Genomic DNA, 49740 nt, shown 5'->3' with positions numbered 1-49740 from the left:
CCTGGTTCCTTTTGGGTTTGGTGTTGTGAAATTTGGGTTACAACCCCTCATTGCCACTCACGACCCCGGCCAGGATCGTACATATAGACATGAACCGGACACCGCACAGTCGACAACTGCCCCTTGTGGACACTCGGCGGCGCTTGGACGTCAGCGAAGAGGGCCCCCACCACATTTGACTTACCCCTCAATAGAACCCCACTTGCCACTCACGACTTCCACCCGAAAATACGCAAAGTTCCCAAATCGGTCACATTGGACAGAAGTGTCCTTTATGGACACTTCTGGGCACCGCGACGCGGGGCAATCGCGGGTGAAGGCCCCCTTCACGCACTTCAGGCGTGCCGACCCCTGCCGCATTTAGTCCTCTGAATGCGGGTCATCACACCAGGGCCAGGACGTCGTCCGCGCAGCCCCAGGCCAGCGTGATCCCCGCGCCCCCGTGCCCGTAGCAATGCACGACCCGGCCTTCGCGGTCCAGCCGCACCTCGGGCCGGAAAGGCCGCAGGCCGACCTTCGCGCCAAGCACGGGCGCGTCGGCCAGCGCGGGCACGAGTTCCCGGCACCGGCGCACGATGTCCGCGGTCACGCCGGGGTCCGGCTCGACCGAATCGCGGCCGGGCTCCTGCGTGCCGCCACAGACGACGTGGCGGCCATGCGGGATCACGTGCCGCAGCACAGGGGTCGACCCGTCGACGATCCATTCGGTCAGCCCCGGATCGGCGAGATGGACGACCTGGCCGCCGACCGGCACCACGGTGCCGTCCCCCGCCAGCCGTCCGCCGCCGAGCCCGGCGGCGTTCACCACGAGATCCGCGTCGAGGTCGGCCAAACGCGACACCGTGCGGTACTCGGTGCGCACGCCCAGCGCGGCGACCTCTCCGGTGAGCCAGCCGAGGTACACCGGGGTGTCGACCAGCGCGGTGGTGAAGGTGAGCCGTCCGGGTTCGTGGTCCAGGCCGGGCATGGACAGCGCCCACGACGGCGGCGGCGCCTCACGCGGGACGCGGTACGTGCCACGGACCATGCGGACCCCGGGCGCGCCGAGCGAGCGGTACTCCTCGACGCTCGTCACGGTCCAGCGGTCGACCCGGTCGGAGTTCGCGGCCAGCGGAGGGAAGAGCACGCCACCCGCGACCGCCGACGTCGTCTCCCCCGGCGCGGCGTCGGTGAGCACCGTGACGGCGTGCCCGGCGCCGGCCAGCCGGTGCGCGCAGCTCAGCCCGATCACCCCGCCGCCGACCACACTGATCCGCATCGAAAGCCCCCTCCGTCCTCGCGAGCCGTCCTTGCATGGTGACTGATCGCCCGTCCCGTAATCTCGCCGGATGAGCGGAAGAGCGCCGTACGGGCTGGTCGCGGTCACGTGTGCGGTGATCATGATCGTGCTCGGGGTGCTGGTCTCCGGGGAAGGCCTTTCCTGCCCCGACGAGCTCGCCCTCCACTGGGTGGAGCGCGCCTTCGGCCGCGACACCGGCCTTCTCGGGCTACTGGTGCTGCCGACCGAGGCCTCCGTGCTGCTCCCGGTCGCGGTCCTCGCCGCCGTCCTGTGCCTGATCGGAAGGCGCGGGCTCGAAGCGGCACTGACCATCGTGGGCCCGCTCGTCGCGATCCTCGCGAACACCTGGGTGCTCAAACCGCTCTTCGACCGCTGGAAGTACAGCTACCTCGCCTACCCCAGCGGACATACGGTCGCGCTGGTCGCGGTGCTGACCGTGCTCGTCCTGCTCGCCCGCCCCGGCGTCGCGAGGGCGGTCATCGCGACGGTGGGCGCGGTGCTGCTCTGCGGCGTCACGATCGGCATGATCGGCCTCGGCTACCACTACCTGACCGACGTCGTGGGCGGCGCGCTGTTCGCCGTCGCCGCCGTGTGCGCGACGTGGGTGCTGCTCACCTGGGCTGCACGGCGTCGCGCGCCAGTGCCGTCAGACGGCTGACCGCACGCAGGTACTTCTTGCGGTAGCCGCCGTTCACCATCTCTTCGGTGAACAGTTCCGGCACCGGCTCGCCCGAGACCACCAGCGGGATCGCGCGGTCGTAGAGCCGGTCGGCGAAGGCGACCAGGCGCAGTCCGACGTTCTGGTCGGGCACCGGGTGGATGTCGCGCAGATGCACCCGGGTCACGCCGTCGAGAAGCCTGCCGTAGCGCGAAGGATGCAGCTTGCCGAGGTGGTCGCACAACGCGTCGAAATCGTCCACAGTGGACTCGGGATGTGTGGCGGCGGAGGCTTCCAGCTCCTCGGGGCTCGCGGGCGGCGGGGCGTCCGGCAGGCCGCGGTGGCGGTAGTCCGGACCGTCCACACGGCACACCGCGAACCGGGCGGACAGCGACTGGATCTCGCGCAGGAAGTCCGCGGCGGCGAAGCGGCCCTCGCCGAGTTTGTCCGGCAGCGTGTTGGAGGTCGCCGCGACGAACACGCCCGCCGAGATCAGTTCCTGCAGCAGCCGCGTGACGAGCATGGTGTCGCCGGGGTCGTCGAGTTCGAACTCGTCGATCGCCAGGAACCGGTGTTCCGACAGCCGCCGCACCGCCTCGGCGAAACCCAGCGCGCCGACCAGGTGGGTCAGCTCCACGAACGTCCCGTACGCCTTGGGCGACGGCGTCTCGTGCCAGGTCGAGGCGAGCAGGTGTGTCTTGCCGACACCGAAACCGCCGTCGAGATAGAGCCCCATCGGCCCGGACGGTGCCTCGTCCCCGCCGCCGAACAGCGCGCGCAGCTTCGACTTCGGCTTCCGGTTCGAGGCCTCCGCCACCCGCTTCGCGAACGCGCCACAGTCGACGACGGCCTGAGCCTGGCTCGGCTCGTCCGGGTTGGGTACGTAGGTGGAGAACCGGACCGCGTCGAACCTCGGCGGCGGGACGAGCGCGGTGATCAGCTCGTCGGCGGACAGCTCCGGACGGCGATCGATCAAGCGGGCGGGCATTCGCCGAGGGTAACGGCACCGCCGTCGCGGGTTCACTCTCCCTGACCGGGCGTATCCCCCGCTCAGCGGTGCCGCCGGGCGCGTGCTGGGATGGCGGTGTGCAGCTTTTGTGGCCAACGACACCGGCGGAACCCGTCTCCGACACCGAACTCGAACGGCTCTACGGGTATCCGGAAGGCCTGACCCGTCCGTGGGTCCAGGTCAACTTCGTCAGCTCCGCCGACGGCGCGGTGGCGGTCGACGAGCTGTCCGAGGGGCTCTCCCACCCCGCCGACAAGCGGATCTTCCTGATGGGGCGGCTGCTTTCCGACGTGATCCTGGTCGGCGCCGGCACGGCGCGCGCCGAGGGCTACCGCGGCGCGCGCGTCACCCCCGAACGCGCCGCCCGCCGGGTCTCGCTCGGGCTGTCCGAGGTCCCGCCGATCGCGGTGGTGACCCGTTCCGGTGAACTCGACCCCGAGGGCCCGTTGTTCACCGACACCAAGGTCCCGCCGATCGTCATCACCACTGAGAAGGCACCCCGGTCGGCGCTGGAGCACGCGGGCGCCGAGGTGCTCGTCGCGGGAACCGAAGACGTCGACCTGCACCGCGCGCTCGCGCTGCTGGGCGAGCGCGGGCTGCGCCGCATCGACTGCGAGGGCGGGCCGGCGCTGTTCGCCGACCTGATCGCGGCCGACCTCGTCGACCAGCTGTGCCTGACCGTCGCCCCCCTGCTGGCGGGCGCGGGCGAGCGCCGGATCGCCGACGGCCGCCCGTCCCCGGAACCGCGGCGGATGGACCTCGCGTCCGCGCTCTTCGAAGACGGCTTCACCATGCTGCGCTATCGCCGCCGGGAGGGTGGGTGAGCGAGGCCGCGCCGGTTCCGGACGAGGAACTGGCGGCCCGGGCCGCCGCCGGGGACCACGGTGCCTTCGACACCTTGGTCCGGCGGCACACGGCCAGGATGTACCGGGTGGCACTGCGGATCACCGGCAGCTCGGCCGAAGCCGAGGACGTCGTCCAGGAGGCCTGGCTCTCCGCGTGGCGCGCGCTGCCCGGCTTCCGGTTCGAATCCGCGGTGTCGACCTGGCTCTACCGGGTGACGACGAACGGCGCGCTCGGCGCGGTCCGGCGCCGGAAACCGACGGTGCCGCTCGACGAGGGCGACGCGGGTGTCGTGCCTGGTCCGGAGGGGTACGTGGTGAGCGCCGAACAGGTCGGCACGGTGCTGCGCGCGATCGCCGAACTCGACGTCGGCCAGCGGATCCCGCTGATTCTGCGAGAATTCGAAGGGTTGACCTACGACGAGGTGGCCGAGGTACTGGAGGTCAGCGTGCCCGCGCTGCGCGCCCGCCTGTACCGCGCCAGGGTGGCGCTGCTGGCGAAACTCGGCGACAACTTCCGACCCGGGGAACGGTGATGAGCGAGGATCCGCGCGACGACCCCCGGTGGCAGCAGGTGCGCGCCGCCGCGAGCCGTCCGGTGCCGACACCGCCGGGACTCGTCGAACGGGTGCTCCGCTCGGTCGGCGGCGTCCGCGGCGGGCACACCACCGCCCCGCTCGAGCTGCCCTCTTCGGGCGGTAAGACCCAGGTGTCGGAACGGGCGCTGGTGCTGATGACCAGAAGCCTCGCCGCCGAGATCGGCCGCGAACTCGGCGGGGTCCACGTCTCGGCCGTCGCGCTCGAAGAAGACGTGCTGCAGGTGCTGGTGACGATCCGGTTCGGCGTCGAGGCGGCCGTCGCGGAGCTGTTGCGGCATCGGGTCAGCGACGCGCTGACCGGCCAGCTCGGCTCGGCCCCGCCCGCGATCAACGTCCACGTCGTCGACGTCCATCCCGACTGATCCCCGCACGAAGTCGTGACTCGCGTGATCGAAGGCGTAACTCGCGTGTTTGGAGGCGTGACTCGCGTGTGCGGCCTCTGATCACGCGAGTTACGCCTCCAAACACGCGAGATCCGTTTCTGAGCACGCGAGTCACGACTTCGATCCCGGACCTGATTACCCCATCCGGGGGACATCGCGTGACGGCTCGGCATGCGCGCGTGTCCTGGTCGGTGAGAGCGTAGGGACCGCCGCGCGCGCAGGTCGCGCGGCACAGGCCGAGAAGGAGCGAACTCCATGGCGCAGCCGAGCGCGAGCAAGCCCGACACCCCGGTCGCGGGGTCGTCCCTCAACGAGGAAGGAGCCGCCGGCAAGACCACGATCTCGTCGGTGGTGGTACAGAAGGTGGCGGGTCTCGCCACCCGCGAGGTGACCGGGATCCACGCGCTGGGCGGCGGGGTCTCGCGGGCCTTCGGCGCGATCCGCGAACGCATCCCCGGCTCCGGCACCGTCACGACGTCCGGTGTCTCGGTCGAGGTCGGCGAGAAGCAGGCGGCCATCGACCTCGACGTGGTCGTCGAGTACGGCGCCCGCATCGTCGACGTCGCGCGGGCGGTGCGCCGCAACGTGATCGGCCAGGTCGAGCAGATCACCGGCCTCGAGGTGATCGAGGTCAACATCGCGGTCAACGACATCCACCTGCCCGACGAGAACGGCGGCGAGACCGAGACCTCGCGGGTCGAGTGATGAACGGGACCCAGACCGGCCTGCTCGCCGGCCTCATCCTCGGCCTCGCCGCGACCCAGGGCTTCACCGCGTTCTTGGTGACGCTGGCCGTCGGCGTCATCGGCCTCGTCCTCGGCCGGGTGCTCGACGGCGAACTCGACCTCGGCGACCTGTTCGGCCGGGGCCGCGACAAATGACCGTCCCGGCCGAACCGGAGGACCGCGGCACCCTCACCATCGCGCCGTCCGTGGTCCGCAAGATCGCGCAGCACGCCGCGGACCAGGTCGACGGGACCACGCGCGCCGAGCGGCGGATCGCCGGGCTCGGGCTGGGGACACACGGCGCGAGCGCGAAGGTCGGCGGTGAGGCCAACGACGTCGATCTCGTGCTCGACGTGGCTTTGCACTATCCGGCGCCGGTGCGGCGGATCGTCGGCGACCTGCGTGCCAGGGTCACCGAGGAGGTCGAGCGGATCACCTCGTACCAGGTCCGGGACATCTCGGTGACCGTCTCCGCGCTCCTGCCCGACATCGCGCCTCGAGTCCGCTAGAAGGAGCACTCGCTATGCGTCTGTTCGTCCGCCTGCTGTCGGCCCTGATCGGGCTGGCGCTGGCCGCCGCCGGGGTCCTGCTGGCGCTGGAGGTCGGCTGGGGCTGGTGGCGGCCGGGGCGGGGGCCGCTGTTCGTCCCGTGGGACGACTGGCGCGACAGGCTCGCGGAGCTGTCCTGGAGCGATCCCACGGTCCGCTACCTCGCGATCGCCGTCGCGGTCGTCGGGCTGCTGCTGATCCTGGCGGCCGCTTCGGCCGGGCGGCGCGCCATCCGGCTGACCGATCCGGCGAACGAGGTCAGCGTGACCACTTCGCCGCGTTCGCTGGCGAGGCTGGTCGGCGTGACGGTACGCGCGCAGGAGAACGTCGCGGGCGCGAAGGTCACGGCGACCGCCAAGAAGATCCGCGTCCGCGCGACGAGCAGGCTGGAAACCGAAGGCGAACTGCGGCCGCGGCTGCTGGAGACGGTCTCCGGTCTGCTCGAGGACGTCCCACTGGTGCGGCGGCCGAAGGTGTCGGTCGTCGTCGACTCCCCGAAGGACCGCCGATGACCCGTTCGGTCTCCGCCAAGGCACTCGGCCGATCCTCCGGCACGGAACGGACGCTGACCGTCCTCATCGGACTCCTCGCGCTGCTCGGCGGGGCCGCCGCGCTGGTGGTCGGCGCGGGCTGGCTCGGCACGTACCGCGCCGACCGGCCACTCGTGGACCCGATCGCCCTCGACTGGCTGTCGGGGCACGCGCTCCCCGCCCGGATCGGCGCCATCGTGCTCGGCGTTCTCCTGCTGTGGCTGGGACTGTGGTGGTTCTTCCGGTCGCTGCGCCCCGAAGGCCGTCCGGACCTCGAACTCGACGACGACCTCGTGGTGACCTCCTCGGCCATCTCCGAGGCCGTCCGCCTCGACGCCGAGACGGTCGACGGCGTCGGGCGCGCCCGGGTCCGCGCGGTCGGCGACAAGGAGAACCCGGCGTTGCGGATCACGCTCTGGCTCGTCGAGGGCACCGACCTGAAACGGGTCTGGGAGCAGCTCGACAGCACGGTGCTGGCCCGCGCGCGGGAATCGCTCGGGGTGGACGTCCTGCCGACCGCGGTCCGGATCGAACTCGACACGACGGCACCGCAACGGGTGCGCTGACCGCGCCGGTACGGCAAGAATGGCCGTCATGTCGCTTCCCTTGACGCCGCCGGTCAAACCGATGCTCGCCAAACCGGCGAAGGCGATCCCCGATTCCGGCGGGCTGCTGTTCGAGCCGAAATGGGACGGCTACCGCTGCCTGGTGTTCCGCGACGGCGATGAGCTGACGCTGCAGTCGCGGTCGGAGAAGCCGCTGAACCGGTACTTCCCCGAGGTCGTCGAGCGGCTGAAGGCGGCGCTGCCCGAGCGGATCGTGCTGGACGGCGAACTGGTGGTCGCCCGGGGCGGGAAACTGGACTTCGACGCGCTCACCGACCGGGTCCATCCCGCCGAGAGCCGCGTCAAGCTGCTGGCGGAACAGACTCCGGCCGAGTTCGTCGCGTTCGACCTGCTGGCGCTCGGCGACGAGTCCTTTCTGGACGAACCGACGTCGAAGCGGCGGGAACGGCTGGAGAAGCTGGCCTCCGACGGCATCCACCTGACCCCGGCCACTTCGGACCCGGCGGTCGCGCGGCACTGGTTCGAACTGTTCGAGGGCGCCGGGCTCGACGGTGTCATCGGCAAACCGCTCGACGAGCCGTACACGCCGGGCAAACGCGTGCTGCTGAAGTACAAGCACTCGCGCACCGCCGACTGCGTGCTCGCCGGGCTGCGCTGGCACGTCGACGGCGAACCGGGCGAGCTGGTCGGGTCGTTCCTGCTCGGGCTCTACGACGAGAACGGCGTGCTGCACCATCCCGGTGTGGTCGGATCGTTCCCGGTCACCCGGCGGCGTGAACTGGCCGAGGAGCTGGCGCCGCTGATCACCGACGGCGCCGATCACCCCTGGCTGGGCGACAACGTGCGGGAACACCAGCGGATCCCCGGCGGCATCACCCGGTGGAAGGCCAAGGAAGCCCCGTGGGTACCGCTGAAGCTGGAGAAGGTGGTCGAAGTCGGCTACGAGCACACCGAAGGCGGATATCCGTCGCGGTTCCGCCACACCGCGCAGTTCAAACGCTGGCGCCCCGACCGCGAACCCGACTCCTGCACCTACGCCCAGCTCGACGAGGTCGCCCGCTACGACCTGGACGCGGTGTTCCGCGGCGATGTGAAACGCACCCGCTAACCGAGGTCAAACACACGACCTGCGAAGCTCAGCACGAGCTTTGTCATGCCGTGGAAGTGAGGACCAGCCCGTGAGCACCGCCCGCCGCACGCCACGGCTGATCCTGCTGACCACCGTGGTGACGGCCGTGCTCGCGGGCTGCACGGCCGGTCCGTCGACCCGGCCTGCGGTGATCGACAACGACGGCAAACCGGATCCCGGCGGCCAGACGACGGCGCAGCAGGTGCCACTGCCGCCGCTCGCCGAACCCCGGTCGCCGTCGATCAAATGGGAGGACTGCGACGAAGCGACCCGGCAGCGGCTGGGTCAGCCGTCCGTGCCGGACACGCTGAAGTTCTCCTGTGCCAGGGTGCCCACCACGCTCGACGCGCCGGATCTGCCCGGTCGAGGGCTCTCGCGGCTGTCGGTGGTCAAGACCGGCGGCGGGCCGATCCCGCTCGTCGTGGTCAACGACGTCGACGGTGAGCCGGGGTCGCTGTACGCCGCGCGGCTGGCCGCGACGCTGCCGCCCGAGTTCCTGCAGAAGTTCTCCCTGATCGGGGTGGACCGGCGCGGGACCGGGTCGTCCGCGCCGGTGCAGTGCGTCCCGGCGGAGATCCGCACCGATCTGCTGGGCGGCGATCCGACGGCGGCCGACCTCGAAGGTGTCGTCGACGCGGCGCGCAAGGCCGGTCAGCAGTGCGCCATCGAACTGGACGACTCGCAGGTCGCGATGGACAGCTGGCGGGCCGCGGGTGACCTCGAAGAACTCCGTGGGCAACTGGGCATGGACAAACTGCACGCGCTGGGGCGCGGGGACGGCTCGAAGGTCCTCGCCGAATACGCCGTGCGGTTCCCGGCCCAGGTCGGCCGGGTGATGCTCGACGGGCTGCCCGACCCCGCCCCCGACGCGGCCGCCGTGCAGGAATCGGTCGCCGCGAGCGCGCAGGCCACCCTCGACGCCTTCGGCGCCGACTGCATCGCGAGGGGCTGCCCCATCGGCGACGCCCGATCGGCCGTGAACACCGTCGCGGACCGGCTCCGCTCCGCCTCCGTGACGACCACCGACGGTGCGGAGATCACCCCGGGGATCGCGCTGTACGCCATCTACTCCGGGCTCGCGCAGCGCTCGCGCTGGGTGGAACTCGCCGAGGCGCTCAAGACCGCGCAGACCGGCGACGTCACCCCGCTGGCCGCCTTCGCCGAACCGGTGCTGAAGGACTCCCGCGCGCGGCCTTCGCGGCTGGACGGCACGCTCGCGACCAAGTGCAACGACAGCGCGACCCGGCTCTCGGCCGAGGAACTCACGCGCGTGACCACGACGCTGCGCGACAAGTACCCGCAGTTCGGCGTCTTCGCCGCGCAGCAACTGGCCTGGTGCAGCCCGTGGCCCGTGCGCCGCGAACCCCTGCCGCCCGCGGGCGCGCCGGGCGCCCCGCCGATGCTCGTCGCGGGCACCGCGACCGACCCGGTCACGCCGGAACAGGGCACCGGCCGGGCGGCCGATCAGATGCCGAGCGCGGTGGCGATCACCTGGCAGGGGGCCGGGCACGGCGCGCTGAGCCTGTCGCCGTGTGTCGCCGACGCGACGCGGGCCTTCCTGATCGACGGGAAGGTGCCCGTCGACGGCACCCTCTGCCCGGCCTGAGCCGCCCGCGATCGCTACTGCCGGTAAGACTCCACCTCGGACACCGGCCGCGCCGAAGCCTGATCCGGGTCCTCGTCGAACTCGACGCGCGCCCGCCGCTGCCGCAGCAGGTCCCAGCACTGGTCCAGCTGCTGTTCCACACTCGCGAGCCGGGACCGGTCGTCCGAGCTGAGCCCGGTGCCGATCGCCCGCGAACGGAGTTCGTGCTCCTCACTGACCAGCTCGTCGATCCGGCTCAGGATTTCCCCGTCGGCCATACGCACCTCCCGCGAAACGTGGGTTGCTCCATCCGAGACGCTACGCGCCCTCACGGGAATGCGCGTACCGCCCGATTCGTTACGCCGGGCATGAGCACTGTGGAGCTGACCGCCGCCAACTTCGATCAGGTGGTCTCGGAGAACGACTTCGTGATCATCGACTTCTGGGCGGGCTGGTGCATGCCGTGCCGTCAGTTCGCGCCGACCTACGAGAAGGTGTCGGGCAACCACGACGACATCGTGTTCGCGAGTGTCGACACCGAGGCCGAGCAGCAGCTGGCCGCCGCCTTCGACGTGCGCTCGATCCCCACGCTCGCGGTCATCCGCGACAAGACGGTGATCTACGCGCAGCCGGGCGCGCTGCCGGAGAAGACGCTCGAAGACCTCATCCAGCAGGCACGCGACATCGACATGGACAAGCTCAAGGAAGAGGCCCAGGAGGCCTGACGAGGACGAAAAAGGGGCCCTTCCCGGCGGATTTCGCCGGGAAGGGCCCCTTTGTACTTCAGCGGAACAGTGCCACCGGGACCGGGTCAGCCCTTGGTGGCGAGTCCGCGCAGGAAGAACGCCAGGTTCGCCGGGCGTTCCGCCAGCCTGCGCATGAAATAGCCGTACCATTCGTCGCCGTAGGGGACGTAGACGCGCATCGTCTTCCCGTCGCCCGCGATCCGGCGCTGCTCTTCGGGACGGATCCCGTACAGCATCTGGAATTCGTGGTCGTCCGCCTTGCGGCCCGCGTCCGCCGCGAGCTTCTCGGCGATCGCGATCATCCGCGGGTCGTGCGAGGCGACCATCGGATAACCCTTGCCCTGCATGAGGATCTTCAGGCAGCGCACGTAGGACCTGTCCACTTCGGACTTGTCCTGGAACGCGACCTCCTCGGGTTCGGCGTACGCGCCCTTGCACAGCCGGACGCGGGAACCCTCGGTCGCCAGGTCGCGGCAGTCCTGCTCGGTGCGCCGCAGGTAGGCCTGCAGCACCGCGCCCACCCACGGGTACTCGGTGCGCAGCTCGCGCAGGATGCCCAGCGTCGAGTCCGTGGTGGTGTGGTCCTCCATGTCGAGGGTCACCGTGGCACCGACCGCTTCGGCCGCCGCGCAGATCTTGCGGGCGTTCTCCAGCGCGACCTTCTCGCCGTCGGCGGGCAGGAACTGGCCGACCGCGGACAGCTTCACCGACACGTCCGCGCCGAACGCGAGGCCGTCGGCCGCCAGCGCGGTCAGCAGTTCCTCGTAGGCGCGGACGGTCGTCGCGGCCTGCTCGGCGTCGGTGGTGTCCTCGCCGAGGTGGTCGAGGGTGACGCGGAGGCCGTCGTCGGCCAGTTCGCGGACCACCCGGGCGGCGTCGGGCGTCTTCGCGCCGGCGACGAACCGGCCTACCACCGATCGGGTGGCGGGGACGACCTCGACCAGCTTGCGCATCCGCTGGGATCGAGCGGCGGCGAGCAACGGGGTACGCAACATCACGGACTCCTGGAGAACTCAGCCCTGGTGGGGGTAACGGACGCTGGTGGGCGGAACGAAGGTCTCCTTGACCGAGCGCGGGCTCGTCCAGCGGAGCAGGTTGAACACCGAACCGGCCTTGTCGTTGGTGCCGGACGCGCGGGCGCCGCCGAAGGGCTGCTGGCCGACGACCGCGCCGGTCGGCTTGTCGTTGACGTAGAAGTTGCCGGCGGCGAAGCGCAGCGCCTCGGACGCCTTCGCGACGGCCGTGCGGTCGTTCGCGATGACCGCGCCGGTGAGCGCGTAGTCGGCGGTCTCGTCGACCAGCTTCAGCACGTTGTCGAAGCCCTCTTCGGTGCTGTCGTCGTAGACGTGCAGCGCGAGGATCGGGCCGAAGTACTCGGTGCGGAAGATCTCGTGGTCCGGGTTGTCCGACACCAGGATCGTCGGGCGCACGAAGTAGCCGACGCTGTCATCGGCGGTACCACCGGCGATGACCTCGATCTCGGCGTCCTCGGCGGCGCTGGCCAGCACGGCCGCGTGCTTGTCGAAGGCACGGCGGTCGATCACGGCGCCACCGAAGTTGCTCAGGTCGTTGACGTCGCCGTAGGTGATGGCCTCGGTCTCGGAGACCAGCTCGTCCTTCAGGCTCGCCCAGAGCGAGCGCGGGACGTAGGCGCGGGACGCGGCCGAGCACTTCTGGCCCTGGTACTCGAAGGCGCCGCGGATCAGCGCGGTGCGGAGGATGTCGACGTCGGCTGAGGCGTGCGCGAGCACGAAGTCCTTGCCGCCGGTCTCGCCGACCAGGCGCGGGTACGTGCGGTAGCCGGAGATGTTGGCGCCGACGGTGGCCCACAGGTGCTGGAAGGTCGCGGTGGAACCGGTGAAGTGGATCCCGGCCAGGTCGCGGTGGGTCAGGGCGACCTCGGAGACGGCCTTGCCGTCGCCCGGCAGCAGGTTGATCACGCCCGGCGGCATACCGGCCTCTTCGAGCAGCCGCATCAGCATGTGCGCGGCGTAGCTCTGCGTCGGCGACGGCTTCCACAGCACGACGTTGCCCATCAGCGCGGGCGCGGTCGGCAGGTTGCCGGAGATCGCGGTGAAGTTGAACGGGGTGATGGCGTACACGAAGCCCTCGAGCGGGCGGTGCTCCATCCGGTTCCAGATACCGGGCGAGCTGATCGGCTGCTCGGCGAGGATCTGACGGCCGAAGGCGACGTTGAAGCGCCAGAAGTCGATCAGCTCGCAGGCGGAGTCGATCTCGGCCTGGAAGGCGGTCTTCGACTGGCCGAGCATGGTGGCGGCGTTCAGCTTGGCGCGCCACGGGCCGGCGAGCAGGTCGGCGGCGCGCAGGATGATCGCGGCGCGGTCGTCGAAGGACAGCGCGCGCCAGCCGGGAGCGGCGGCCTTGGCGGCGGCGATCGCGTCGTGGGTGTCCTGCGCGGTCGCGCTGTGGATGACGCCCAGCACCGCCTTGTGGTTGTGCGGCTGGACGACCTCGATCTTCTCGCCGCCGCCCTTGCGCTGCTCACCACCGATCGTCGCGGTGATGTCGATGGGGTCGGCGTTGCCCAGCGACTTGAGCGCGCCCTCGAGTTCAGCGCGCTCAGCGCTGCCCGGCGCGTAGTTCAGCACCGGCTCGTTCTTCGGGGCGGGGGTCTGGGTCACGGCGTCCACTGACTGCTCCTGACTTCACTTCGCCGGATAGAGGTCTCACCCCGAACGGTAGACCGGACGGCCTCGCCACGGCTTGTTCGACTGGCTAGAATCAGGGTGACCATCTTGTCCGATCGGCTTAATCCGGTGATGACCTGACCACGGATACCACCACAGGTGCCTCCCTCCGGCATGTCCTCGCCACGCTCGGGGAACCGCTGGTCAGGGTGCTCGCGGCCCCGGGCGGGCTGGGCGTCGGAGTGGAGGACGTCGTCATCCACGATCCGGAGGACCCGCCCGACGCCCATCCGGGTGACCTCGTTCTGGTGATCGGCGCACGCGGGCGGTCGGCCTCCGGCGCGATCCGGGCGGCAGGGCGGTCCGGAGCGGCCGCTGTCGCGGTCAAGAACGGCTCGGCCGTCGTGAACGTCGCGGCCGACGCGGGGATCGCGCTGATCGAGGTCGGCCACGAGGCGCGCTGGGAGCAGGTCGAAGCCCTGGCCAGGGGCGTGGTCGACGCGGCGCGCGCTGGTGGCGAGGCGGACAGCGGCGAGGTGCTGGGCGATCTGTTCTCGCTCGCGCAGACCATCGCGACGCTGACCGGCGGCCTGGTCAGCATCGAGGACACAGCGAGCCGGGTGCTGGCCTATTCGCGGGCGGGCGACGAGGTGGACGAGCTGCGCAGGCTCTCGATCCTCGGCCGCGAAGGCCCGGAACGGTATCTCGCGATGCTGCGCGAATGGGGCGTCTACCAGCGGCTTCGCGCCGGCGAAGGGATCGTCCGCATCGACGAGCGGCCCGATCTCGGCATCCGGCGGCGGATCGCGGCCGGGATCCACGCCGGATCGCAGCCGCTGGGCACGATCTGGGTCCAGGAGGGCGCGCATCCGCTCACCGAAAGCGCGGAGGTCGCCCTGCTCGGCGCGAGCCGGGCGCTAGCACCGCGGCTGATCCGCCATCGGACGCTGCCCAGCCCCGAACTCCGGCTGCGCGAGGATCTGCTGGCGGGCCTGCTCGACGGACGTGTCGACGCCGAGTCCGTCGCCGACGACATCGGCGCGGATCCCGGGAAACCCGCCATGGTGCTGGCGTTCTCGCTCCCCCGCGACCGGGCCGCGACCGACCGGCAGCTGCGGCGCGCGGAACTCGTGCACCTGATCACCGTGCACACCGCCGCGTACCGGCGGAGCGCGCTCGTGAGCGTGATCGGCGGCCGGGTCTACGCGCTCCTTCCCGACCTGCCCGAGCACGCCGAAGCGCGGATTTTGACGCTGGCCAAGGAAATCGTCGGCACCGCGCAACGGCATCTCGACGTCCGGGTGCGCGCGGCGCTGGGCGGCGTCGTGCCTCGCCTCTCGGACGCGGCGGCCTCGCGCGGCGACGCGGACCGCGTGCTGGCGACGATGGCGCGCGGGCATGAGACCGCGGACGTCGCCTCACTGGCCGACGTCCGCGCCGAGGTCCTGCTTTCGGAGGTGCTCGCGTTCCTCGGCGAGCAACCGAGGATCCGCGACCCACGCCTGACCGAACTGGTCGCGCACGACGCCGAGCACGGCGGCATCCTGGTGCCCGCCGTGCTCGCGTACCTCGACGCGTTCGGGGACGTCCGGCGCGCGGCGCGCGAGCTGAACATCCATCCGAACACGGTCCGCTACCGGGTGCGCCGCGCCGGCGAGGTGTCCGGGATCGACCTGGACGACCCCGCGCAGCGCATGCTCACCCAGCTTCTGTTGCGCCTCTAGCATTTCGTCCTCTGAATGCGGTCGTTGCGTGTGCAAGGACCGCATCCAGAGGACGAAACGCGCCGGGTCAGGCCAGGGTCAGGCTGAACCGCCGGTTCTGGACGTCCAGCTTGTCCAGCCGCACCGCGACGGCCGCCCCGGCGGCGAACGGGCCGGTTCCGCCGACGGTCGGCAACAGCCCCTCCATCCCGGGGGCCACTTCGACGAACGCGCCGAACGGCAGGACCCGCGTGACGACTCCGTCCAGAACGCCGCCATCGGCGTGCTCGGTCACGAACGCCCGCCAGTTTTCGTTGGGAGACATGCGATTCACCTCCTCTCCGCGCATGTCCACGAACAGGACACCTACGCGGAGGCGGGCTTCTGGCCCGCGCGGAGATCAAGCGGCGGCCGGGGAACCCGTCCGCTCACGGCACAAGGCCGACCCGGCAGTCATGACCGTGACCCTAGCAAGGATCACGACACGGCGGCGAGGCTCCGCGATCCGGCGACCTCGGCCAGCGCGCGATAGGACTCCAGCCGCTCCGCCTGGTCGAAAGTGCTGGTGGTCACCAAAATCTCGTCGGCGCCGGTTTTGGCGACGAGGTCGGCCAGCCGGTCGCCCACCTCGTCCGGGGTGCCGGCGAGCTGACCGTCGAGCGCCCGGTCCAGCCGCTCCCGATCGCGGTCCGACAGCGGCCCGGCGAGGATCTCCTCCACCGGGGACAGCGGCGGGAAGACGCCGTGCGTCCGCGAATAGACCGTCGACCACGCTTCGGGGATCAGCAACCGCCGGGCCCGTTCAGTCGTGTCGGCGACCGCGATGGCCGTGGACACCACGACATACGGCCGTGACGCCTGCGCGGAAGGCCGGAACCCGGCGCGGTAACCCTCGATGGCTTCGAGCAGCGGGCCCTCGCCGCGAACCGGCGCGATCACCAGCGGCAGTCCCAGTTCCGCGGCCAGCCGCGCCCCGGCACCGGTGGCCAGCAAGAAGGCGGGCACGCGCAGTCCTTCGGCGGGAATGGCGTGCACACCCGGATACGTCGCCTGATCGCCCGCGAGGAAGCCCAGCAGCTCGCGAACCTGCTCGCCGAAGCGATCGGCCTCGTCCTTCTCGTGCCCGAGCGCCTGCCGGACGCCGCCGGTGAACCCGACCGAACGCCCCAGCCCCATGTCGATCCGGCCCGGGAAGAGTGATTCGAGCACACCGAACTGTTCCGCGACCACGAGCGGCCGGTGGTTGGGCAGCATCACGCCGCCGGTGCCGACCCGGATCCGTTCGGTCGCCGAGGCGACCGCCGCCGCCAGCACGGTGGGCGCCGAACCGGCGACACCGGGCACGCTGTGGTGTTCGGAGACCCAGAACCGGTGATAGCCCAGCGCTTCGATGTCCCGCGCGAAGGCGACCGTGTCCCGCAGTGCGCGGGGCGCGTCGCCGCCGCGGCGGGTCGGGGACCGGTCCAGTACCGAAAGCGTGATCACCCTCGGGTCAACGCGTCCGGGCCCGGCGGGCATTCCCCGCTCAGGGGCGCCAGCGCTCGCTGTAGTCCGGGTGGTCGGCGTGCGGCAGGGCGAGCAGCCGCAGGGTCAGGCACCAGTTCGTGCCGGCCTCGTCGGCGGGCACATGGCACGTCTCGCACCAGTACTCGTTGCCGTACAAGGGGAATCCCGGGACCTTCTCCGAAACCGTGGTGCGATGCGCCTGCAAGAGCCGCCGGGTCGCCTCGATCTCGTTGATCATCTGATTGACCGCGTCGAGTTCGATGTCGTTGAGCGAGCGGATCTTCTTTTCGATGACGACCTTGGTCTCACCGCGATTGAGCGATTCGTTGATCTCGGTTTTCTTGACCGCCTGCATGATCAACGCCTGGCGTTGCCCCACACGCGCGGCGAGAAAGGCGATCAGGTCGTCCACGGGTACTCCTTCGTCTCCCCCAGCCTAGTGTTCGGAGGGAACTGTCGCTGGCAGGAAGCCCGGCGTTACGGCTGAGTCCCACGCGTCACACAGTCTTGTATCGGTTCCCGGCGGAGCGGTAACAGGTTTCTAGATCGACACGAAAGCGCAATCACTCCGCGAGCAAAACGAAGAAGAGACTGATGCCGGGCGCGAATTGGTCACCGATACCGCACAGCTCGTCACGAAATGCGTTCCCCGTCGTGGCCGGGCTCGCCGTCGCGCTCACTCTCGGCGCGGGCGCCGGTGTGGTCGCGGCCACCCGGCAGGGGGAACCTGTCGCGCCGCCCGCCGCCCCGGCGACGGTGACCGTCACCGCGGAGGCCGCGTCCGCGCCGACCGTGACCGTCCCGGCACCTCCGGTCACCTCGGGACGCGCCTCCGTCGCCGCGGCGGCGGAGCGCTTCGCCGACGGGACCTATCTGGTCGGCACCGAGATCCCGGCGGGCTCGTACCGCTCACCCGGACCGGCGCCGGGCGGCAACGGGCACTGCTACTGGGCGCGGCTCCGGCCCGAAGGCGCGTCGAAGATCGTGGCCGACCAGCTGACCACGGGCGCCGCGCGGTTCACCGCCCGCAAAGGCGAGTACGTGCAGGTCGCGGGGTGTGAGTTCACCCGGGTCTAGGCGCTGTCCCGCAGGTCTGTTCGATGGGCTTCGTGATCCAGGTGGTTCCTGAGGGTGCGGGCGGATCGGCCTCGTACCGGGTCGTACTCGGCCGCATCCGCCCGTGCCGTCAGGGAGCACCTGGGCGCGAAGACCGCGAACACGACCTGCAGGACAGCGCCTAGGTGTCGTCCCGCGCCTTGCTGGGCTGGACGCGCTTCGGCTCGCCGGGCATCTTCGGGTAATCCGGCGGATACGGCATCTCGCCGAGCCCGTGGTCGCGCTCGTCCCGCGCGTACCACTCCAGCAGCGTCTCGATGCCGAACGCCTGCTCGTCCATCGGCGCGTGGAGGTCGCCACGTTCGGCGTAGAAGGCGCCCGCGGTGAGGACGTCGAAATCGTCCGGGTCCACCTCGGTCAGCAGATCCCAGGTCAGCGGCGTCGACACCGTCGCCCGCGGGGTGCCCCGGACCGACCAGGACGACGCCACCGTGCGATCGCGCGCGGCCTGGTTGTAGTCGATGAAGACGCGGCCGCCGCGTTCTTCCTTCCACCACGCGATGGTCGCCTTGTCCGGGATCCGGCGTTCGACCTCGCGGCCCAGCGCGATCACCGCGTGCCGGACGTCGATGAAGTCCCATTCCGGCCGGATCCGCACCAGGACGTGCACGCCGCGGCCGCCCGAGGTCTTCGGGTAACCGACCAGCCCCGCCGAGTCGAGGACCTCGCGCACCACGCCCGCGACCTCGACCGCGTCGGAGAACCCGGCCTCGTCCGGCGGGTCCACGTCGATGCGGAGTTCGTCGGGATGGTCGACGTCGGGCCGCCGCACGGGCCACGGGTGGAAGTCGAAGGTGCCCAGATTCGCCGCCCAGGCGAACACGGCGGGCTCGGTCGGGCAGACCTCCTCGGCGGTCCGGCCCGACGGGAAGGTGATCTTCGCGGTTTCCACCCAATCCGGGGCGCCCTTCGGCACGCGCTTGGCGTAGAACCACTCGCCCTCGACGCCGTCGACGTAGCGCTTCAGCGTCGTCGGCCGCTCCCCGATCGCGCGCAGCAACGGCTCGCCGACCGCGACGTAGTGCTCCACGACCTGGCGCTTCGTGATCCCGCGGGCCGGGAAGTACACCTTGTCCGGGCTGGACACCCGGACCTTGCGCTCGCCTGCCTCGACCTCGATCGGCTCACCGTTCTTGGGCATGCGCCCACCGTATCGCCGATCAGGGCCGGGGATCGGTCTTCAGAACCGCCATCGTGACGACGTCATGCCATTCGCCGTCCCACCACAGCGCTTCCCGTTGAATTCCCTCACGGACGAACCCGGCCTTCTCGTAGACGCGCTGGGCCCGCGGGTTGTAGTCGAAGACCTCCAGCGAGACCCGGTGCAGGCCGACCACGTCGAACGCGTAATCCAGGAGCAGCTTGGTCGCCTCGGTGCCGTAGCCCTTGCCGAAGACTTCCGGGCCGGTCAGCGCGATCCGAAAGGCCCCGGAGCGGTTGTCTTCGTCGATCCCGGAGAGCACCACCTCGCCGACGTAGGCGCGGTCTTCCTTGCGGAGGATCGCGTAGTCCGCCCGGTCGTCGAGACCCGGCCTGGAGGCGAGCCACTTGCGGATCTGCTCCTCGGTGAACGTGGCGTGGGTGCCGGTCAGCCGGTTCGTCTCCGGCTCCCCCGATGCCTGCCACGCGGGTTCGAAGTAGGTCTCGTCGAGCTGCGTGAGCACGACGTTCTCGCCGTCGAGTTCGGGCTGCGTCCGCAGCGCCTCGGTTTCGATCACAGCGGACACGGTACGGTTGACGCGGTGTCCGGGCGTACCAAATTAATCCTCGCGCTCACCGTGCTCGCCCTGTTCGTGGCGGCGGCGGTGCTGCTGCCGATCCCGAGCCCGGCCGGGCTGCGGGCGTGGGCCGCCGAGACCGGCCCGGCCACTCCGCTGGTGTTCTTCCTGGTCTATTCGGTGCTGACGGTGGCGCCGATCCCGCGCACCGTGTTCAACCTGGCGGGCGGGCTGCTGCTCGGCGCCACGACGGGGATCGTCGTCGGCATCCTGGCGACCACGGTCGCCTCGGCGCTCTCGTTCGCCCTTTCGCGGGCACTGGGCCGCGATCTGGTCACCCGGCACCTGCACCGAGCGAAGGTCCGCGCGGTCAACGACCGGCTTTCGGACGGCGGCGTTCTCGCGATCACCTCCTTACGGCTGATCCCGATGGTGCCGTTCGCTCCGTTCAGTTACCTGTGCGGAGTGTCATCCGTCCGTTTCGCTCCGTATCTGCTCGGGACCGCGCTCGGCAGCCTGCCGGGTACGGTCGCGGTCGTCGTGCTCGGCGACGCGCTGACCGGGGAAACGCCTCCCGCCCTGCTGATCTGTTACGCCGTGTTCGCCGCCGCGGGGGCCATCGGGCTGGTGAAGGTGTTCCGGCGCAAGGCCCGCCCGGTACCCGAACCGAGCGGCGAGGAAGAATTGCCCGCCTCCGCACCGGCGAGCTGACGGGGAGCCGAAACCGCCGCCCGCTACACTCGATCGGGTGCGCGGGACCTGTCAGGTCGCGTAACGCCACCATCACCCGGGATGTGTTCGTCAAAGAATGTGTCAGGAGCAGTCGCCATCGACACCGGTCAGCTGATCGCTGGGCACTACCGCCTGGTCGAGCAAATTGGTAGCGGTGCCATGGGGGTGGTCTGGCGTGCCATCGATGTCCGCCTCGAGCGCTCGGTGGCGGTCAAGCAGATCCTCCCGCAGCCGGGTGTCTCCGAGGCCGAACGCGACAACATGCGCCAGCGCGCCATGCGCGAGGCGAAGAACGCGGCCCGCTTCCAGCACCCGAACGCGATCGTGGTGTTCGACATCGCCGAGCACGGCGGCGACCCCTGCCTGGTGATGGAGTACCTGAACGGCCCGAGCCTCTCGGCGATCATCTCCGATGAAGGCACGCTGCCGCTGGGGCGCGTCGCGAAGATCGGCGAGCAGGTCGCGTCGGCGCTGGTCGCCGCGCACCGCGCCGGGATCGTGCACCGCGACGTCAAGCCCGGGAACATCCTGATCGACGAGGCCGGCACCGCGAAGATCACCGACTTCGGCATCTCCCGCGCGGCCGGCGACATGACGCTCACCCAGACCGGCCTGATCGGCGGCACCCCGGCGTACCTCGCGCCCGAGCTGGCGCGCGGCTCGGACCCGGTGCCCAGCTCCGACGTCTTCGCGCTCGGCGCGACGCTCTACCAGGCGATCGAGGGCCAGACGCCGTACGGGAACAGCTCCAACCAGCTGGCCCTGCTGTACGCGGCCGCGAACGGGCAGATCAACCCGCCGCAGCAGGCGGGCCCCGCGACGGCGCTGCTGATGAGCCTCCTGCGCACCGAGCCGACCGAGCGCCCCACCATGGCCGAGGCCCGCGAGCGCCTCGCCGCGCTGGCGGCGAACGAATCCGGCGCGGGCACGGCCGCGTCGCCGCGGCTCTTCGGAGCGGGCGGCGGTAGACAGCCCGCCGTGCCCGACACGCCCGGACACGGCATCCCCGGCGGAGACCGCCCGCCATGGCAGCGGACCGACAAGCCGGTCGCCGCGGCCGCTCCCCCGCCTCCCGCCAAGACGCACACGCCGACGGCCGCGTTCATCCCGATGCGCTCGCCGTCCGCCCCGCCGAACACGCCGCCGCGCCCGGTCGCCGCGATGAGCCCGCCGCCGTCCGCGGCCGCTCCGATGCGGCCGTCGCAGGCCAAGCCCGCCGACGCCAAGCGCAAGGCCGTCCTGTTCGCGGGCGCCGGTGCCGCGGTCGTGGTGATCGCCGTGATCGTGTTCCTGGTCCTGAACTCGAGCAACGGGGGCAACACCCCGGGTGGCAACGCCGGGGCGAACCCGCAGACCTCTGCCCCGGCGACACCCTCAAAGAGCGGCTCCAAGAGCAGCGCGCCCTCGTCTTCCGCGTCGTCGAGCGGCGGCAAGATCGGGTACCAGCCCGCCGGGCAGCGGGTCGTGGACTTCTACAGCAGCGCCGGCTCGCCCGAAGGCTGGGCGATGCTGACTCCCGACGCCCAAGCGGTGTACGGCGACCAGGGGAAGTACCAGGAGTACTGGGCCACGAACCAGCTGAGCAGTTACAAGGGCGCCAGTGCCAACAAAGGCAACAACGCCGACGGCTCGGTCGACATCACCATCAACCTCACGTTCAAGTCCGGCGGCTCGGAGGCGAAGACCGTCCGCGTCATCGACGGCGGCGGTGGTCAGCTGCTGATCGCCGGAGACACCCGCAGCGCACAGGGCAACCAGTAGGCAATCGGTGCGTGGCGGTGGTGAGACCCGCCTCGCTGGTGGTAGGCCAACGGCCGATCGTGGCTTACTGTTGCCGGTATGGCCGATAGCGGACCTTTCGGACCTCGCCGGAATCCTCGCTTCGAGGAGGACCTGGTAGGTCTCGACCCGTACGACCCCGAAGCTCGTGCCTTCGCCGAGCATCTCGACCGCATCGAACGCTGCGGCCCGAACTTCACCGTGGAAGCCTGCCTCGACGGTGTCTCCGATTTCGCCGACTCCAGCAACCGTCTCGGCGGTCTGCGCTGGTGGATTTCGGCACTGGTCGTGGTCCTCATCGTGCTCGGCGTGATGGTCACCGCATGGGACATCATCGGCCGGGCCATCGCGTGGCTCGCGGGGTAACGTGGAACCGGTGAAAGGCATGAAACCCGTTGTCGGAGCCACGCCGCGCGTGGTCAAGTCCGAGCAGGAATGGCGGGAGCAGCTCAGCCCCGACGAGTACGCCGTCCTTCGCCAGGCGGGCACCGAGCGCCCCTTCACCGGTGAGTACACCGATGAGAAGACCACCGGTGTCTACCAGTGCCGAGCCTGTGGCGCCGAGCTGTTCCGCAGCGACACGAAATTCGAGAGCCACTGCGGCTGGCCGTCGTTCTACGACCCGGCCGACACCGATGCCGTCCTCCTCCGCGAGGACACCACCATGGGGATGCGCCGGATCGAGGTGCTGTGCAAGTCGTGCCACAGCCACCTCGGGCACGTCTTCGAAGGCGAGGGTTACGCCACGCCGACGGATCAGCGGTACTGCATCAACTCGATCTCGCTGAAGCTCGTTCCCGAGTCGTAACCGAACGAAGCCAACCACCGCCCTTCCCAGCGCGTTCCCGAGAAACAGGACACGTCGGGGAGGGCGGTGTTTCATGAACGAACCTTGGGGAATCCCCGGACCGGCTTTCGCCTGGCTCTACGGAGTCTGCGCCGTACTGCCGATCGCGCTCGCCGTGGCGAACGAGCTGTGGCTGCGCCGTGACACCGGCGCCAGGTCGGCGCCAGGTCGGTGCCGGGTCTCTACCACCTGGCCGCGCTGGCGGACGGCGCGGAGCGGGTCACCGACACCGCCGTCGCCGGCCTGCTCGAAAAGCACTCCCTGCGGCTGGACGGACGCGGCCTCCTGCACCCGATCAAACCGGCCCCGGCCGACCCCTTCGAGCGCGCGGTCGTCTCGCTCGTGCACGGCAACGGCATCGGCCTGCGCGAGCTGCGCTCGAAGATGGCACGGCACGAGGTAGTCCGTGAGCTGCGCGCTGACCTTGAAGAACGAAGCCTGTTGGTCGCCGAGAACCGCCGCCGGATGGGCTGGCAGTACGCGATCGCCTTGTCCGCGGCCGTCTTCGCGCTGGGGATCGCGCGGCTGGCGAACGCCGTCCCGCTGAACCGGCCGGCCGGCGCGCTCGTGATCCTCATCGTCGGGGTGGCAGGCGCGATCGGCTTGGCCGCGTGGCGGCAATGGCCGGACCGCTCGGGCCGGGCGACCACCGCGGGCACGCTGGCGTTCCGGTACGGCGACTGGGACCGCGGCCTGGCCCGCACCGCGGCCGGGCAGGTGGCCCTTCACGGGCTGCGGGCCTTCCCCGACCAGGTCGTCGCGGTCACGCTGATCAAGAACGGCGGCACGAAGGCCAGGCTGTTAGCCGGCACGGCGAGCACCTGCGGCGGAGGCGGGGCGTACTTCGCCGGTTCCTCGTGCGGGGGCGGAGGATCCTCCTGCGGCGGCGGTTCTTCCTGTGGCGGTGGAGGCGGCGGCGGTTGCGGCGGCTGACGGTTCAACTGCCGTCGCCGGAATCCCGCGTCGGATGCTCGAATCAGGGAACCACGACCGGACGGAACCGCGTCCGACTACGGTAAGTGCACCTGCTCGTGAAAGGCCCGTGCGATGGAAGACACCTGGGGCATCCCCGGACCCACGTTCCTGGCGATCTACGCCGTCCTGCTGGTGTTCCCGCTGGTCGCCGGTCTCGTGTGGACGTTCGTGGCCAAACTGGGCACCAGAGCACCGAGCGCCCAGATGAGCGGACCGCAGCCGACGGTGTACGAACTCGCGTACCTCGCCGGCGGCCCGGACCGGGTGGTCGACACGGCCATCGCGGCACTGGTCGACCGCGGGACCTTGCGGGTCAGCAGCTCGAAGCAGCTCCAGCTCACCGGCCCCGAGCCCGTCGACCCGATCGAGAAGGCCGTCGCCAAGGGCGCCAGGCCGGGCCACAACGCCACGACCCGCGGCATCCGCGACCGGTTGCGGATGTCGGGCCCGATGCAGGCGCTCGCCAAGGATCTGGAGGCGCGCGGACTGGTCGTCGCCGATCAGACGCCGCGGATCCGCCAGGTCGTGTTCTTCCTGTATGTCGCCGTGTTCGTCCTCGGTGTGGTGCGCCTGTTCGCCGGGATCTCCGGCGACCACCCGGTCGGTTTCCTGATCCCCCTGCTGTTCGCGGCCGGGTTCGCGACGCTGATCGCCAGGGCCGTCAAGAACAAGCGGATGGGCCCGCGCCCGACCACCGAGGGCGACCGGATCCTCCACAAGGCCAGGTCCGCCCACGGGCGGGAGCGCAAACGCGGCATCCCGAACGGACCGGGATACGTCGGCGGCGCGGTGCTGGGCGGCGCCGCGGCTGCGGTCGCGTTCGGCGGTCTCTCCTACTACCCCGACGAGGAACTGAGCGCGGCCCTGATCCCGCCTCCGGTCTCCAGCGGTTTCGGCGGCGGTTCGTCCGGCGGCGGCAGCACCTGCAGCTCCGGTTCCTCGTGCAGTAGCAGCAGCGGAAGCTCGTGCAGCAGCGGCGGGAGCTCCTGCGGAGGCGGTGGCTGTGGCGGCTGACGGGCCCGGCCGGCTCGGCATCGGCATCGGCTGGCGGCACGAACTCGACCTTTCGATCGCGCGGTTGCCGGGCGTCGACTGGGTCGAGGTCGTCGCCGAGAACCTGCACGCCGGGCATCTTCCGGAAACCCTGGTCGCCTTGCGCGACAAGGGAACGCCGGTCCTGCCGCACGCCGTCTCGCTGTCGCTGGGCGGGGCCGAACCGCTGGACACCGCCCGCGTCGAGCACCTCGCGGAGGTCACCCGCGAGCTCGGCGCGCCGCTGGCCAGCGACCACGTGTGCTTCGTGCGCGCGGGCGGCCTCGACTCGGGGCACCTGATGCCGCTCCCCCGTACCCGGGAAGCGCTCGACGTCCTGGTGGACAACGTCAAACTGACGCAGTCCATCGTGGAGGTCCCGTTCGCGCTGGAGAACATCGCGGCGGTGCTGGAGTGGCCGGACGCGGAGTTCACCGAGTCGGAGTTCCTGCGGGAGCTCACCGACCGGACCGGCTGCCTGCTGATCGTCGACGTGGCCAACCTGTACGCCAACGCCCGCAACCTCGGCACCGATCCCGAGCGGTTCCTCGACGAGATCCCGTGGGAGCGGCTGGCGTACACGCATATGGCGGGCGGTGTCGAACGCGACGGCGTCTACCACGACACGCACGCCCACCCGGTGGTGCCGGAGGTACTGGATCTGCTGCGCGAGCTGCGGCGGCGCACCGAACCGCCCGGCGTCCTCCTGGAACGCGACGACGACTACCCGTCCGACAGCGAATTGGCGGCCGAGCTGGCCGCGCTGCGGGAAGCGGTCTCGGCGTGACGTCACCTCGGGAGCGGCTCGCCGGGCAGCAGGCGGAGCTGCTCAAGGCGCTTCTCGCCGGAGGCGACGCTCCGGCGGGCTTCGACGCGAACAGGCTCCGCATCGAAGCGAACGTCTTGCGCAACAAGCAAAGCAGGCTGGTCGCCTATCTTCGCCCGGATCTCGCCGAGGCCCTCGGCGACCGGTTCGGCGCGCTCTTCCGCGAGTACGCGACGAGCCACCCGAAGACCGACGCGATCCGGGCGCGGGCCTACGCCGACGCTTTCGGCACGTGGCTCGTCGAGCGCGGCGAGGTCCCGAAGCCCCGGCGCCGGTTCACGACCTGGCTACGCCCTCGCCGCGTTTAGTCCTCTGAATGCGGTTTTCACCAGACCGGGCGATCGCTCCCCGGCGCGTGCGTCGCTTCCGTCCATTGTGGATTCGAGCCCGGCAGCGTACCGGCCATCTTCACGCGGGTGACCCGTCCGAGCTGGCCGTCGACGTCTTCGAGCCATTCGCCGCCGTCGAAGCCGGTGGGCCCGACTTCCTTGCGCCCCAAGGAGTTCAGCCACTCTCCGGTCCCGGCGAGCGAGGTGCGGACGTGTTGGCTACCGCCCTCGGTGGCCGCCCGGCGGAGGGCGGTCATGATCGCCGCCGCGGTGAGCCAGCCGGTCGCGTGGTCGAGTGCCTGCACCGGAAGCGGTCCCGGGCCGTCGAGCCCGGCCGTCTTGCCACCTTCGTCGGCGATCCCCGACGCCATCTGCACCAGGCTGTCGAACCCGCGCCTGCGTGCCCACGGCCCTTCCCAGCCATAGGCCGAGAGGTCCGCGACCACGATGCCCGGCCGCAGCTCGGCGATCGCTTCCGGCGAGAAACCCTTGGCGGTCAACGAACCCGGCCGGAAACCCTGCAACACGACGTCCGCGCGGGCGATCAGCTTGCGCAGCCGCGAACGCCCGGCTTCGGTCTCCAGGTCGACGTACGCCGAGAGTTTCCCCATCCCGGTGTCGACGGCCAACGGCGGCACGGTCGGCAGCTGGGCCGAACCGATGTGCATGACGGTGGCGCCGTGCGCGGCGAGCACACGGCCCGCGACCGGTCCGGCGATGACGTGGGTCAGGTCCAGGATCCGCACGCCGCCCAGCGGCCGGTCGGATTCGAACAGCCGCACGGGTTCCGACGTCCCGAGTGACCGGATCTCGGCGACAGGCAGCGCGGACGACGCCTGCCCTTGCTTGTGCGCCAGCCACTCTTCGCGAGAGCGCATCACGGCGGCGGCACCGCCGGCGCCGATGACGGCCGACTCGACCTCGTACTTCGACTTGGCCGCGACCACCTTCTCGAACGCCGCCCGGGTCGCGGGCACGCCGAGCCCCCAGCACACGGCGGAGACGTGGCGCGGGTAGTTGCAGTGCAGCCGGACCCAGCCGTCGTTCGCGCGGTAGTCGCCGGACAGCGGCGCGCTGAACGGGACCGGTTCCCCGTCGACGCGGACGTATTGCTCGCTGTGGAACGACGCCGCCGCGTGCCGGGTGTCGACCGAGACCTTGCCGGGCTCGATTCCCCGCAGCCGCAACAGTTCCCCCGCCGCGAGCGTCGCCGCGGCGATACTCGTCGTCGCCGCCTCCTCGACCCGGAAGGTCCCGGGCAGCACCGATTCGGGGCCGGTGATCTCGACGGCGTCTTCGGCGAGGGTGTCGCCGGTGAGCGTGGTCCAGACGCGAGTGTCCACGGAGGCCTTCACTAGGGCAGGAGCGCGATCAGCTCGGCCGGTTCCACCTTGGTCCCGGTGTAGAACGGGATCTCCTCGCGCACGTGGAGGCGGGCCTCGGTGCCGCGCAGGTGACGCATCAGGTCGACGATGCGGTGCAGTTCGTCGGCCTCGAAGGCCAGGATCCACTCGTAGTCGCCCAGCGCGAACGACGCGACCGTGTTGGCGCGGACGTCCGGGTAGTCGCGGGCCTCCTTGCCGTGGTCGGCGAGCATCTTGCGGCGCTCGTCGTCGGGCAGCAGGTACCACTCGTAGGAGCGGACGAACGGGTAGACGCAGATGAACTTGCGGGCCTCTTCACCGGCGAGGAACGCCGGGATGTGGCTCTTGTTGAACTCCGCCGGGCGGTGCAGCGCGACCTGGCTCCACACCGGCGCCGACGCGCGGCCGAGCGGGGTGTGCCGGAAACCGCTGTACGCCGCCTGGACCTGCTCGATCTCCTCGGCGTGCCACCAGATCATGTAGTCGGCGTCGGCCCGCAGCCCCGAGAGGTCGTAGACACCGCGGACGACGACGCCCTTGGCCTCCAGCGCGTCGAGGTACTCGGTGGTCTCCGCGGTCGCCTTCGCGCGGTCTTCGCCGAGCTTGCCCTGTTCGGCCCGGAAGACCGACCAGGCGGTGTAGCGGATGGTGTCATTGAGCTCGTTGTAGTTCAGCCGCGCCATACCGCCATCTTGGCACTGCCCGCGCTCAGGAGCCCTCGTGGGTCGGTGTGATCCCGGCGATGCGGCGGGCGGCCGCGTCGGCGGTGGCGATGCAGGCCGGGATCCCCACGCCGTGCAGTGTCGCGCCCGCCACGGCAAGCCCGGGGACGCCGGCGACGGCGCGTTCGATCCGCTCGACGCGGACGAGGTGCCCGGTGCCGTACTGCGGGAGCCCGCCGCCCCAGCGGGTCACGAGGGTGTCGATCGGTTCGGCGGTGACCCCGGTCAGCCGCGCCAGATCGTCGCGGACCACGCGGACGAGTTCGTCGTCGTCGGCGTGCAGCGCGCCCGGTTCGCCGAAGCGGCCGACCGACCCGCGCACCAGCACCGGACCTTCGCCGTACTGCGCCCACTTGCGGGAGGAGAAGGTGAACGCCTTGGCGGCGAACGGCTTCCCGGCCGCGTCCCGTTCCCCCGCGCCGATCAGCACTCCGGACGACTCCGGCAACGCGGTCCCCGGCGGAAGCGCGAGTGCGATCACCGCCATCGACGCGAGTCCGACCTTCGCGAACACCGACGAGGCCACTCCTGCGACACCGTCGAGCAGCCGTCGTGCCGAAGGCGCCGGGACGGCGAGAAGGACCGCGTCGGCATCGAGATCGTCGACCTTCCAGCCGGCGGCGGTGCGTTCGAGCGTTGTCACCGTGGTCCCGGTCCGGATCTCGGCGCGGGACAGGTCCGCGAGCCGGACGATCAGTGTCCCGAGCCCGCCCAGCAGCGTGCCGAAGACCGGCGCCGTACTCGGGGAGGCGGGCATGAGCGAGGCGGCGCCTTCGGTGAGCGAGCGCGCGCCGCGATCGATCGCGGACGCGAGACCGGGCATGGTCGCGCGCAGGCCGAGGCCGTCCGCTCCCCCGGCGTAGACCCCGCCGAGCAGTGGATCGACGAGGCGGTCGACCAGTTCGTCGCCGAAGCGCTCGCGCAGCAGCGGGCCGAGCGGCACGTCACCGGCGGGCAGTTCCACCGGAGACAGTGAGGCCTCGGCCTCGACCAGTGCGCGGCCCTTCTCCGACAGCACCCCGGCGACCGCGTCGGCCGAGGCGGGAACGCCCATGACCGTGCCCGGCGGCAGGCCGAGCACGGAACCACCGGCGTGGATCTTGGCGCGGGCCTTGGTGGGGTGGACGAGGCTTTCGCCCAGCCCGATCTCACGCACCAGCGCGAGCGCTTCGGGACGGCGGGCGAGGAAAGCCTCCGCTCCGACGTCGTAGCGCTCACCGGCGAGTTCGACGGTGCGGAGCTTCCCGCCGAGCGACCCGGTCGCCTCGAAGACGACGATCCGGGCGTCCTCACCCAGCAGCGTCCGCAGCCGGTACGCCGCGGTCAGTCCCGAGATACCGCCACCGACGACGGCGATGGTCTTCACGGCTGGAGCTCGTGCACCAGCCCGACCACGCGCGTCAAGACGTCCGGGTCGACACCGGGCAGCACGCCGTGGCCGAGGTTGAAGATGTGGCCGTCGGCGGCGCGGCCCTCGGCGTGGATGCGCCGGACCTCCGCTTCGATCACCGGCCACGAGGCGTGCAGCAGCGCCGGGTCGAGGTTGCCCTGGACCACGCCGCCGCCGAGCCGCCGGACGGCTTCGTCGAGCGGGATGCGCCAGTCGACGCCGACCACGTCGGCGCCCGCATCGCGCATGGCCACCAGCAGTTCGCCGGTGCCGACGCCGAAGTGGATGCGGGGAACGCCGTAACCCGCGACCGCGGACAGCACCTTCGCCGAATGCGGCAGGACGAACTCGCGGTAGTCCCGCTCCGAGAGCGCGCCCGCCCACGAGTCGAACAGCTGGATCGCGTCGGCCCCGGCGTCGAGCTGCGCGGAGAGGAAGGTGATCGCCATGTCCGCCAGGCGCCCCGCCAGCTCGTGCCACAGCTGGGGCTCGGAGTGCATGAGCGCTTTGGTGTGCTCGTGGTTGCGGCTCGGCCCGCCCTCGATGAGGTACGAGGCCAGCGTGAACGGCGCGCCCGCGAACCCGATCAGCGGCGTCTCGCCCAGCGACCCGACCAGCAGCCGGACGCCCTCGGCGACCCGCTCCACCTGCTCCGGTTCCAGCACCGGCAGCGCGCGCACACCCGCGGCGTCGCGGATCGGCTCGGCGACGACCGGTCCGGTGCCCGCGACGATGTCGATGTCGAGGCCCGCCGCCTTGAGCGGGACGACGATGTCACTGAAGAGAATGGCCGCGTCGACGCCGTGACGGCGGATCGGCTGGAGCGTGATCTCGGCGAGCATCTCGGGGTCGAAGCACGCCTCGAACATCGAGGTGCCCTCGCGCAGCGCCCGGTACTCGGGCAGCGACCGGCCCGCCTGGCGCATGAACCAGATGGGGGTGTGAGCCGGGCGTTCGCCGCGCGCTGCGGCCAGGAACGGCGCACCGGACAGGGCGCGACGGGCCGCCGGGACGGTCTGCGCGGGAGAAGCAACTGAAGGAGACATCACGGTTCATGGTGCCATGGGCGCTCGGAGGCCTTACTCTCGGCGCGCCTGCGCCCCGAACCGGACGATCGCGTCTTACAGTCGGTTGGTGACCGCGATGACGTCAGTACCCGATCTCTTCCGTGAAGCCGTCGCGGCGTTGCAATCGGTCCGGCCCCGCCCTGAAGTCCAGCTGGAGACGATGCGCCCGCCGCAGCGCCTGGCGCCGTGGTCCTACGCGGTGAGCTGCGAGGTGGAAGGGCCGGCGGACGTGCTGGCGTCGGGGCGGCTGGTGCTGCTGCACGATCCGGAGGGGCAAGAGGGCTGGGACGGGGTCCTGCGGCTGGTCATGTACGTCCGCGCGGAACTCGACCGGGAACTGGCGACCGATCCCTTCCTGCCCGCCGTGGGCTGGTCATGGCTGACCGACGCGCTGGAGAGCTCCGGCGCGGAGTGGACGGCGCTGGGCGGCACGGTCACCGAGACGTCTTCGGCCCGCTTCGGCGACATCTCCGGGCCCGCGCGCACCGACGATCTGGAACTCCGGGCGTCCTGGACGCCGACCGACGCCGCGCTGCGGGCGCACGGTCAGGCCTTCTGCCAGGTGATGGCGAGCGTCGTGGGGCTGCCGCCGGTCGGCGTGACGCTGTTCGAGCAGCGCCAGTCCTCCTGAACCCAGCTTCAAGTCCGTGAAGGCCTCCTTGAGGGACTCTGGGTCCCTCAAGGAGGCCTTCACGGACTCTCCGCACCCGCCCGACACGCCGGGTTCCCATCAATCGAGACATGGCATTCGGGTTATATTGCGAACTTCGGCCATCTAGCGCCGCTAGGAAAGCTAGCGCGGTAGCAAAGGTCCCTTGCTCCCCGTCGCGGATCCGTGAAGGCCTCCTTCACTACCCTCAAGGTAGGCAAGGAGGCCTTCACGGACAGCTGCGATGCGCCGAGGCGGCCGAGGGCGCCTTCGCTTACGCCATCCGCGAGCTCCTCGGAGCGTCTGTACGCCGCCGAAAGTCGCTTCGCCGCCATCTGGACTAGACCAGCTCCTACCAGCGCAGAGCCGGTCGTTCAGAGGTCTGGACCACCCCGTTCGTGCTAACCCGACAGTCACCGTCCGCAACAAGATCAAAACCGGCCGAAGGCACCCCGAGACGCTTCCGGAGCGTGACCATCGCGGTCACCGAACGGAGCGATCATGACTCTCCGCGAAGTTGATCAAGCCCCATGCCGGGGACGTTTTCCGGGCCCCGGCACCCCGCCCACCGAGCGTCCCGGGCAGAGGCACCGGCAGGTGCACGGCTCATCTGCACAGTCGGTTGGGCCCCGGTATCCCCAGTGCATCGTGTTCGTTCGGCGATGCGTTAGCCACCGGCTGTGTACTAGCCCGATCGTGTTACTACGAACTCCCTGAGTGACCACTGGTTTGAGATAGATACCCATTCGATCCCCCCGTGAAGGCCTCAGGGCGGCTACAGTGCCATCGACGACACCACTTTCGGTCTAAAGCTGGCGCGGCTAAACGGCCGAAAGTCCCGGTGCCGGTCGGGGGGCACGACCGACTCCAGGGAGGTAGTGACGTGGCTACCGTCGGCATTTCTCAGGCCGTCCGATCCACGCCAGCCGGTTCATTGCCGGCGAGCATGGTTCCGCACCCGCGGGAAGAGCTTTTTTCCGTGTTGGTGGTCGATGACCACCCGCTGTTGAGGGAGGCAATCTCAGCAAGACTCGCACAGATGGGTGCGGGCACCGTCCACGAGGCCGCCACGGTGGCCGAGGCGAGGGCGCGAGCACAGGCCACTGGGCCTTGTGACCTGGCGATCCTCGATCTCGGACTGCCGGATGGCAGCGGCATCGAGCTGGTTACGGAACTCCGTAGCCACGGCTGGCCTCGAGTAGTGGTGCTCGCTTCATCAGACGACCCGTACGCGGTCAGGTCGGCGTTCCAGGCCGGCGCCCAGGCATACCTGCTCAAGTCGGCATCGCCGGTCGTAGTGACCGACGGCGTCCGCAGGGTGCTCGAGGGCGGCGTCTACGCGGACCCGAGCGTCGCACCGGTCTTGGCCACCGGCACCCGGGTCGCCGGCACCGACAACACCCCGCGCGAGCTTTCGGCGCGCGAGGTCGAGGTGCTGCAGCTCGTGGCCGACGGCCAGAGCAACAAGGAGATCGGTGAGGAACTCAGCCTCTCCGCTCTCACGGTGAAGTCTCACCTCTCCCGCATCGGGCGCAAGCTCGGCACGGGTGACCGGGCTCAGATGGTGGCGCTGGCCATGCGTGCCGGCGTGATCCGCTGACAAAGGCGAACAGCCCTGCGGGGCGGGCGGACCAGGCGCGGTCCGCTCGTCCCGTAGGGTCTTCACCTATGGAAGGCGACCGACCCGGAGAACCGCAGACGGACCCGAAGACCGGCACCGATGACACCGGTGGACCGGTCCTCCTGCGTGAGCCCGCCGAGGGCACTCCACCCGTGATCGCCGACGCGACAGCCCTCGCCGAAGCCTGCGCGAAGATCGCCGGCGGCAGCGGGGCCATCGCCGTGGACACCGAACGCGCGTCCGGCTACCGATACTGGCCGAAGGCCTATCTCGTGCAGCTGCGCCGCGAAGGTGCCGGCTCGTTCCTCATCGACCCCATTCCGCTCGAAGGGCAGCTCGAACCCCTCGCGGAAGTGCTCAACAACGCCGAATGGGTGTTGCACGCGGCCTCTCAGGACCTGCCGTGCCTCGCCGAACTCGACCTGCACCCGAAGAGCCTGTTCGACACCGAGCTCGCCGGACGGCTCGCCGGGTACGAACGGGTCGCCCTCGGCACCCTCGTCGAACTCCTCCTCGGCTACCAGCTGGAGAAGGGGCACAGCGCCGCCGACTGGTCGAAGCGCCCGCTTCCCGTCGACTGGCTGAACTACGCCGCCCTCGACGTCGAGCTGCTCATCGAACTACGAGAGAAGCTCGAAGCCGACTTGGCCGCCCAGGGCAAGCTCGAATGGGCCCAGCAGGAATTCGAGGCCGTCCGCACCGCGCCGCCGCCCGCCCCGCGGGCCGAGCCGTGGCGCCGGACGTCCGGCGTGCACAAGATCCGCAGCGCCCGCGGCCTCGCCGCCGTGCGCGAACTGTGGCAGGCGCGCGACGAACTCGCCCGCAAACGCGACCGCGCGCCGAGCCGGATCCTGCCCGACAGCGCGATCATCAACGCCGTCACCGCCGACCCGAAGACCGTCGAGCAGCTTCAGGCGCTGCCGGTGTTCAGCGGCCGGGTACAGCGCAAGTACACCGCGAGCTGGCTGCGGCATCTGCAGGCCGCCCGCGCGCTTCCCGCCGACGAACTGCCGACCCCCTCCCAGCAGACCGACGGACCGCCGCCGGTGAACCGGTGGTCCGACAAGGATCCCGACGCCGCCGCCCGGCTTTCCGCCGCCCGCGCGGCGCTGTCCGCCATCGCTGAGGACCGGCGGCTGCCGGTGGAGAACCTGCTGCTGCCGGAGCTGGTGCGCCGCACCTGCTGGCGTCCGCCCGCGGACCTGAGCGAGGATTCCGTCGCCCAGGTCCTGCGCGACGGCGGTGCCCGGCCGTGGCAGGTCGAGCTGACCGTGGCGGCGCTGAGCAAGGCGCTCCACTCCTCCGCCGCCGCCTGAACCGGCTTCAGCCCTCCAGTAGCGCCCGCGCGGCTCCGCGCAGCCCGGCGTCCGGTTCTCCGAGCCCGGCGAGCCTCAGCACGCCGTCGGCCCCTTCGACGGCGTGCGCCTCGACGTCCAGATCCGGCTGGTCACGCCGGACGATCGCGATGCTCTCGACGAGCCCGAACACGAGGTCGGTCCGGATCTCCTGGAGAGCGGCGGCGACGCCCGCCGCCGCGACGAGCGAGCCGTAGACGCGCTTGAGCTCCGCCCGTTCGGCCCGGAATCGCCCCAGCCGCGGCGACGAGATCTCCGGCAGCAGGTACAGGGCGCCGAGATTGTGCCGCGCGCTGCCGAGCAGATGGATGTCCGCGTAGGCCAGCGCCCACAGCCGTGTGCCGACCGGCGCGAGCTTGGCCGAAAGCCCGCCCGCGACGTCCAGCGACGGCCGGACGGTGTCCTCCAGCAGCGCCGCGAGAATGTCCTCTTTGGACGGAAAGTGGTAGTAGAGCGACGCCTGGCGCAGTCCGGCGCGTTCGGCGATGGCCCGTGTGGTCGTCGCCGCGTAGCCGGCGCCGGTGAACAGCTCCCCCGCCGCGTCCAAGACGGCGAGCCGCGCCTCCCGCTTGCTCGCCGCGGCACCGCTGGCTCTCGGTCTGCCCACCCCGGTCGTTTTCGTCATCTATCCGATCCTGCCATTTCTCCGCGAAGATCTTTGTTACGTCCGGTGGTCGGCCCAGGTTACCGAATCCGGTATCTGTTAACACCGCGCTTACCCGGCGGAGATCGGAAGGATCCCGCACGCGCTTAATTTCGGTCAGCCGATCGAAATCCGGCCCTTGAGACAGGAGCCTCCGCAAATGCCTTCCGAAGACCTTTCCGCCTTCGGGTACCGCCAGGAACTCCGCCGGACACTGGGCGGTTTCTCCGCCTTCGCCGCCGGTTTCTCCTTCGTTTCCATCCTTACGACGGTGTTCCAGCTGTTCGCCTTCGGCTATTCCTTCGGCGACACGCTCTTCTTCTGGACATGGCCGCTGGTGATCGCCGGACAATTGCTCGTCGCGCTCAACTTCGCCGAACTCGCCGCCCGATTCCCGCTGGCGGGATCGGTTTACCAGTGGGCGAAACACCTCTCCCCCGGATTCCCGGGGTGGCTCGCCGGCTGGATGATGCTGGTGGGGTGTGTCGTGGCGCTCGCCGGTGCCGCGATCGCGCTGCAGGTCGTCCTCCCGTCGGTCTGGAGCGGGTTCCAGCTCGCCGGCGGGGATCCGGCGATCACCTCCCCGACCGGTGCCAGCAACGCGGTCCTGCTCGGCACCCTGCTGATCGTCCTCACCACCGCGATCAACGCGGGCGGCGTACGGCTCATGGCGCGGATCAACGACATCGGCGTCGCGGCCGAACTCGTCGGCGTCCTGGTGCTGATCGCCGGTCTCGCGATGTTCGCCGTCCGCGGTCCGCAGGTCGTGCTCCAGCCCGCGGGCGGAAGCCCGGGAGCGGGCGGCGTCCTCGCTTCGGCGTTGATGGCCGCGTACGTGCTGTACGGCTTCGACACCGCAGCCTCGGTCGCCGAGGAGACCAAGGACGCGCGCCGCACCGCCCCGCGCGCGGTACTCCGGGCGCTGCTGATCTCCGGGATCGGCGGGCTGGCCGTCGTCCTCACCGCGCTGATGGCGGCACCGAGCCTGACCGACGGGCAGCTGGCCGGGAAAGGCCTGCCGTACGTGATCACGGCCGTCTTCGGTGACACCCTCGGCCGGGTCTTCCTCGCCGACGTCGCCATCGCGGTCGTCGTGTGCACGCTGACCATCCAGACCGGCACCGTCCGGCTGATCTACTCGATGGCCCGCGACGGCGCGCTCCCCGGCGCCAAACGCCTTTCCGCGGTGAACGCCCGCACCGGCACGCCGATCGCGCCCGCGGTGCTGTCCGGGGTGCTCGCCATCGGCCTGCTTCTGCTGAATCTGGGGAATCCGACGATCTTCAGCACGATCACCGGCACTTCGGTGGTCGTGGTCTACCTCGCCTATCTGCTGGTGACCGGACCGCTGCTGATCCGGCGCCGTCAAGGGCGTTTCACCGCCGAACCCGGCCATTTCTCCTTGGGGCGATGGGCTATTCCGGTCAACATCGCGGCAGTAGGGTACGGCGCGATGATGATCGTCAACATCGCCTGGCCACGAGCCGGGATCTACGACCTGGCGGGCACCGGTTCCGTCTGGGTCCTGTTGTTCCCGATCGAGTTCGTCGGCGCCGCGCTGCTCACCGGCTACCTCTGCTGGCGCCGCCGCTCCGCGCTCACCACGGTTCCCGTCCCCGCGACCTGAAGGAAGGTTCCATGAGCACGACATCGACCACGTACGGCGCTCGCGACCACGCCCGCGCCCAGGCGGGCACGGTGACCGAGGCGATGCCCGCCATCCCCGCGTCCACCTGGCCGGACCCGCCGCCCGGGATCGACCCGGCGAAGCTGGTCTGGGCTGAGACCGTCGCCGGCGGCGGCTACACCCACAAGGTCCTCGCCCGCGGCACCGAACTGCGGCTGACCGACGTCGAGGGCGACGCCTGCGCGCATGTGCTGCTGTTCAACGCCGACCAGCCCTGGGAGCGGCTGAACGTCGCGGACACGGTGAAGGTCCAGTGGAACGCCTATCTCGGCGAGTCGATCGCACTGCTTTCCGACCAGGCGCGGGTGCTGGCGACCGTCGTCACCGACGAGAGCGGCAAGCACGACGCCCTCTGCGGCACGTCCACTGTGGACGGATTGGCACTTTTCACCCTCGCCGCCGCCAAACACGGCCTCACGCCGCGCGATCTGCCGCCGAGCCTGTCCTTCTTCCAGGGCGTCCACGTGGAGACCGACGGCGGGCTGACCTTCACCGGTTCGGCCGGTCCAGGCAAGTCCGTGATCCTGCGCACGGAACTTCCGGTGGTCGTCCTCATCGCCAACGTCGCGCATCCGCTCGACCCGCGCCCCGACTCCCCGGTCACCCCGCTGCGCGTCTTCGCCCAGCGCTCCACACCGTCCACTCCGGACAGTTATGAATGGACCGCGTCACCCGAGGCACAGCGCGCCTTCGAGAACACCGCCGACTACCTCACCGCTAGGGGCCTGGCATGACGACGATCATCTCCGACACCGAGGTCGCCGCGCGGGCACCGTACTCCACCGTGCTCCGCGAGGGCGAAACGCTCGCGATCATCGATCTCGGCGGCAACCAGGCCGTCGACTTCCTCTGCTACGACGCCGCGGACACGGCGAAGCGATACAGCGCGGCCGCCACGATCTCCGCGCAGCGCAACATCTTCCTCACCACCGGCAGTGTGCTGCGCACCGGCGAGGGCGCGCCGCTGCTGACCGTGGTCGAGGACACCTGCGGACGGCACGACACGATCGGCGGCGCCTGCAGCAAGGAATCGAACAGCCTCCGCTACGGCCAGCACACGCGGTACCAGCACGCCTGCGTCGAGAACTTCCTGACCGAGGGCGCGAAATGGGGTCTCGGCAAACGGGATCTGGTCAGCAACGTCAACTGGTACATGAACGTGCCGGTGGAACAGGACGGCACGCTCGGCATCGTCGACGGCATCTCCGCGCCCGGTCTCGAAGTCAAGCTGCGCGCCGAGACCGACGTGCTCGTGCTGGTGTCGAACTGCCCGCAGATCAACAATCCGTGCAACGGCTTCGACCCGACGCCGGTCCGGATGATCGTCACCGGCGGTGGCGCGTGAAGCTGCTCGTCGCCAACCGGGGGGAAATCGCGGTCCGGATCATCCGGACGGCAAGGGAGATGGGCATTCCGACGGTCGCCGTCCATTCCGACGCCGACCGTACGGCCGCGCACGTCCGGCTTTCCGACGAAGCCGTCCGGCTCGGCCCGGCGCCGGCGAGGGAGAGTTATCTCCTCGGCGACGCCATCATCGAAGCCGCGCTGAAGACCGGCGCGGACACGATCCACCCCGGCTACGGCTTCCTGTCCGAGGACGCCGCTTTCGCCAGGGCGGTGGAGGCGGCCGGGATCCGGTTCGCCGGTCCCACCGCGGATCATCTCGAAGTCTTCGGCAGCAAGCACACCGCACGGGAGAAGGCCGTCGAAGCCGGCGTCCCGCTACTGCCGGGCACCGGGCTGCTGGCCACCCTGGCCGACGCCGAAGCGGCGGCCGTCGAGATCGGCTATCCCGTCATGCTCAAGGCCACCGGCGGTGGCGGCGGGATCGGCATGCGGGCCTGCGCGTCCGCCGAAGAACTCCGCGACGCCTGGGAGGCGGTGCAGAGCATCGCGGCCAAGAGCTTCTCGACCTCGGGCGTGTTCCTCGAGCGGCTCGTGACGCGCGCGCGGCACGTCGAGGTCCAGGTGTTCGGCGACGGTACGGGTGAGGTGCTGGCGCTGGGCACGCGGGACTGCACCCTGCAGCGACGCAATCAAAAGGTGCTCGAAGAGTGCCCCGCACCGGGGCTTTCCGAAGCGGTGCGGGAGAAACTGGTGTCGGCTGCCGTCGACCTCTGCGCTTCGGTGCGCTATCGGTCGGCCGGGACGGTCGAGTTCATCTACGACCCGGAGCGGGAAGAGGCCGCGTTCCTCGAAGTCAACACGAGGCTGCAGGTCGAACATCCGGTCACCGAGGCGGTCTACGGCATCGACCTGGTCTCGTGGATGCTCCGGCTCGCCGACGGTGACACCGGGATGTTCGCCGCCGCGCTTTCGCCTCGCGGGCACGCGATCGAGGCACGGGTCTACGCCGAGGATCCGGCCGCCGGGCACCGGCCCAGCGCGGGCCTGCTGACCCGCGCCGACTTCCCCGAAGGCGTCCGGGTCGACACCTGGGTCGAGGCCGGGGCGACCGTGACGACGCATTACGACCCGTTGCTCGCCAAGGTGATCACCATCGGCGCGGACCGGGCCGAGGCGCTGGCTGCCTTGGGCGAGGCGCTCGGCGAGAGCCGGGTGGACGGCGTCCGGACGAACCTCGGCCAGCTGCGCGCGGTCGCCGCCGACGAGCGGCTGCGCGAGGTCACGCACGACACCGCGACGCTCGACACGATCGTCGATCCCGAGCCGCGGATCGAAGTCCTGCGGGGCGGCACGATGACCACCGTCCAGGATTGGCCGGGGCGGCTGGGGTTCTGGCACGTGGGTGTCCCGCCGAACGGGCCGATGGACGATCTGTCGCTGCGCCTGGGCAACCGCGCGCTGGGCAATCCCGAAGGCGCAGCCGGCCTGGAGTGCACCGTGGACGGTGTATCGCTGCGGTTCACCGAAGACGCAATCGTTTGCGTCACGGGATCGCCGTCGCCGGTGACCGTCGACGGTACCTCTGTTCCACAGTGGACACCGGTCGAGATCCCCGCGGGCGGCGTGCTCGACGTCGGCACCGGGACCGCCGGGCTCCGCGCGTACGTCCTCGTCCGCGGTGGGATCGACGTGCCGGACTTCCTCGGCAGCGCGGCGACGTTCACGCTCGGCGGTTTCGGCGGGCATGGCGGGCGCGCGCTGGCGACCGGCGACGTCCTCTCTCCCGGGCCGCTTCCGGAGAACGCCGTCACCGGACCGGTTCCCGAGGCCGAACGTCCGGTCTTCGCCACACACTGGGAGATCGGCGCGGCCGAGGGGCCGCACGCGGCGCCGGAGTTCTTCACTCCGGACGACGTCGAGACGTTCTACGCCACCGATTGGGAGGTGCACTTCAACTCCGCGCGGACCGGCGTCCGGCTCGTCGGGCCACGGCCGCGCTGGGCGCGGGAGGACGGCGGCGAGGCGGGCCTGCACCCGTCGAACATCCACGACACGCCGTACGCGATCGGCGCCGTCGACTACACCGGCGATCTGCCGATCCTGCTGGGCCCGGACGGGCCGAGCCTCGGCGGGTTCGTCTGCCCGGCGACCGTGGTGACCGGGCAGCGGTGGAAACTCGGCCAGCTGCGGCCGGGCGACACCGTGCGGTTCGTGCCGATCACCACCGAGCACGCGGGCGCGCTGCGGGACGAGCCGTCGACGGCGGTCAAGGCGAGCCGGAAGCCGATCGACGACGGCGGCATCCTCGGCCGTCTGTCCACATCGGACGAGAATCCCGAGGTCACCTACCGGCGCAGCGGCGACGACAACCTGCTGATCGAGTACGGGCCGATGAAACTCGACCTGGCCCTGCGGATGCGGGTCCACGCCCTGGCCGACAGGCTGGCCACGGAGGGCCTCGACGGTGTCGTCGACCTGACCCCGGGCATCCGCTCGTTGCAGGTGCACGTCGATCCGGATGTGCTGCCGGTGCCGAAACTGCTCGGTCTCGTGCAGGAGGTGGAGCACGATCTGCCGCGCACCGCCGATCTCGTGGTGCCGAGCCGGACCGTGCGGCTGCCGTTGTCCTGGGACGATCCGGCGACACGCGAGGCGACCGAGCGGTACATGGCGGGCGTGCGCGACGACGCGCCGTGGTGCCCGTGGAACATCGAGTTCATCCGGCGGGTCAACGGTCTGTCCAGTGTGGACGATGTCTACCGCACGGTGTTCGACGCGGAGTACCTGGTGCTCGGCCTCGGCGACGTCTATCTCGGCGCGCCGGTGGCCACTCCCCTGGACCCGCGGCACCGGCTGGTGACCACGAAGTACAACCCGGCCCGCACCTGGACCGCGGAGAACTCCGTCGGCATCGGCGGCTCGTACCTGTGCATCTACGGGATGGAAGGCCCCGGCGGCTACCAATTCGTCGGGCGGACCGTGCAGGTGTGGAGCGGCTGGCGGCAACGCGGGTCGTTCGAACCGGGTTCGCCGTGGCTGCTGCGGTTCTTCGACCGGATCTCGTGGTACCCGGTGAGCGCGGAGGAACTGCTGGATCTGAGGGCACGGAGCTCGGCGGGGGAACTGGAACTCGACATCACCGACGGCGAGTTCGCGCTCGCCGATCACGAGCGGTTCCTGGCCGACAACGCGGCCGACATCGCCTCCTTCCGGGCGAAACAGAGCGCGGCGTTCGAGGCGGAACGGCAGGCTTGGGCGGCGGCGGGTGAGTTCGATCCGCGCCCGGAACCCGTCGGCGCGAAGGTCCCGACCACGAAGGTCGAGGCCCCACCCGGTGGGCACGTCGTCGAGGCACCGTTCGCGGCGACCGTGTGGCGAGTGGACGTCGAACCCGGCGGGAAGGTCGGCTCGGCCGAGACACTGGTGATCCTCGAAGCGATGAAGACCGAGGCGCGGATCCCCGCGCCCGCCGACGGCGAGGTCCTCGAGGTCCTCGTCTCGCCCGGTGATCAGGTCGCCCCCGGCACGCCGCTGGTGGTACTGGGAAGGAGCGCGGGATGAGCGTGCTGGAGCGGGTGCGCGCCGCGTACCACCGGATCGCGCGGGTCGACCGGCCCGAGATCTGGATCGACCTGCGTCCCGAGGCGGACGTGTTCGCCGACGCGGAGAAGCTGGAAGCCCGTCGTGCGGCGGGGGAATCCTTGCCGCTGTATGGAAAACTCGCCGCGGTCAAAGGCAACATCGACGTCGCCGGGCTGCCGACGACGGCGGCGTGCCCCGAGTACGCCTACCTGCCGGACGAGGACGCGCCGGTGGTGGCGCGGCTGCGCGCGGCCGGGGCGCTGATCCTGGGCACGACCAATCTGGACCAGTTCGCGACCGGGCTGGTCGGCACGCGCAGCCCGCACGGCGCGGTCCGGAACGCGGTCGATCCGGCGTACGTTTCGGGCGGTTCGAGTTCGGGCTCGGCGGTCGCGGTGGCGCTCGGGATCGCGGATCTCGCGCTGGGCACGGATACCGCCGGATCGGGCCGGGTCCCGGCGGCGTTCAACGGGATCGTCGGGCTGAAGCCGACGCGCGGGCTGCTGCCGACGACCGGTGTCGTGCCCGCGTGCGCGAGCATCGACTGCGTCACGGTGTTCGCGCGGACGGTCGACGAGGCGACGGCCGCGCTCGCCTGTCTCAGTGAACCTCGGGACCTTCCGGTGCTGAACCGACCTTTCCGGATCGGTGTTCCTCGGGAGCTGGGCCTCTTGCAGGACGGGTGGGCGGAAGCGTTCTCCGCGGCGGCTCACGAGTTCCGAGACGCGGGAGCCGAGCTGGTCACTGTCGACATATCGGCGTTCCTGGACGCGGCGCGCCTGCTGTACGAAGGCGCCTTCGTGGCCGAGCGGTACTCGGCGGTCGGTGAGTTCATCGACGCGCGTCCGGACGCCGTCGATCCGGCCGTGCGGCGGATCATCGGCGCGGCGAAGGACATCCCGGCGCATCGGTTGTTCACCGACCTCGCGAGGCTCGGTGAACTGGAGCGGGAAGCGGCGTCGGTGTTGTCCACTGTGGACTGCCTCCTGCTGCCCACGACGACGGAACACCCGACGATCGCCGAAGTCGAGGCCGACCCGCTGGGCGTGAACGCCCGGCTGGGCCGGTTCACGAACTCGACGAACCTGCTGGGCCTGTCGTCGCTCGCCGTGCCCGCCGGAACCGTCGCCGGGCTGCCGTTCGGGGTGATGCTGGTCGGCCCCGCGTACGCCGATCGGATCCTCGCCGACGTCGCGCGCTCGGTGCCGCGACGGACGCGGATCGCCGTCGTCGGCGCCCATCTGCGCGGACAGCCGCTGAACCACGAGCTGACGTCGCGTGGCGGGCGGTTCGCTTTCGCCGGATCGACGGCGGCCGAATACCGGCTGTACGCACTGGACACCGTGCCGCCCAAACCCGGTCTCGTCCGGGTCGTCTCGGGCGGCGAGCCGATCGAGGCCGAGGTGTGGGACCTGCCTTTGAGCGGCTTCGGCGAGTTCGTGGCGGGCGTTCCCGCCCCACTGGCCATCGGAAAGGTGCGGCTGGCCGACGGGAGCGAGGTGTCCGGCTTCGTCTGCGAACCCGGCGCCGTGGAAGGTGCCGAGGACATCACGAAGTACGGCGGGTGGCTCGGGTACTTGAGCCGCTGAGTCACGTCGTGGGTGGGGGGGGGGGGGGGGGGGGGGGGGGCCCCCCCACCAGCCCGCCCCCCCCCCCCGGGGTGGGGTTTTGTGTGGGGGGGGGGGGGGGGGGGGGGAGGTGGGAACACCCGTCCCTGGTGGGGGGGTTCTTGGATTTGTCCCCTGCGGTACCGGGGTTGGTGGGGTGTTGGCTTCCCCCCCCCCCCCCCCCCACCCACGACCATCCACCAGGCGTTTTCCGATTCGGTTGGCCTAGCCGGGCGATCTGGGAAGAAGGTCACAAACCCTGGCGGCCCGCCGGACGCTGGGTAGCTTCGGAGTGGTGCCCACCACATCCGCCTCCAGCCGCCGGACCGCGATCAGCGTGCTCACGGCGCTGGGACTCGTCGTGGCCGCGATGGTGTCGCTGGGCGCCACCGGCGTGGCCGTCAAGTCCGTGAACGGGCAGGCGCTCGCGGTCCTCGAAGAGGTTCCCGGACCGGATACCGGCCCGACCTGCGCCGTCGACAAGCGCTATGTCGACGAAGAGACCTTCGGCATGCGCCCGGACGTGATCGACGCGTGGAACGCCCTGCGCGCCAAGGCCGAAGCACAGAACATCGAGCTGTGCGTCAACGACGGCAAGCGCAGCCGGAGCCAGCAGCAGCGGGAATTCGACAAGGCCGTCGAGCGGTTCGGCTCCGTGGAGCAGGCCAAGAAGTGGGCGCTGCAACCGGAGACGTCCATGCACGTCAAGGGAATCGCCGTCGATATCCAGCCGCTGAATTCGGCGGCCTGGGCGGACAAGCACGGTGGCGCGCTCGGCTGGTGCCGCCGCTACGACAACGAGAAGTGGCACTTCGAGTACGACCCGGCCTACAAGACCACCGGCTGCCCCGCCCTGCTCCCCAGCGCCACCGGCAACTAACGCGGAACTCGCGTGATTGGACACGGAACTCGCGTGATTGAAGGCGGAACTCCTCCAATCACGCGAGTTACGCCTTCAATCACGCGAGTTACGCGTCCAATCACGTGAGGGTTTCGGTCACGTACTTCGCGGCCTCGGCACCGCACTTCTTTTCCAGCTCCATCAACCGGTCGTGGTACTGGCGCGAGGGTGAAGGCGGCGGAGGGGACGAAGGAGGCGGAGGCGGAGTCCCGCGAGTGCAGGCGGTCAGCGGCGCGAGGACCGCCATCCCCAGCAGCGCACGACGGGTGACGGCCGGCCCCGGCGAGTTCATCGTGATCCCTCCCCCTGATCACTTCGAACATAGCAATTTCCCCACCGCTCCCGGATCGGCCAAGCGGCCAAGGCTCGCGCCCCTGCCGGACACGGGAGTGTGCCTTCCCCCACTCGACCGGGCCACCAACCTGGTTACCGACGGGTAACCGGGGCTAGGGTGCGGTCAGGACAACCTCTACTTCAGGAGCATTCGTGGCCGCAGGAGCAACACCGCTCGCGCCGAACGCGCGGTCGGTACGCAATGTCGCCTTCGTCGAAGGGGTGCGGACGCCCTTCGGCAAGGCAGGCGAAAAGGGCATGTACGCCGGCACCCGCGCCGACGATCTCGTGGTCAACGCCATCCGTGAACTGCTGCGGCGGCATCCCGAGCTGCCGCCCGAGCGCGTCGACGAGGTGGCGATCGCCGCCACCACCCAGATCGGTGACCAGGGCCTGACCATCGGCCGCACCGCCGCGCTGCTGGCGGGCCTGCCCAAGTCCGTGCCCGGGTTCGCGCTGGACCGCATGTGCGCGGGCGCGATGACCGCGGTCACCACGACCGCGAGCGGGATCGGCTTCGGCGCCTACGACATCGCCATCGCCGGCGGCGTCGAGCACATGGGCCGCCACCCGATGGGCGAGGGCGTCGACCCGAACCCGCGCATCATCGCCGACAAGCTCGTCGACCCGACGGCGCTCGTGATGGGCCAGACCGCGGAGAACCTGCACGACCGGTTCCCCGAGATCACCAAGCAGCGCACCGACGCCTTCGCCGCGCGCAGCCAGGAGAAGTACGCCGAAGCCGTGAAGACCGGCAAGATCGGACCCGAGCTGGTCCCGGTCGCCACGCGTTCGAAGGAACTCGGCTGGGGCCTCGCGACCGAGGACGAGCCGCCGCGTCCGGGCACCACCGTCGAGCAGCTCGCCGGGCTGAAGACGCCGTTCCGCCCGCACGGCCGGATCACCGCGGGCAACGCGGCCGGTCTCAACGACGGCGCCACCGCTGCGCTGCTCGCCGACGAGGACACCGCCCGCGAACTCGGCCTGCCGATCGGCATGCGCCTGGTGGGCTACTCCTTCGCCGGTGTCGAGCCGGAGGTCATGGGCATCGGCCCGGTTCCCGCCACCGAGAAGCTGTTCAAGCGCACCGGCCTGTCGATCGACGACATCGGCCTGTTCGAGATCAACGAGGCGTTCGCGGTCCAGGTGCTCGCGTTCCTCGACCACTTCGGGATCGCCGACGACGACCCCCGCGTCAACCAGTGGGGCGGCGCGATCGCCTGCGGTCACCCGCTCGCGTCCTCCGGCGTCCGGCTGATGACGCAGCTTTCGCGTCAGTTCGCCGAGCGCCCCGACGTGCGCTACGGCCTGACCACCATGTGCATCGGTATCGGCATGGGCGGCACCGTTATCTGGGAGAACCCGGCCTTTGAGGGGGCCAAGTAACATGACTTTCACCGCTGAGCAGGCGAAAGCCGCCTTCCCCGACGAGGTCGTCACGAACGCGGTCACGCGGCTGGTGAAGGTGCCCGGCCTCGGCAAGCCGGTCGCGCTGATCACCCTCGACAACGGCCACGACCACACCCGGCCGAACACCTTCGGCCCGCAGGGTCTGGTGAGCCTCAACGCCGCGATCGACGCCGCCTTCGCCGCGGAACCCGCCGCGATCGCGGTCACCGGCAAACCGTTCATCTTCGCCGTCGGCGCCGACCTTTCCGGTGTCGAAGCGGTCGCGGATCCGGCGCTGGCGCGGGAGATCGCGCAGACCGGGCACGACGTGTTCCGCCGTCTCACCGAGAGCGAGATCCCGACCTTCGGGTTCATCAACGGCGCGGTGATGGGCGGCGGGCTCGAACTCGCGCTCTCCTGCCACTACCGCACGCTTTCGGAGAACACCGCCGCGATCGCGTTCCCCGAGGTCTTCCTCGGCCTGTTCCCGGGCTGGGGCGGCACCCAGCTGCTGCCGAACCTCATCGGGCCGGACGCCGCGGTCACCGTGATCATCGAGAACGCGCTGGCGCAGAACAAGATGCTCAAGGTCGCGCAGGCGGCGGAGCTCGGCATCGTCGACGAGGTCTTCGGCTCGGCCGACTACCTGGAGCAGTCCTTGCTGTGGCTGGCGAAGGTCGTCAACGGCGAGATCACCCCCGCCCGCCGCGAGATCGACCGCGGCGCGGGCTGGGACGCCGCGATCGCCCGTGCCAAGGCCATTGTGGACGGACGCACGAAGGGCGCGTCCCCCGGTGCGACCAAGGCCGTCGAGCTGCTGGAGCTGGCCCGCGAGAACGATCTCGACCGCGGCTACGCGGCCGAGACCGACGGGCTCGCCGAACTGCTCATGGACGACACCCTGCGCGCGGGGCTGTACTCGTTCAACCTGGTCAACAAGCGGGCCAAGCGGCCGGCGGGCGCGCCGGACAAGTCGCTGGCGCGCAAGGTGAACAAGGTCGGCATCGTCGGCGCGGGCCTGATGGCCAGCCAGATGGCGCTGCTGTTCGTCCGCCGTCTCAAGGTGCCCGTGGTGCTCACCGACGTCGACCAGGAACGCGTCGACAAGGGTGTGTCCTATGTGCACGGTGAGATCGACAAGCTGCTGGCCAAGAAGCGGGTTTCGCCGGACGGCGCGAACCGGCTGAAGGCGCTCGTCACCGGCTCGCTCGACAAGGCCGCGTTCGCCGACGCCGACTTCGTGATCGAGGCGGTGTTCGAGGAGCTGGGCGTCAAGCAGAAGGTCTTCGCCGACCTGGAGCAGTACGTCTCGCCCGAGGCGATCCTGGCGACGAACACCTCGTCGCTGTCGATCACCGCCATGGCTTCGCAGCTCAAGCACCCGGAGCGCGTGGTCGGGTTCCACTTCTTCAACCCGGTCGCGGTGATGCCGCTGCTGGAGATCGTCCGCGCCGAGAAGACCGACGACGCCGCGCTGGCGACGGCGTTCGCGCTCGGCAAGCAGCTCAAGAAGTCGAGCGTGCTGGTCAAGGACGCCTCCGCGTTCGTGGTCAACCGGCTGCTGCTGCGGTTCCTCGGCGAGGTGCTGGTGACCGTCGACGAGGGCACGCCGTTCGAGGTCGCGGACAAGGCGCTCGAGCCGCTGGGCCTGCCGATGACGCCGCTGACGCTGATGCAGCTGGTCGGCCCGGCGATCGCCCTGCACGTCGGGGAGACCCTGCACGGGGCGTTCCCGGACCGGTTCACCGTCAGCGAGAACCTCGACCGCTTCGTCAAGGCGGGCAAGAAGGGCGTCTGGCAGTGGGACGACAAGGGCAACGCCACCGTCGACCCCCAGGTGGCCGAGCTCTGGCAGCAGGGCGACGCGCCGTCGACGTCCGAGCAGGTGCGTGACCGCGCGCTGGCGGCGATCGCGGAGGAGATCCGGATCATGCTCGACGAGGGCGTGGTCGCGGAGGCGCAGGACATCGACCTGTGCCTGATCCTCGGCGCGGGCTGGCCGTTCTGGCTGGGCGGCATCACGCCGTACCTCGACCGGGCGGGCGTGTCCGAGAAGGTCAACGGCAAGCCGTTCCTGGCCCCTGGTGTGGCGAGCGTGCCGCTCTCCTGAGCGTGAGCGAAAGGCCACCGTCGGCGATCCTTTGATCGCAGGCGGTGGCCTTTTGCGTTTTTCGTGGATTTCGTGGCGAACAACTGCGTTTTCATGAACACTCGGTGTCTGTTCGAAAGCCCGTCTCCCCGGCCATCCCCCGGGGAGACGGGCTGTGTACGACGATCGTCACACGGCGCCGTTCCTTCGCCGTCCGGACATCATCCGTTCAGCGAAGCTCTTTAGCGTCCCGCCGGTGAACAGCGAAAAACCCGGCGTCGACCGCCGCGGATTCCTCAAGCGCGCGGGCCTCGTGTCGGCGGCGGCCGCCGGCGCCCCGCTCGCCGGTGCCGTCCCGGCGGAAGCCCTGAATCTCGATCTCGATCTCGGCCTTCTCTTCGGCCGGGACCGCTACCGATGGCTGGCGGGCGATCACCACATCCACACACAGTATTCCTACGACGCGATGTACACAGTGGACGGAATCGCCGCCGACGCCCGCCGTCACGGGGCGGATTGGGCGGTGATCACCGACCACGGCCACGCCGCGCATGAGAAGTCGTCGGTGGAACGCACGAACGCCGCGATCAGGGCGGCGCAGCGCGCGCATCCCGATCTCCTGCTGTGGCAGGGCATGGAATGGAACGTGCCGGGTGCCGAGCACGCGACGCTGTTCTTCCAGGCGGGCGCGGACCAGGCCGCGAAACTGCGCGAGTTCGAGCGGACCTTCGACTGGCGGCTGACCGGGACGGAAACGGGCACGCCGGACAACGAGGCGCTGGCGGTCGAGGCGATCCGCTGGCTCGCGGCCGAGGAGCGGGCACGCCGGATCCACGCGCCGGTCGTGGTGATCAACCATCCGCTGCGCAACGGCCGGATCGCCCCGCACGAGATCCGCGCGTTGCGCGATGCCGCGCCCGGCATCGTCATCGGAATGGAAGGCGCGCCGGGAGCGCAGGCCGACGGCTTCCCGAAGCCGCTCGGAAGCGGCGGTGGCGCGCGCGGCGGGTACGGCAACTCCCCCGGCTCGAACTCGTGGCCGGGTTTCCCCGAGTCCGCCTACCGGACCTACGGCGGCTTCGACTGGAGCACCGCGACCGTCGGCGGGCTCTGGGATTCGCTGCTGGCCGAAGGAAAGCCGTGGTTCATCACCAGCAACTCCGACTCGCACTACAACCGCGGCGACACCCACGTCCGGCCCGGCGTCCCCGACGGGTACTACGACGAGCACGGCGCTTACCCGGACCCGATCGACACCGGCGTCCCGCAGACCCTGCCCCCGTACGCGGACTTCGCCCCCGCCGAGTTCAGCCGGACGATGGTCGGTGTGACGCGCCGAAGCCACGAAGGTGTGTTGGAAGGCCTGCGTGCGGGACGCGTCTGGGTGGTGCACGGCGGGCTCGCGCAGGAACTCGAGTTCGGCGCGTACAGCGGCTGGAGCTCGGCGACGATGGGCGGCAGGCTGCGGGTCCGGCGCGGATCCGACGTCACGGTCGTCGTCTCGGCGAAACTGGCGGCCCGGCCGAACGGCGGCGGCGCGATCCCCCGGCTCGCGCGGCTCGACCTCGTTTCGGGACCGGTGACCGGCCCGGCCGCCGACCGTGACACGCAGACCGCCCCGGGTACGCGGGTGGTGCGGTCCTTCGAGCCGCGGTGGGCGCCCGGGCGGCGGGTCGTCTTCCGGTACACGTTCCGCGACGTGCGCGAATCGTTCTTCGTGCGCACGCGCGGCACGGACGGCAAGAAGCACGTGCCCGGCGGGATCGAACCGAGCGCCGACGTGATCGGGCAGTCGAACCCGTTCGAAGACCTGTGGCTGTACGGGAACCCGATCTTCGTGGACGTGCGGTAGGGGGCCGGGGCCCAGACACGAGGGTGAAGGGGACTTTCCCCTCATCGCATGCCGGGAAAGGCCCCTTCACTCCTCGTTCGACACCGACTTGAGTGTCCACAAGGGACACTTCCCGGCGACCAGGTGTCCGATTGGCGTCCCTATGCACGGTTCCGCCTGGGGTCGTGAGTGGCAAGTGTCGTCATTTTTTGAGCCGAAGGTCAAACGTGGCGTGTTCTCGGGCGGGCCGATGGTGGGCTGAAGGCTCCCTTCGCCGCGTCTAATGCGGTGAAAGGAGCCTTCGGCCCTGGTCAAGCGCGGGTCGTGAGTGGCGTTTCGGGTTAGAACCCGAA

50 protein-coding genes are annotated in these 49740 nt (G+C 70.4%); 34 read left to right on the top strand and 16 right to left on the bottom strand.

The window, feature by feature from the left end:
* Positions 1 to 382 precede the first annotated feature (382 nt).
* Positions 383 to 1258 carry an FAD-dependent oxidoreductase gene (locus ACIRGA_RS11080; protein WP_400939315.1) on the bottom strand — a complete coding sequence of 292 codons (876 nt, stop codon included), beginning with the start codon at positions 1256 to 1258 and terminating at the stop codon, positions 383 to 385.
* Between the two features lie 70 nt (positions 1259 to 1328).
* On the opposite strand from ACIRGA_RS11080, the gene ACIRGA_RS11075 reads away from it, so the two are divergent.
* Positions 1329 to 1937, top strand: coding sequence for a phosphatase PAP2 family protein (locus ACIRGA_RS11075; protein WP_400939313.1), 609 nt, complete (start codon positions 1329 to 1331; stop codon positions 1935 to 1937).
* Here ACIRGA_RS11075 and zapE read toward each other — a convergent pair.
* A complete protein-coding gene (gene zapE / locus ACIRGA_RS11070) occupies positions 1891 to 2925 on the bottom strand; it encodes a cell division protein ZapE (protein ID WP_400939312.1) in 1035 nt (344 codons plus the stop codon). The two genes, ACIRGA_RS11075 and zapE, sit on opposite strands and share 47 nt — an antisense overlap.
* Positions 2926 to 3023: 98 nt before the next feature.
* Here zapE and ACIRGA_RS11065 point away from each other — a divergent pair, with 98 nt between their 5' ends.
* From ACIRGA_RS11065 to ACIRGA_RS11020, 10 genes are all read left to right on the top strand, one after another.
* Positions 3024 to 3770 (top strand): pyrimidine reductase family protein, encoded by a 747-nt coding sequence (locus tag ACIRGA_RS11065; protein WP_400939309.1) that lies wholly within the window; start codon positions 3024 to 3026, stop codon positions 3768 to 3770.
* The gene (locus ACIRGA_RS11060) at positions 3767 to 4324 is read left to right on the top strand and encodes an RNA polymerase sigma factor (protein WP_400939306.1); all 558 of its coding nucleotides are present in this window, start codon (positions 3767 to 3769) and stop codon (positions 4322 to 4324) included. Before ACIRGA_RS11065 ends, ACIRGA_RS11060 begins: the two co-directional genes overlap by 4 nt.
* On the top strand, positions 4324 to 4749 hold the full coding sequence (locus tag ACIRGA_RS11055; RefSeq protein WP_400939303.1) for a hypothetical protein: 426 nt from the start codon (positions 4324 to 4326) through the stop codon (positions 4747 to 4749). The genes ACIRGA_RS11060 and ACIRGA_RS11055 overlap by 1 nt, the downstream gene beginning before the upstream one ends.
* A 276-nt stretch (positions 4750 to 5025) precedes the next feature.
* Positions 5026 to 5475, top strand: a complete 450-nt coding sequence (locus ACIRGA_RS11050; protein ID WP_037343835.1) for an Asp23/Gls24 family envelope stress response protein — start codon at positions 5026 to 5028, stop codon at positions 5473 to 5475.
* Complete coding sequence (locus ACIRGA_RS11045) at positions 5475 to 5651, top strand: hypothetical protein (RefSeq protein ID WP_005157087.1); 177 nt, start codon at positions 5475 to 5477, stop codon at positions 5649 to 5651. Before ACIRGA_RS11050 ends, ACIRGA_RS11045 begins: the two co-directional genes overlap by 1 nt.
* Positions 5648 to 6004, top strand: coding sequence for an Asp23/Gls24 family envelope stress response protein (locus ACIRGA_RS11040; RefSeq protein ID WP_400939301.1), 357 nt, complete (start codon positions 5648 to 5650; stop codon positions 6002 to 6004). Before ACIRGA_RS11045 ends, ACIRGA_RS11040 begins: the two co-directional genes overlap by 4 nt.
* 14 nt (positions 6005 to 6018) lie before the next feature.
* Positions 6019 to 6555 carry a DUF6286 domain-containing protein gene (locus tag ACIRGA_RS11035; protein WP_400939298.1) on the top strand — a complete coding sequence of 179 codons (537 nt, stop codon included), beginning with the start codon at positions 6019 to 6021 and terminating at the stop codon, positions 6553 to 6555.
* Positions 6552 to 7139 (top strand): alkaline shock response membrane anchor protein AmaP, encoded by a 588-nt coding sequence (amaP, locus tag ACIRGA_RS11030; protein ID WP_400939296.1) that lies wholly within the window; start codon positions 6552 to 6554, stop codon positions 7137 to 7139. The genes ACIRGA_RS11035 and amaP overlap by 4 nt, the downstream gene beginning before the upstream one ends.
* Before the next feature lie 28 nt (positions 7140 to 7167).
* Complete coding sequence (locus tag ACIRGA_RS11025; protein WP_400939293.1) at positions 7168 to 8247, top strand: ATP-dependent DNA ligase; 1080 nt, start codon at positions 7168 to 7170, stop codon at positions 8245 to 8247.
* 70 nt (positions 8248 to 8317) lie between these two features.
* Complete coding sequence (locus ACIRGA_RS11020; protein ID WP_400939290.1) at positions 8318 to 9874, top strand: alpha/beta hydrolase; 1557 nt, start codon at positions 8318 to 8320, stop codon at positions 9872 to 9874.
* Between the two features lie 14 nt (positions 9875 to 9888).
* Here the strand turns inward: ACIRGA_RS11020 and ACIRGA_RS11015 are convergent, their stop codons facing one another.
* Entirely contained in the window at positions 9889 to 10131 is a 243-nt protein-coding gene (locus ACIRGA_RS11015) for a DUF2630 family protein (protein ID WP_395875708.1), read from the bottom strand.
* Positions 10132 to 10221: 90 nt separating this feature from the next.
* Between ACIRGA_RS11015 and ACIRGA_RS11010 the strand changes: the two genes are divergently transcribed.
* Positions 10222 to 10578 carry a co-chaperone YbbN gene (locus ACIRGA_RS11010; protein WP_020637318.1) on the top strand — a complete coding sequence of 119 codons (357 nt, stop codon included), beginning with the start codon at positions 10222 to 10224 and terminating at the stop codon, positions 10576 to 10578.
* A gap of 86 nt (positions 10579 to 10664) precedes the next feature.
* Here the strand turns inward: ACIRGA_RS11010 and ACIRGA_RS11005 are convergent, their stop codons facing one another.
* Positions 10665 to 11594, bottom strand: a complete 930-nt coding sequence (locus ACIRGA_RS11005) for a proline dehydrogenase family protein (RefSeq protein WP_400939287.1) — start codon at positions 11592 to 11594, stop codon at positions 10665 to 10667.
* A gap of 18 nt (positions 11595 to 11612) precedes the next feature.
* Positions 11613 to 13250: an L-glutamate gamma-semialdehyde dehydrogenase gene (pruA, locus tag ACIRGA_RS11000; protein WP_400939284.1), complete on the bottom strand. Its 1638-nt coding sequence runs from the start codon at positions 13248 to 13250 to the stop codon at positions 11613 to 11615.
* Positions 13251 to 13456: 206 nt separating this feature from the next.
* Here pruA and ACIRGA_RS10995 point away from each other — a divergent pair, with 206 nt between their 5' ends.
* Positions 13457 to 14971, top strand: a complete 1515-nt coding sequence (locus tag ACIRGA_RS10995; RefSeq protein WP_400939282.1) for a PucR family transcriptional regulator — start codon at positions 13457 to 13459, stop codon at positions 14969 to 14971.
* A 67-nt stretch (positions 14972 to 15038) separates the two neighbouring features.
* Here the strand turns inward: ACIRGA_RS10995 and ACIRGA_RS10990 are convergent, their stop codons facing one another.
* From ACIRGA_RS10990 to ACIRGA_RS10980, 3 genes are all read right to left on the bottom strand, one after another.
* A complete protein-coding gene (locus ACIRGA_RS10990) occupies positions 15039 to 15275 on the bottom strand; it encodes a S1 RNA-binding domain-containing protein (protein WP_400939279.1) in 237 nt (78 codons plus the stop codon).
* A gap of 152 nt (positions 15276 to 15427) precedes the next feature.
* Positions 15428 to 16468 (bottom strand): LLM class flavin-dependent oxidoreductase, encoded by a 1041-nt coding sequence (locus ACIRGA_RS10985; RefSeq protein ID WP_400939276.1) that lies wholly within the window; start codon positions 16466 to 16468, stop codon positions 15428 to 15430.
* A gap of 7 nt (positions 16469 to 16475) precedes the next feature.
* Positions 16476 to 16868 carry a DUF6221 family protein gene (locus ACIRGA_RS10980; protein ID WP_016333007.1) on the bottom strand — a complete coding sequence of 131 codons (393 nt, stop codon included), beginning with the start codon at positions 16866 to 16868 and terminating at the stop codon, positions 16476 to 16478.
* A gap of 242 nt (positions 16869 to 17110) precedes the next feature.
* Here ACIRGA_RS10980 and ACIRGA_RS10975 point away from each other — a divergent pair, with 242 nt between their 5' ends.
* Entirely contained in the window at positions 17111 to 17533 is a 423-nt protein-coding gene (locus ACIRGA_RS10975; RefSeq protein WP_400939273.1) for a hypothetical protein, read from the top strand.
* Positions 17534 to 17693: 160 nt separating this feature from the next.
* Here the strand turns inward: ACIRGA_RS10975 and ACIRGA_RS10970 are convergent, their stop codons facing one another.
* Both ACIRGA_RS10970 and ACIRGA_RS10965 read right to left on the bottom strand, forming a co-directional pair.
* On the bottom strand, positions 17694 to 18713 hold the full coding sequence (locus ACIRGA_RS10970) for a DNA polymerase domain-containing protein (RefSeq protein WP_400939271.1): 1020 nt from the start codon (positions 18711 to 18713) through the stop codon (positions 17694 to 17696).
* 19 nt (positions 18714 to 18732) lie between these two features.
* Positions 18733 to 19290, bottom strand: coding sequence for a GNAT family N-acetyltransferase (locus ACIRGA_RS10965; protein WP_400939268.1), 558 nt, complete (start codon positions 19288 to 19290; stop codon positions 18733 to 18735).
* A 24-nt stretch (positions 19291 to 19314) separates the two neighbouring features.
* On the opposite strand from ACIRGA_RS10965, the gene ACIRGA_RS10960 reads away from it, so the two are divergent.
* From ACIRGA_RS10960 to ACIRGA_RS10925, 8 genes are all read left to right on the top strand, one after another.
* A complete protein-coding gene (locus ACIRGA_RS10960; RefSeq protein WP_400939265.1) occupies positions 19315 to 20001 on the top strand; it encodes a TVP38/TMEM64 family protein in 687 nt (228 codons plus the stop codon).
* A gap of 132 nt (positions 20002 to 20133) precedes the next feature.
* Complete coding sequence (locus tag ACIRGA_RS10955; RefSeq protein WP_400939454.1) at positions 20134 to 21783, top strand: protein kinase; 1650 nt, start codon at positions 20134 to 20136, stop codon at positions 21781 to 21783.
* A 78-nt stretch (positions 21784 to 21861) separates the two neighbouring features.
* A complete protein-coding gene (locus ACIRGA_RS10950; protein ID WP_400939263.1) occupies positions 21862 to 22167 on the top strand; it encodes a hypothetical protein in 306 nt (101 codons plus the stop codon).
* A gap of 19 nt (positions 22168 to 22186) precedes the next feature.
* Positions 22187 to 22609: a peptide-methionine (R)-S-oxide reductase MsrB gene (gene msrB / locus ACIRGA_RS10945; RefSeq protein ID WP_034318341.1), complete on the top strand. Its 423-nt coding sequence runs from the start codon at positions 22187 to 22189 to the stop codon at positions 22607 to 22609.
* Positions 22610 to 22819: 210 nt separating this feature from the next.
* Entirely contained in the window at positions 22820 to 23581 is a 762-nt protein-coding gene (locus ACIRGA_RS10940) for a TIGR04222 domain-containing membrane protein (protein WP_400939260.1), read from the top strand.
* 114 nt (positions 23582 to 23695) lie between these two features.
* A complete protein-coding gene (locus ACIRGA_RS10935; protein WP_400939258.1) occupies positions 23696 to 24637 on the top strand; it encodes a TIGR04222 domain-containing membrane protein in 942 nt (313 codons plus the stop codon).
* On the top strand, positions 24627 to 25442 hold the full coding sequence (locus ACIRGA_RS10930; protein ID WP_400939255.1) for a DUF692 domain-containing protein: 816 nt from the start codon (positions 24627 to 24629) through the stop codon (positions 25440 to 25442). The genes ACIRGA_RS10935 and ACIRGA_RS10930 overlap by 11 nt, the downstream gene beginning before the upstream one ends.
* The gene (locus tag ACIRGA_RS10925) at positions 25439 to 25789 is read left to right on the top strand and encodes a hypothetical protein (protein WP_400939252.1); all 351 of its coding nucleotides are present in this window, start codon (positions 25439 to 25441) and stop codon (positions 25787 to 25789) included. The genes ACIRGA_RS10930 and ACIRGA_RS10925 overlap by 4 nt, the downstream gene beginning before the upstream one ends.
* 17 nt (positions 25790 to 25806) lie before the next feature.
* On the opposite strand, the gene ACIRGA_RS10920 is transcribed toward ACIRGA_RS10925, so the two are convergent.
* From ACIRGA_RS10920 to hemE, 4 genes are read right to left on the bottom strand one after another with little or no spacing between them, the layout of a single operon-like run.
* On the bottom strand, positions 25807 to 27153 hold the full coding sequence (locus ACIRGA_RS10920; protein ID WP_400939249.1) for a CoA transferase: 1347 nt from the start codon (positions 27151 to 27153) through the stop codon (positions 25807 to 25809).
* A gap of 11 nt (positions 27154 to 27164) precedes the next feature.
* Entirely contained in the window at positions 27165 to 27857 is a 693-nt protein-coding gene (gene hemQ / locus ACIRGA_RS10915) for a hydrogen peroxide-dependent heme synthase (RefSeq protein ID WP_126731581.1), read from the bottom strand.
* Between the two features lie 25 nt (positions 27858 to 27882).
* Positions 27883 to 29262: a protoporphyrinogen oxidase gene (gene hemG, locus ACIRGA_RS10910; RefSeq protein WP_400939246.1), complete on the bottom strand. Its 1380-nt coding sequence runs from the start codon at positions 29260 to 29262 to the stop codon at positions 27883 to 27885.
* A complete protein-coding gene (gene hemE / locus ACIRGA_RS10905; protein WP_400939243.1) occupies positions 29259 to 30332 on the bottom strand; it encodes a uroporphyrinogen decarboxylase in 1074 nt (357 codons plus the stop codon). Before hemE ends, hemG begins: the two co-directional genes overlap by 4 nt.
* A gap of 88 nt (positions 30333 to 30420) precedes the next feature.
* Between hemE and ACIRGA_RS10900 the strand changes: the two genes are divergently transcribed.
* The 3 genes from ACIRGA_RS10900 to ACIRGA_RS10890 all read left to right on the top strand — a co-directional run bounded on the left by ACIRGA_RS10900 (position 30421) and on the right by ACIRGA_RS10890 (position 33939).
* Positions 30421 to 30984, top strand: coding sequence for a DUF3000 domain-containing protein (locus tag ACIRGA_RS10900; protein WP_400939241.1), 564 nt, complete (start codon positions 30421 to 30423; stop codon positions 30982 to 30984).
* 901 nt (positions 30985 to 31885) lie between these two features.
* Positions 31886 to 32602: a response regulator transcription factor gene (locus tag ACIRGA_RS10895; protein WP_034318331.1), complete on the top strand. Its 717-nt coding sequence runs from the start codon at positions 31886 to 31888 to the stop codon at positions 32600 to 32602.
* Between the two features lie 68 nt (positions 32603 to 32670).
* Positions 32671 to 33939 (top strand): HRDC domain-containing protein, encoded by a 1269-nt coding sequence (locus ACIRGA_RS10890; protein WP_400939239.1) that lies wholly within the window; start codon positions 32671 to 32673, stop codon positions 33937 to 33939.
* A 7-nt stretch (positions 33940 to 33946) separates the two neighbouring features.
* On the opposite strand, the gene ACIRGA_RS10885 is transcribed toward ACIRGA_RS10890, so the two are convergent.
* Positions 33947 to 34603 (bottom strand): TetR/AcrR family transcriptional regulator, encoded by a 657-nt coding sequence (locus ACIRGA_RS10885; RefSeq protein ID WP_400939237.1) that lies wholly within the window; start codon positions 34601 to 34603, stop codon positions 33947 to 33949.
* A gap of 178 nt (positions 34604 to 34781) precedes the next feature.
* Here ACIRGA_RS10885 and ACIRGA_RS10880 point away from each other — a divergent pair, with 178 nt between their 5' ends.
* From ACIRGA_RS10880 to ACIRGA_RS10855, 6 genes are all read left to right on the top strand, one after another.
* Positions 34782 to 36248 (top strand): amino acid permease, encoded by a 1467-nt coding sequence (locus ACIRGA_RS10880; protein ID WP_400939235.1) that lies wholly within the window; start codon positions 34782 to 34784, stop codon positions 36246 to 36248.
* Positions 36249 to 36259: 11 nt separating this feature from the next.
* Positions 36260 to 37042: a DUF1989 domain-containing protein gene (locus tag ACIRGA_RS10875; protein ID WP_400939233.1), complete on the top strand. Its 783-nt coding sequence runs from the start codon at positions 36260 to 36262 to the stop codon at positions 37040 to 37042.
* The gene (locus ACIRGA_RS10870) at positions 37039 to 37653 is read left to right on the top strand and encodes an urea amidolyase associated protein UAAP2 (protein WP_400939230.1); all 615 of its coding nucleotides are present in this window, start codon (positions 37039 to 37041) and stop codon (positions 37651 to 37653) included. Before ACIRGA_RS10875 ends, ACIRGA_RS10870 begins: the two co-directional genes overlap by 4 nt.
* Positions 37650 to 41216, top strand: a complete 3567-nt coding sequence (gene uca, locus ACIRGA_RS10865; RefSeq protein WP_400939228.1) for an urea carboxylase — start codon at positions 37650 to 37652, stop codon at positions 41214 to 41216. The genes ACIRGA_RS10870 and uca overlap by 4 nt, the downstream gene beginning before the upstream one ends.
* A complete protein-coding gene (atzF, locus tag ACIRGA_RS10860; RefSeq protein WP_400939226.1) occupies positions 41213 to 42826 on the top strand; it encodes an allophanate hydrolase in 1614 nt (537 codons plus the stop codon). The genes uca and atzF overlap by 4 nt, the downstream gene beginning before the upstream one ends.
* A gap of 310 nt (positions 42827 to 43136) precedes the next feature.
* Complete coding sequence (locus ACIRGA_RS10855) at positions 43137 to 43724, top strand: D-alanyl-D-alanine carboxypeptidase family protein (protein WP_400939223.1); 588 nt, start codon at positions 43137 to 43139, stop codon at positions 43722 to 43724.
* A 100-nt stretch (positions 43725 to 43824) separates the two neighbouring features.
* On the opposite strand, the gene ACIRGA_RS10850 is transcribed toward ACIRGA_RS10855, so the two are convergent.
* Positions 43825 to 44037: a hypothetical protein gene (locus ACIRGA_RS10850; RefSeq protein ID WP_400939220.1), complete on the bottom strand. Its 213-nt coding sequence runs from the start codon at positions 44035 to 44037 to the stop codon at positions 43825 to 43827.
* 194 nt (positions 44038 to 44231) lie between these two features.
* Here ACIRGA_RS10850 and ACIRGA_RS10845 point away from each other — a divergent pair, with 194 nt between their 5' ends.
* The 3 genes from ACIRGA_RS10845 (at position 44232) to ACIRGA_RS10835 (ending at position 49408) form a co-directional block, all read left to right on the top strand.
* The gene (locus tag ACIRGA_RS10845; protein WP_340683236.1) at positions 44232 to 45464 is read left to right on the top strand and encodes a thiolase family protein; all 1233 of its coding nucleotides are present in this window, start codon (positions 44232 to 44234) and stop codon (positions 45462 to 45464) included.
* 1 nt (position 45465) lies between these two features.
* On the top strand, positions 45466 to 47577 hold the full coding sequence (locus tag ACIRGA_RS10840) for a 3-hydroxyacyl-CoA dehydrogenase NAD-binding domain-containing protein (RefSeq protein WP_400939217.1): 2112 nt from the start codon (positions 45466 to 45468) through the stop codon (positions 47575 to 47577).
* A gap of 235 nt (positions 47578 to 47812) precedes the next feature.
* On the top strand, positions 47813 to 49408 hold the full coding sequence (locus tag ACIRGA_RS10835; protein WP_400939215.1) for a histidinol-phosphatase: 1596 nt from the start codon (positions 47813 to 47815) through the stop codon (positions 49406 to 49408).
* Positions 49409 to 49740 lie beyond the last annotated feature (332 nt).

Source organism: Amycolatopsis sp. NPDC102389, from assembly GCF_044765885.1.
Lineage (GTDB): Bacteria > Actinomycetota > Actinomycetes > Mycobacteriales > Pseudonocardiaceae > Amycolatopsis.
Note: the sequence above shows the minus strand (reverse complement) of the source record. Positions and strands in the feature narration are given on the sequence as shown.

Bases quoted from the DNA above. Each gene is read 5' to 3' on its own strand.
- ACIRGA_RS10880 (WP_400939235.1), top strand. From the start codon at position 34,782: ATGCCTTCCGAAGACCTTTCCGCCTTCGGGTACCGCCAGGAACTCCGC.
- ACIRGA_RS11015 (WP_395875708.1), bottom strand. From the start codon at position 10,131: ATGGCCGACGGGGAAATCCTGAGCCGGATCGACGAGCTGGTCAGTGAG.
- amaP (WP_400939296.1), top strand. From the start codon at position 6,552: ATGACCCGTTCGGTCTCCGCCAAGGCACTCGGCCGATCCTCCGGCACG.
- ACIRGA_RS10870 (WP_400939230.1), top strand. From the start codon at position 37,039: ATGACGACGATCATCTCCGACACCGAGGTCGCCGCGCGGGCACCGTAC.
- ACIRGA_RS10970 (WP_400939271.1), bottom strand. From the start codon at position 18,713: ATGCCCAAGAACGGTGAGCCGATCGAGGTCGAGGCAGGCGAGCGCAAG.
- ACIRGA_RS11075 (WP_400939313.1), top strand. From the start codon at position 1,329: ATGAGCGGAAGAGCGCCGTACGGGCTGGTCGCGGTCACGTGTGCGGTG.
- ACIRGA_RS10850 (WP_400939220.1), bottom strand. From the start codon at position 44,037: ATGAACTCGCCGGGGCCGGCCGTCACCCGTCGTGCGCTGCTGGGGATG.
- ACIRGA_RS10950 (WP_400939263.1), top strand. From the start codon at position 21,862: ATGGCCGATAGCGGACCTTTCGGACCTCGCCGGAATCCTCGCTTCGAG.
- ACIRGA_RS10885 (WP_400939237.1), bottom strand. From the start codon at position 34,603: ATGACGAAAACGACCGGGGTGGGCAGACCGAGAGCCAGCGGTGCCGCG.
- ACIRGA_RS10935 (WP_400939258.1), top strand. From the start codon at position 23,696: ATGGAAGACACCTGGGGCATCCCCGGACCCACGTTCCTGGCGATCTAC.
- ACIRGA_RS11055 (WP_400939303.1), top strand. From the start codon at position 4,324: ATGAGCGAGGATCCGCGCGACGACCCCCGGTGGCAGCAGGTGCGCGCC.
- ACIRGA_RS11040 (WP_400939301.1), top strand. From the start codon at position 5,648: ATGACCGTCCCGGCCGAACCGGAGGACCGCGGCACCCTCACCATCGCG.
- ACIRGA_RS11050 (WP_037343835.1), top strand. From the start codon at position 5,026: ATGGCGCAGCCGAGCGCGAGCAAGCCCGACACCCCGGTCGCGGGGTCG.
- ACIRGA_RS11025 (WP_400939293.1), top strand. From the start codon at position 7,168: ATGTCGCTTCCCTTGACGCCGCCGGTCAAACCGATGCTCGCCAAACCG.
- ACIRGA_RS11010 (WP_020637318.1), top strand. From the start codon at position 10,222: ATGAGCACTGTGGAGCTGACCGCCGCCAACTTCGATCAGGTGGTCTCG.
- ACIRGA_RS10875 (WP_400939233.1), top strand. From the start codon at position 36,260: ATGAGCACGACATCGACCACGTACGGCGCTCGCGACCACGCCCGCGCC.
- ACIRGA_RS10985 (WP_400939276.1), bottom strand. From the start codon at position 16,468: ATGCCCGCCGGGCCCGGACGCGTTGACCCGAGGGTGATCACGCTTTCG.
- hemQ (WP_126731581.1), bottom strand. From the start codon at position 27,857: ATGGCGCGGCTGAACTACAACGAGCTCAATGACACCATCCGCTACACC.
- ACIRGA_RS11045 (WP_005157087.1), top strand. From the start codon at position 5,475: ATGAACGGGACCCAGACCGGCCTGCTCGCCGGCCTCATCCTCGGCCTC.
- hemE (WP_400939243.1), bottom strand. From the start codon at position 30,332: ATGTCTCCTTCAGTTGCTTCTCCCGCGCAGACCGTCCCGGCGGCCCGT.
- atzF (WP_400939226.1), top strand. From the start codon at position 41,213: ATGAGCGTGCTGGAGCGGGTGCGCGCCGCGTACCACCGGATCGCGCGG.
- msrB (WP_034318341.1), top strand. From the start codon at position 22,187: ATGAAACCCGTTGTCGGAGCCACGCCGCGCGTGGTCAAGTCCGAGCAG.
- ACIRGA_RS10890 (WP_400939239.1), top strand. From the start codon at position 32,671: ATGGAAGGCGACCGACCCGGAGAACCGCAGACGGACCCGAAGACCGGC.
- ACIRGA_RS11035 (WP_400939298.1), top strand. From the start codon at position 6,019: ATGCGTCTGTTCGTCCGCCTGCTGTCGGCCCTGATCGGGCTGGCGCTG.
- zapE (WP_400939312.1), bottom strand. From the start codon at position 2,925: ATGCCCGCCCGCTTGATCGATCGCCGTCCGGAGCTGTCCGCCGACGAG.
- ACIRGA_RS11005 (WP_400939287.1), bottom strand. From the start codon at position 11,594: ATGTTGCGTACCCCGTTGCTCGCCGCCGCTCGATCCCAGCGGATGCGC.
- ACIRGA_RS10990 (WP_400939279.1), bottom strand. From the start codon at position 15,275: ATGTCTCCCAACGAAAACTGGCGGGCGTTCGTGACCGAGCACGCCGAT.
- ACIRGA_RS10840 (WP_400939217.1), top strand. From the start codon at position 45,466: ATGACTTTCACCGCTGAGCAGGCGAAAGCCGCCTTCCCCGACGAGGTC.
- ACIRGA_RS11080 (WP_400939315.1), bottom strand. From the start codon at position 1,258: ATGCGGATCAGTGTGGTCGGCGGCGGGGTGATCGGGCTGAGCTGCGCG.